Below are 56,585 nucleotides of genomic sequence, written 5' to 3' on the forward strand. Positions count from 1 at the left end.
TGCGGACGGCTTATTGAAAATGGCGCGCACCATCGCCCTCACGCACCATGAAAAATGGGATGGCAGCGGCTACCCGCATGGCTTGCAGGGTGAAGAGATTGCCCATGAAGGGCGCATCGTCGCCATCGCCGATGTGTTCGACGCGCTCACCAGCGAGCGTCCTTACAAGCGCGCCTGGAGCGTGGAGGAAGCCATCGCCACGATGCAGCGCGACAGTGGCACGCATTTTGATCCGCAACTGCTGGCGCTGTTCATCGCGCAGTTGCCAGCCATGCTGGAGATCAAGGACAAGTGGCGCGAGCCGGCGTGATGCCGCCGTTCAGTCGCTCTGGCGCAAAATGCGCCGTATCTCCAGGATCGCCTGCGGGCTTTCCTGTACGCTGTGCCATGAAGGGATGACTTTTTCCGCCAGCGCGCCATCGAGGTGGGCGCTGGCATACGGCACCACGCCGTCGCTGGAGTCCAGCAGCGGCAGGTCCGGCGTGTCGTTGCCCATGATGGAGTAGTAGCGCACGTTAGGACTGATCGGCAGGTCCGCCACCAGGCGCACGAACGGGTCCTTGTCGCTGAGGTTGTCGATGCTGTTGGGGATGCGCAGCGGCTCGCTGCTGCCCGTGTCGAGCTGCGCCAGGCTGCCGGCCGCGTCCGCCAATTGATCGAGCATGTTGATGGGCAGCGTGATCAGGTTGGCGATCCAGCGTGCCACCTTGTGGTTGGCGAACGAAGTGCCGCGGTGCGGCGCGGCGATGAAGATGGCGCGGTTCACCTGCGCCATGGCTGTAAAATGCAGGTAGGGCGCTAGTCCCGCGCGCACTTTTTCCGCCTTCTTGCCTTTTAAATTGTATTCTTCCGTGATGGCGTCGAGCAGCGTGTTGCTGGCGTTGGAGACCATCAGCCGCGCCAGCACGCCACCCATGCTGTGGCCGATCAAGACCATGTCGTTCGCGGCGGCGGCGCCGGCTTGCGGGTCGAAATGCGCCAGCGTGGCATCGAGCGCCTGGCGGATGGCCACATTGTTGGCCGCCAGCGGCGCGTTGCTGGGATAGTACACCTGCCAGATCTGGTAGCGCTGGCGCAACTGCTCGTCGCCCATCAGCTCATTGGCAACATTGATCCACGCTTCCGGGCTGCTGGCCAGGCCGTGCAGCATGACGATGGTGCGCTTGCGAGGATCATACGGCTGCATCAGGTGCACCTGCGGGCGCGAAATGCCGTCGGCGCGGCCGAACAGGGTGCGCAGCGCCTGCACGCCAAAGCCGGAACGGGCCAGCCACAAGCCATAGCCGGCCGTAAAATTGGCGGCCACGGGCAATTCCTGGCCCGCCATGCGCGTCGTTTCGCTGCGATACGGGTCAACCAGCATCACCAGCAACTGCTGCGTTGCCAATACTTCTTGCAGCGTGTTGCCGTCGAAACGGATCAGCGCCGTGACGACGGGAAAGCGTGTTTCCTGGTAGGGCGTTTGCGCGCCTTTGGCTTGCTGGACCTTCGGCATGACGGCCACCAGGTCGGCGCCGAAGCCATCGCGCCGGTAGACATTGCGCAGGCCGGAAAACGACAGCGAGGTGGCCGGCAGCAGTTCTTCGGGCAGGGCGCCATCGTGCGGCAGGCGCAATGCCGACAATTCGCTGTCGATTTGCCAGCCGGCGACGCGGATGACGCGGCCGTCCGGGCGGTATTCGCCGCGGTGACGGAACAGATTGCCGACGGCTTTTTGCACGGCGTAGTTATAGTAGTCGCGGATTTGCGTCTGGCGCTCTTCGAAGGCGCGCTGGCCCGGCGTGCGCGTGGTGTAGAACAGGTAGGCGTAGGCGTAGCGGGCCGATTCGAGCCAGGCGGCCAGCAGGTCGGTGCTGGCGTGGCCGCCCTGTTTTTCTTCGGCCAGCGCGCTTTCCAGCCATAGCTCCGAGAGCGTAGCCAGGCGCTGCTCGTCGCTGAGCAGCTCGGAGCGGGCCAGGTCGGCGCGGCAGCTGCCCGTATTGCTTTCGCAGGCGGCGATGTCGCTGCCGATGATGCGCAGCACTTCGCTGGCCGAGGCACTCAGCTTGCCCGTCGTCAGGATGTCGCCGCGCCGCTGCTGCAGGTAGTCGGCCGGCGAAATGGCGCTGACGGTGACGGCGGCGCAGCCGCTCAGGAGCGCTGCTGCGCAGACGAGAGCGCATAGGCGCAGGCGCCGCATCAGCATGCTTGTGCCGCGCCTCAGAAGGAGTAGACCAGAGTGAGGGAGGTTTGCGTATCCGTGTTTTTCTTGTCGTCCGGTACGCGCGTGTCGTTGCGGGCGCTGAAGGCGGCCTTCATTTGCATGGTGCCGTTGATCTTGGTGCTGAGGGCAGTTTCGGCGATCGAGTGGGTATTCGAGGTGCCCCGTTCGACGCTGACCGTTTGCGTAAACATCGCCGACTGGCTGATCTTCCACTTCATGGCAGCCGCGCCACGTATCGTCAGGCCGTGTTCCGATTCGCCCGTGTCATTCGTGCCGCTGAAATAGCCAGGACCGGCTTCCACGTCGACGCTCTTGTCGTTCGACTGGTACCAGCGTGAGCCATGACCGACGGCCAGGGTCGAGTACTTGGTGTAGGCGCCGAACTTGTCGTTGACGTGCGAGGCCAGCACGAACAGCTTCTCGTGGTCGGCCATCAGCTTGTAGGCGGCCTTGGCGGAGGCGGAAAAGCGCTCGGCCGAGCGTTCGCGCACTTTCTCCCCGTCGTCATTGGTGGTTTCGTCTTCCTTGAAGTAGCCGCTGAAGATGTACTGGTTGCTCCAGTCATCGAGTTCCTGGCGCGCGTCGATCTTGCCCGTGACGGAGGTGCCGACCGTATTGCCCGAGGTGGTGATGGCGCCCAGTTCGGCCGAAGTGCTCCAGCTGCCGATGGCGATTTCATCAAACAACATGCTTTGCTTGGTGTCCTTGGCGGCGGCGCCGCCGCAGGTGATGGCCATGGCCAGCGCCAGTGCGAGAGAGTGGGTCGATTTCATGGCTGTATGCTTGTCTGTGGCGCGCGCCGGGCATGGCGGCGTGCCTGCGGTTCGTTAATGGCTCGTGATAATGGAGTCGATGTTGGCCGCGGCAATCCGGGCGCCGCCGAAAACGTGCCTGCGCGGGCGCTGCCAAACATGGTCGAGGCTGTATTGTACCCGACCCTGTCATCGTCCGCCGCACGGGGCGCAGTGCAGGAATGCTGTTATAGTGGAGCAACCTTGCCAACTTGATATCTGAAAATAATGACATCGAAAACGCTGTGTGTCCTTGCTGCGCTGGCAGGTCTTTTTCCGGCCATGCCGGCCGCCGCGCAACCGTCCGCGCCAGTTCCCGCGCCGGCACCGGCCGTGACCCAGGCGATGATACGCGAAGCCGTGCGCGCCGTGCTTGCGCAAGAGGCGCGGGAGCGCGACGCGCTGCCGCAGCCCGCCATGCAGCAGGTGACGATACGCGCCGACAGAAAATATGCGGAGTTTGCCGCTGCCTTTGCCGAAGCGAGGGTGCCTGACTGCCTGCATCCGGATGGCTTGAAGCGTCAGCCGACGAATATCGGCCCGATCGGCGTGGTTGGTCTGTATGCCTTCCCCCTTGTAGCGGTGGCCAAGCTGCGTGGCAAGTGTAATTAAGTGGATAAGTGGGGGCAGGCTTACCGCCTTCATTGATTCCCTGGAGCGGCATTTTGCCGGCCTGGCGAGGCAGGGCTGCCAACAGGGCTGGTAAGCGGCGCGTGCCTGGCGTATGCTGCGCGTCATCACCTGTCCCCCTACGCAATACATTACAAGGAACCAACGTGCGCTGCCTGGTCATCGAAGACGAAGCCGAGACTTCCCGCTACATTTGTGCCGGCCTGCGCGAGGCTGGCCACGACGCCACCGCCTGCGACAATGGCATCGACGGCATGCGCCTGGCCTGCGGCGAAGACTGGGATGCGCTGGTGCTGGACCGTTTGCTGCCGGGCGAGATCGATGGCCTGGCCATCGTTGCGCGCCTGCGCGGCATGGGCCGCAACACGCCCGTGCTGGTGCTATCGGCGTTGTCCAGCGTCGATGAAAGAGTGCGCGGCTTGCGCAGCGGCGGCGATGATTATTTGTCAAAACCGTTCGCCATCGCCGAACTGCTGGCGCGCATCGAGGCGCTGCTGCGCCGCGCCGCGCCCGTGCCTGAAGCGACGCAGCTGCAGGTGGCCGACCTGGTGCTCGACATGCGCACCATGCGCGTGACGCGCGCCAACCGGCAAATCACCCTGCAACCGCGCGAATTTCGCCTGCTGGAATACCTGATGCGCCATCAGGGCCAGTCCGTCACGCGCGCCATGCTGCTCGAAGCCGTGTGGGACTACCATTTCGACCCGCAGACGAATGTCATCGACGTGCAGGTGAGCCGCTTGCGTACCAAGATGGACAAGGAATTCACGCCGCAGCTGATCCACACGGTGCGCGGCGTCGGCTACACCCTGGGCGTGCTCGATAGTGCGTAACTGGCACCGCTCGATCGCCGCGCGCCTGGCGCTTGGCTATGGCGTGCTGGTCATCGTGTCGATCAGCATCGTGTGCGCCGTGTTTTATGTCGGCACCATCGGCGTGCTTGATCGCAGCGTGGACCGCAAGCTGGCCTTGCTCTCGGAGCGCCTCGCCGCGCTGTACGAGCAGGGTGACAGCGGCCGCACGTCGGCCGAAATCGCCCACTTGCTCACCGACCGCACCGACAGCGACACAGAGATCTTTTTACTCGTCGGCGCCAATGGCCAGCGCGTGGCAGGCAATCTGTCGTCCTGGCCCGACGCGGACAGCCCCGTGGGCAAGTTGCTGCACCGCGACGTTACGCGTGAAGGGCGCAGGGTGCCCGCGCGCATGCTGATCCGTGAGCTGGCGGGTGGCGCGCGCCTGTTCGTGGGACGCGACATGGAAGAGGGCAGGTCGATCCGCAGCCTGGTCTTGCGCTCGCTGGCCTATGGTGGCGGGGTGGCCATCTTGCTGGTGGTGGCGGGCGCCTGGCTGTTTCGCCGGCAGCTTGAAGCGCGCATCGGGCAGATACGCCGTACGGCGGGGGAAATCGAGGCGGGGGACCTGAGCCGGCGCATTCCCGTTTCCAGCGACGATGAATTCGGCTTGTTGAGCCGCGACATCAACCGCATGCTCGACCGCATCGAGCACCTGATGGAGGGCGTGCGCCATGTGTCGAACGCCATCGCGCACGATTTGCGCACGCCGCTGGGACGCATCCGCAACAAGCTCGATGGCGCCTTGCGCCAGGAGCAGAGCGTGGCGGGCTATGCGAACGCGGCGCAGGGGGCCATCGACGATATCGACGACTTGACGCGCGTGTTTGACAAGCTGCTGCAGATCGCGGCGGCAGAATCGGGCATGCGACCTGAAAATTTCGATGACATTGATTTGCATCAAATCGGCAGCGACATCGTGGAAATGTACGAAGCCACGGCCGACGAGCGGGGCGTGCTGCTGGTACAGATGTATGGCGAGGGCGTGCCTGCGCGTGGCGACCGCAATTTGCTGGGCAGCGCGCTGGCCAGCCTGGTCGACAATGCCATCAAGTACGCGGGGCCGGGCGCCACGGTGGAAGTGTCGGCCGGCAGCGACGAGCAGGGCGCCTGGCTGGCCGTACGCGACAACGGCCCCGGCGTACCCAGGGAAGAACTGTCGAAGCTGACGCAGCGTTTTTACCGCCTCGACAAGAGCCGCCACTTGCCCGGCAATGGCCTGGGCCTGTCCATCGTGGCGGCGATTGCAGCCCTGCACGGCGGCAGCCTGGACATCGAGGATGCGGCGCCGGGCTTGCGCCTGCGTTTGCGGCTGCTGCGCCAGCGTGCCCGTTAGCGTGGCAAATCGGCACATGAGCAACTTGTAACCCCCTTCATTTTCATCTTCCCCTATCATCCGTTCTACCCGGCCTGGAGCGGCTGCATGCGTGCAGCCCCTGGTCCGGGCCGTTGGCGGCTGCTGCCGGCGTTTTTTGACCTGGACGGCGTTTTTGCCGGATGAGCGGGCACAATCGGCGTGATCGGCGTATACTTATCGGCGTTCTCAACCTGAAGCCAGTCACCCCATGCCAGCACAATTCCCCACTTCGCGCATGCGCCGCCTGCGCGCGACCCCGCAACTGCGCGAGTTGTTCCGCGAAACCGAGATCAATCCGCGCGACCTGGTCCTGCCGATCTTCGTCGACGAAGGCGCCAGCGATTTCATCGACATCACCTCCATGCCCGGCGTGCGCCGCATTCCGGAAGCGAAGCTGGCGCAGGAAATCGAGCGCTTTGCGCGCGCCGGTTTGCGCTCGGTCATGACCTTCGGCATTTCGCACCACAAGGATAGCCATGGCACGGATACCCTGAACCCGGACGGCCTGGTGGCGCGCATGTCGCGCATCATCAAGGACGCCGTGCCTGAAATGGTGGTCATGTCCGACACCTGCTTCTGCGAATACACGGACCATGGCCATTGCGGCATCCTGCATGGCGACACGGTCGACAACGACAGCACGGTACTGAACCTGGGCAAGCAAGCGGTCATCGCCGCGCAGGCGGGCGCCGACATCATCGCCCCGTCGGCGGCCATGGATGGCCAGGTGGCGGCGATTCGCAGCGCGCTCGACGCGGCCGGTTTCCACGACACGCCCGTGATGGCGTATTCGACCAAGTTCGCGTCCGGCTTGTATGGCCCGTTCCGCGACGCGGCCGGCAGCACCCTGAAGGGCGACCGCAAAACCTACCAGATGGATCCGATGAACCGCCGCGAAGCGATCCGCGAATCGCTGATCGACGAAGCCGAAGGCGCCGACGCGCTGATGGTCAAACCGGCCGGAGCGTATCTTGACATTATCCGCGACCTGCGCGAAGTGACGCGCCTGCCGATCGGCGCGTATCAGGTCAGCGGCGAATACGCGATGATCAAGTTCGCCGCACAGGCGGGCGCCATCGACGAGCGCCGCGTGGTGCAGGAAACCCTGGGCGCCATCAAGCGCGCAGGCGCGGACATGATTTTTACTTACTTCGCGATGGATGTGCTGAATAATCCGTACTAATTTCGGCCAGGGCAGTGGCGTTCCAGTATCATGGCGCCCCGTCCAGTCCGAAGCCGCGATTTGTCGCCTTGTAGTCTACCTATGCCCCTGAAAATCTCCCGTATCCTGCACGCCGGCTATGTCTTCGAATGCGAAGGCACGGCCATCGCCTTCGATCCCATCGTTGAAAATCCGTTCAGCCGCAACTGCCACGCGTTTCCGTCAGTGCGTTTCGACCTCGATTGGGTGCGCCAGCTGCGCTGGGATGCCGTCTTCATCTCGCACTTCCACGACGACCACTGCTCGCTCGATAGCCTCGATGTGCTCGACCGCGCCACGCCCATCTACCTGTACTGCGTCTTCGACGAACTGTTCGCGATGATCCGCGCGCTGGGTTTTAGCCGCGTCGAGCGCCTGCAGGTCGATGTGCCGGTGCAGGTGGGCGCCATCGAGGTGATCCCGCGCCGGGCGCTGGACAACGATGTCGATTCCCTGTTCCAGGTGCGCGCGGCCGGCTTGAACGTGCTGAACGTGGTCGATTCCTGGATCGGCCCCGATACCCTGGCGCAATTGGCCGCCTTTGCACCTTGGGACATGGTGCTGTGGCCGTTCCAGACCATGCGCGAAATCGCCGTCATCGCGCCGTCGCAAGCGCAGCAGGGGCCGGCGCTTTTGCCAGAACCGCTGCCCGACGACTGGGCGCCGCAGCTGCGCGCGCTGGCGCCGCGCTACATCGTGCCCAGCTCCTGCCAGTTCGTGCAGGAAGACTGGTCCTGGTACAACCATGCGATGTTCCCCATCACCTACCGCCAGTTTGCGCAGGAAATCGGCGCCGCGCTGCCCGGGGCGCACATCTTCCGGCTCGACCCATCGACAGCCGTACTGCTCGATGCGCAAGGCATGGCGCCTGCCGCGCCGCTACCCTGGGTCATTCCCGTGGGCCCGCAGGACGTCGATTTCGACTATCGTCCCGATGCGCTTGCGCCCGCCACGTCTGACATCGCGCGCCGCTTCGCGCCCTTGAATGCGCAGGAATTGGCGCTGGTGCTGGACTTTTGCCAGCATGGCTTGCTGCAGCGCTACCGCGACATGGAGCTGCCAGACGACAGCTATTTCCAGCAGCCGCGCCTGTGGCGTCTTGCGCTGTATGGCCACGACGGCGCTGCTACGGTCCTGCATTACCGCACGCATGGCGACTTGATCGACCTCGTGCCAGCCACAGACGAGGCGCCGGGCTGGAGCACCGAGCTGCCATTGATGAAATGTTATTCTGCGCTGGTGCTAGGCGAATCGCTGACGTCGATGTACATGCGCATCAACGATGGTGTGTTTGACGCCGCCACGCAGGCCGAACTGATGGATGCCGACATCGTCGACGACCCATTGATCCGCTGCCTGTTCAATGACGCCATCGGCGCCTACCAGGCGGCGCAGCTGAAGCGCCTGCTGGCCCGCTGAAGAAAACCGCGCGACAGAGTAAGATGATGGACTAATATGATGGACTACATCAGCATCTCAGCTCAAGGAATGATGAACATGACACAAGACAAGGAAACCGCAATCCTGGCCGGCGGCTGCTTCTGGGGTGTGCAGGACTTGCTGCGCCGCTATCCGGGCGTGATCGCCACGCGGGTTGGCTACAGCGGCGGCGATGTGGCCAATGCCACCTATCGCAACCACGGCACGCATGCGGAAGCGATCGAAATCGTCTTCGACCCGCAGGTGATCAGCTACCGCAAGATCCTGGAGTTCTTCTTCCAGATTCACGACCCCAGCACGCAAGACCGCCAGGGCAATGACCGCGGCAGCAGCTACCGCTCGGCCATTTTTTACACCAGCGAAGAGCAACAGCGGGTGGCCGAAGAAACCATCCGCGACGTGGACGCCGCCGGCCTGTGGCCAGGCAAGGTGGTGACGCAGGTGGCGCCGGCTGGCCCGTTTTGGCAGGCCGAACCGGAGCACCAGGATTATCTGCAAAGATTGCCGCACGGCTATACCTGCCATTACATCCGGCCGGACTGGGTCTTGCCGCAGCGCGGGCAGTAAGCCAATAGCAGGAGGCGGCATGCGCTATTGGCGGGTGGAAAAGCGGCAGGCGGAAGGACAGCTGGACTTCGGGCGCACCCTGGAGCTCATGGCTGCCATCGGCCATGCCGACGTCAATGCCGTCGCAAACGCCATCCTGAAGACGGTCAGCACGGTCGCGCCCATTGCCCAGTGCACCATCTTTGCCTATGAATTTGGCAACCGGCCCCGTACGGTGGCCGTGGCCGACCGGCGCGGCGGGCGTTTCTTGCAAGATATTGCTGAGAGTTATGCGCGCCACTATTACGCGCTGGACGGCAACCAGCGCGTGATTGCGCCAGTGCCGGGTTTGAAAATCGATCCTGCCATCGTGCTGCACCAGCAGGCCAGCGACGAGATCGACCATGCTGGCTACCGTGCCACGTGCTATCAAAAGCCCAATGTGTCGGACCGCCTGTCGCTGCTGGTGCAGCCGGCTGGCGACATCTGGCTATCCGTCAATTTCTACCGCGATAGCAGCCAGGGCAAGTTCCAGGACGACGAAGTGATGGGCATTGAAACCCTGTCGCCTTTGTTTGCCCATGCCGTCAAGCACCACTACAGCTTGAATGGCCAGACGACGCAAGGCATCGCGCCGATGATGCTGGCAAGGCTGCGCCAGCATTGCCCCGCCTTGAGCAAGCGCGAACTCGATGTGCTGCGCTGCGTGCTCGAAGGCCTTACTGCCGTGGAGATAGCCGACATCATGGGCGTGCAGCCCTCCAGCGTGACCACTTACCAGAAGCGCGCCTACAAGCGCCTGGGCATTTCCAGCCAGCGCCAGTTGTTTGCGCTATGCATGGCGCCGGCGCAGCGGTAGTTCTTTTGGCGTAGGCGCGGCTGCGCCTTTTTAACTATTTTGCCTTCGGAATGTCCCCAAAATGGGGACAGGGTTTGTAAGGCGCCTCTGCATACTGTGCTTCAAGCCGGGAACACCCGGCAGCTCTTACCCAATAAAAATAACCAGGGGGAGAGCGATACTTTATGGAGACAAGCATGACCATCGCCCAAGCGGGTTCCCCCGCCACCAATGCGCCCGTCCTCGACGCGGCTACCATACAACTGGAACAACAGGTGATGCGCAAGGTTTCGCGCCATTTGCTGGGTTTTTTGTTCCTGCTGTTCGTGTTTTCCTTTCTTGACCGCATCAATATCGGCTTCGCCGGCTTGACGATGATGCAAGACCTGGGCCTGTCCGGCACCCAGTTCGGCTTTGCCACCACCCTGTTTTACATCGCCTACATCGCCTGCAGCATCCCCAGCAACATCGTGCTGGCGCGCATCGGCGCGCGCAAGTGGATCGGCAGCATGATGATCGCCTGGGGCCTGGCCTCGACGGCGACCCTGTTTGCCAGCGGCCCGTCCAGCCTGTACGCGCTGCGCTTCCTGGTTGGCGTGACGGAAGCGGGCTTTCTGCCCGGCATGCTGCTGTACCTGACTTACTGGTTTCCCAGCGCCTACCGGGCGCGGGCCAATGCCCTGTTCATGATCGCCATGCCCGTCACGGCAGCCGTCGGTTCGGCCTTGTCGGGCCTGATCCTGGGGCTGGACGGCCACTGGGGATTGAAGGGCTGGCAATGGCTGTTCTTGCTTGAAGGCATGCCGTCCGTGCTGTTGGGCGTGGCCGTGTACGGTTACCTCGACGACTCGCCCAACAAGGCGAACTGGCTGAGCAAGCTGGAACAGCAAGTGCTGGCGCGCATGCTGGAGGCCGAGCAAAAGCCTGCCGCAAGCAAAGCTGCGGCGCAAGCGTCGGCGCAGAAAAATACCACGGTGCTGGCCGAAATGTGCTCGCCCACCGTACTGAAATTCGGCCTCGCCTACTTTTGCCTAGTCAACACGCTGGCCATGGTGGCTGTCTGGACGCCGTTGATCGTGAAAAGCTTCAATAGTGGCGCCAGCAATACGCAGATCGGCTTGTTGGCGGCCATTCCGCAAGTATGCACCGTCATCGGCATGATTTTATGGGGCCGCCGCTCGGACCGCCTGCAGGAGCGCCGCTGGCATATCGTCTGGCCCATGCTGCTGTCGGCCGCCGGTTGGCTGTTCACGGCGTACTCGGGCAATCCTGTGGTGCAGTTGCTGGGTGTGTGCATGGCCTCGACGGGCGCTTATACGGCCATGTCCATCTTCTGGACAACGCCGGACCGTGCCCTGAGCCTGGGCGCGCGCGCCATCGGCATCGCCGTCATCAATGCCACGGGCAATATCGGCTCGGCGCTCAATCCTGTCGTGGTGGGTTGGCTGAAAGACATCACGCACAGCTTTTCCACGGGCCTGTTGTACGCCAGCGTGCTGCTGGTGGTGGGCGCGGCCATCGTGCTGACCTTGCCGATCGCCCGCAGCGGCAGCAAATAATATTGTTGAAGAGGAAATATCATGAGTGACGCATTTCACCCTTATCCCCATGTGCCAAAGGTGTATCCACCAGGCAAGCCTGCTGGCGCTTCCACGCAGCACGTCCCCGTATTGATCGTCGGCGGCGGCCCCGTGGGGCTGGCCACGGCCCTGGGCCTGGCGCGCCACGGTGTGCGCTCCGTGCTGATCGAGGCCGATGATGGCGTGTGCACGGGCAGCCGCGCCATCTGCATCTCGCGGCGCAGCCTGGAAATCATCGAACGCCTGGGCGCGCTCGACGGCTTCCTGGCCAAGGGCTTGCCGTGGGCCGGTGGGCGCAGCTTTTACCGCGAAGAAGAAGTGCTGCACTTTACGATGCCGCAAGACGCGAACCAGAAATTGCCGCCGATGGTCAACCTGGCGCAATACCATATCGAACAATTTTTGCTCGACGCGGCCGAACGCCAGCCCGAGCTGATCGATATCCGCTGGCAAACCAGGGTCACGGGCGTGGAGCAACGTGAAGACGGCGCCACCGTCACCGTGGCCACGCCAGACGACACCTACAAAATCGAGACCGACTGGCTGGTGGCGGCCGATGGCGGACGCAGCGTGGTGCGCGAGGCGCTGGGGCTGAAACTGCAGGGCACCAGCTATGAAGGCCGCTATGTAATCGTCGATATCCACTTGAAAAGCAGCCGTCCCACGGAGCGCCTGGCGTATTTCGACCCGCCGTCGAATCCTGGTTCGACCGTGCTGGTGCATAAGCAGCCCGACGATATCTGGCGCATCGACTACCAGTTGCGCGACGACGAGGATGGGCAGGCGGCCGTGCTGCTGGAAAACGTGGCGCCGCGCGTGGAAAGCCTGCTGGCCATGATGGGTGAGACGGCGCCGTGGCATCCCGTCTGGATCACCATTTACAAGGCCAACGCCTTGACGCTGGAGAAATACCGCCATGGCCCCGTGCTGTTCGCGGGCGACGCGGCCCACCTGGTGCCGATTTTCGGCGTGCGCGGGGCCAATTCCGGCATCGACGACGCCGACAACCTGGCCTGGAAGCTGGCGTACGTGGTCAAGGGCCAGGCGCCGCACGGCTTGCTCGACAGCTATTCGGACGAGCGCGTGTTCGCCGCCCATGAAAACCTGCGCCATGGCACGAAAAGCACGGAATTCATGGCGCCGCCCACGTTTGCCTTCGAACTGATGCGCACGGCCGTGCTGGGACTGGCGGGCAAGCATGCGCAGGTACGTTCCCTGATCAACCCGCGCCAGACCAGCGCCATCGCCTATGCGCAGTCACCCCTGAATGTGGCCGAGCCAGGCGTATTCGTGGCCGGTCCCGCGCCAGGCACGGTGCTGCCCGAATGTCCGCTCACACTGCTGCACAACGGTGCGCAGAAAGCGGCGTATATTACCGATGTGACGAATCTGGCGCAGGGACGCTTCACGGGCCTGTATTTCAGCGACGATGGCAAGGTGCCGCCCGAACTGCTGGCGCTGGAGCATGTGTTGCCCTTGATGGTGATGGCGGTCAGCCGCACGCCCGCGCAGGCCGGCGATGTTGCTGGCGTCTGGGATCATACGGCGCAGGTATTCCCGCTATTCGGCGCCCAGCCAGGCAGTTTTTACCTGGTGCGCCCGGATGGGCACGTGCTGGGCCGCTGGCGCGAGGCAAGGGTGACGCTGGTGGCCGATGCGCTGGCGAAGGTTTTACATTGAGAATGCAGTACATCAGGATCAGGAGATAATATGACCGACATCGAACTGGATAATTTATACACCGAGCTGTGCCATACCATGGGCCGCGTGGGTGAACAGGCGGCGCCATTGCTGCTGGCCCGCTTCGCCTTGCTGGCCATGGGCGCCATCGGCAAGGCCGACGTGGTGCAGGGCTTGCTGCGCGACGCGGCCGAAGGCTTGGCGGAGCCGGCATGATAGGCGCCGGCTACCAAAGTGGTTTCGGCAATGAATTTGCCACGGAAGCCGTGCCAGGCGCCTTGCCGCATGGGCAAAACTCGCCGCAGCAGGCGCCGCTGGGCCTGTACGCAGAACAGCTGTCAGGCACGGCCTTTACGGCGCCGCGCGCGCAGAACCGCCGCTCTTGGCTGTACCGCATCCGCCCGGCCAGCCAGCATCCGCCATTTACACCGCTGGAGAACACGCGCATCGTCAGCGATTTCCAGGCCATGCCTCCGACGCCGCCGAACCAGCTGCGCTGGGACCCATTGCCGTTGCCCGATGACGCTACGCCGACGGACTTCATCGACGGCTTGCACACCATGGCCGGCAATGGCAGCGCCGAAGCGATGAACGGCTGCGCCATTCATGTGTATGCGGCCAACCGTTCCATGCAGCGCTTCTTTTACTCGGCCGATGGCGAGTGGCTGATCGTGCCGCAAGAGGGCCGGCTGGCCATTGCCACGGAACTGGGCCTGATCGAGCTGGAACCGCAGGAAATCGCCGTCATCCCGCGTGGCGTGCGTTTCCGCGTGACGTTGCCAGATGGCAAGGCGCGGGGCTATGTCTGCGAAAACTTCGGCACCGCCTTCCGCCTGCCCGACATGGGGCCCATCGGCTCGAATGGCCTGGCCAACGCCCGCGATTTCCTGACGCCGCACGCGGCCTATGAAGACATCGATGGCGAGTGCGAACTGGTGGCCAAGTTCGGTGGCCACCTGTGGCGCACCACGCTAGATCATTCGCCGCTGGACGTAGTGGCCTGGCATGGCAATTACGCGCCGTACAAATATGATTTGCGCCGCTTCAATGCCATCGGTTCGATCAGCTACGACCATCCTGACCCGTCGATTTTCCTCGTGCTGCAAGCGCCCAGCGAAAATCCACTGCTGGGCGCCATCGACTTTGCCATCTTCCCGCCGCGCTGGCTGGCCGCCGAGCACACCTTCCGCCCGCCGTGGTTCCACCGCAACGTGGCCAGCGAATTCATGGGCTTGATCCATGGCGAATACGACGCCAAGGCGGCCGGTTTCGTGCCGGGCGGCGCCAGCCTGCACAACTGCATGTCCGGCCACGGCCCCGATGCGCAGACGTTCGAGCGCGCCTCGCACAGCGACACGTCCGCGCCCGTGAAGGTGGGCGACACCATGGCCTTCATGTTCGAGACGCGCACCATCATCAAGCCCACGCCATTCGCCTTGAGCGGCGAACTGCTGCAAAACGACTACTTTGAGTGCTGGCAAGGCTTGCGCAAGCATTTCGACCCCGATCCACTGTGATTTTTCAGCCCATGCCGTCCGCGCACGCGGGGGCATATGCAAAATCCGGATAAGCGAGAGCGGCACCATGCGTTCACGGCGGCGCTTCCTGCGCGGTAACGCGAACAACCTGGCCGACAAGGTCTACCGCAACCATACGCTCACCAGCTTCGTGCCTGACGCCGTGAATGGCGACACGGTGATCATTGGCCAGGGCCGCACGGTGGGCGCGTCGTACACCGTGCAGTTCTGACCGCGCTGGGCAGTGGCATGGGCGATATGCTATAGTCGCCGGGCGTGGCCACCGCACCCTGTGCGGTGGCCACGCAACGTTCTCAGGGCGGGGTGCGATTCCCCACCGGCGGTAATGGCATGCGTGCCTAGCCCGCGAGCGCTTGGCGGCATGGTCTCTTGACCATGGCGGCAAGGTCAGCAGACCTGGTGTGATCCCGGGGCCGACGGTATAGTCCGGATAAAGAGAGAGCGGGATGGAATCACTGTGTCGACGCCGGTAGCTGCCACGGCGCATCGGCGGCCTGCGTTTGCCGTCGCTGTGCGGGTGGTATCCTGCGCACGCACAGGGCGTGGCATCTGCACGCCTGGCATATCCCCTTCGATCCACATGCCCTGTTTTTTGTCATTCTTGAAAACAGGAGTTATACATGTCACCACCATCCGCAGCAGCAGGCAAGCGCATCGCTTTCATCCAGGCCGGCTGGCACCGCGACATCGTCGCGCAATGCCGATTGTCCTTTATCGCCGAGATGGCGGTCCTGGGCATCGCCGAGAGCGACATCGATGTCATCGACGTCGCCGGCGCCTTTGAAATTCCCCTGCATGCGCAAGTGCTGGCCAACAGCGGCCAATACGCGGCGATTGCCGCTTCCGCCCTCGTCGTGGACGGCGGCATCTACCGGCATGATTTCGTGGCCGATGCCGTCATCTCCGGCATGATGCAGGTGCAGCTGGCGACGGGCGTGCCCGTGCTGTCGGCGGTGCTGACCCCGCACCACTTCCATGCGGGCCACGAGCATCAGGAGTTTTACTTCCAGCACTTCAAGGTCAAGGGCGCTGAACTGGCCACGGCATGCGCGGCCACGATCCGCTCCCTGCAGCGCCTGGAAAACCCTGCGGCCAAACCGCATGCAGCCCTGGCCGCATAGGCCGCACTTTGCCTTGAAGCCGTAGTGCCGAGGGGCCAGCACATGTTGTGGTGTGCTGGCTCTTTTTTTACGCCGCCACCTTTGTCTCGTCTTGCAAGATGCGTAGCACGTCTTCCTTGTGGCTGCTGGCCCAGTGCGCGGCGCGCAGGGTCTGCGTCAGGAAGCGCACCACCAGTTCGACATGCTGTTCCAGCATGCTTTCATGGCGGAAGAGTTGCTGGAACCGCGTTTCGTCGCGGCCGCCCTGAAAAATCTGGGCCTGGCCAATTACTGGGAACCAGCCAAGGTGTAGCGATCCATCGTGCGGCAGGGGAGCGCTGTTCAGCGCAGCTGGCAGACGCTACCCACCCGTTTCACCACGCCATCGCCCGCATGCGCGCGCAATTGCAGCAGCATCAGCGCCATTCCCAGCATCAGCGCAGCGGCGCAGAGTTTCTTGTGCATGTCTTTCCCATTTTCACTGCAGAGTGCAGAGTGCGGTTTGCAGCAGTATTATTGCCCAAATTCATTTGTGCGGCTGATCAAATTGCCAAGCGTGCTCTACAATTATGCATCGCGCGCACCTGCGCCACCTCAATTCTATGCATAGTATGTGAAGGGAATGACAAGCCTGTGACTTCCAAGCCGATCAAGATTGCCGCCACCGTCGTCGTGGCATTGGCCGCTGGGGCCGGCATTTATACGTACACCCGCCCCGCCGCCACCACCGCCACGCCAGGCGCGTCCAGTCCGGTTTCGGAAAAGCCGGGCACTACTCCCGTCGCCGATACGGCCGCCGTGGCAAGCCAGTTGCGCGACTTGCTGGCCAACTTCCGCAAGATCATCGTGCTGCTGGCCGGCGAGCAAAGCTTGCCCGAAGGCGCGCGCGACGAGGCGAGGAAAGTGGGGCAGGCGCTGTTCCATGAAAACCAGGAACGCATCGCCAGGCTGGACGCGGCGCTCGATCAATTGATGGCGCCCTCCAATCCGGGCCGCTTCGAGGCACTCGACAGCCTGCTCTCGTATATCGAATCCGATCCTGCGCTGTACGACGCGGACCGGCTGGCTTTCCGCGAATTGCTGCAAAGCATGCTGGCCGACGTGGCCAAGGATTCTTCCTTGCCGGCCATCAAGCTGCACAAGCGCATTTCCGAAGACCTCGACGCACTGGGCGAGATCGAGCGCAATTACGAGAAGGAAATCCGGCAGATCTTCGGCAACCTGGGCCAGCGCGCCATCGAACTCAAGCGCGAGCGCTGGGACGATTACGTGGCGCAGCTGAAAAAGCGCTACAGCCGCGAGCAGATCCTGAAGGAAAACGGCATCGTCGTACCGTATGCGCTACCACCGGCTGGCACGGTGCCGGAAGCCAAGCCTGCCGTGAAGAAGGAGGCGGCGGAAATCTTCGGCCTGGGCTTGCCGAAGAAAACTATCGTGCTGACCTTCGACGACGGCCCGCACCGCCGCTATACGCAAGAAATCAGCGCCATTCTGAAACAATATGGCGTGCCGGCCGTGTTCTTCAACGTGGGCCGCAACCTGGGTTCGCTCGACGCCGAAGGCCACGCCAAGCTCAACGCGGGCGCGGAAGTGAGCCGCAAGCTGATGCAGGAAGGCTATGCCGTGGGCAACCATAGTTTCAGCCACGCACAATTGTCGAAGCAGACGGGCGACAAGCTGAAAGGCGAAATCCTCGGCACCGACACCTTGCTGAAAGCCATCAGCCCCGAGCGGGCCGCGCTGTTCCGCTTTCCATATGGCGCGCGCAATAGCGAAGGCATGGCCGCGCTGGCCGATGCGCACTTGAAATCGGTGATGTGGAATATCGATTCGCTGGACTGGGCCGACCCCGTGCCCAGCTCGATCACCAACCGCGTGCTGGCCTCCGTCGACAAGGCGGGGCGTGGCATCATTTTGTTCCACGACATCCACGAGCGCACGGTGAAAGCCTTGCCGGCCGTGCTCGACCGATTAGTTGCCGAAGGCTATCAATTCGCGGGCTGGGATGGCACTAGTTTCCAGGTCGCCAAGAGCGCCGCACCGGCGCCGGAAAAAGTGCCGGTGAGTACCGGCTACGCCAATTCCTGGGCCGTGGTGATCGGCATCGATGACTACGCCAAGTGGCCGAAATTGCAATATGCGGTGCGCGATGCGCAGGGCATACGCGAAACCCTGATCGAGAAATTCGCCTTTGCGCCCGAGCGCGTGGTGACCTTGAAAAACGCCGAAGCGACGCGCAACAACATCCTGGCCGCCTTCCACGACAAGCTGGCGCATGGCGGCGTGCAAAAGAATGACCGCATCTTTGTCTTCTTTGCCGGCCACGGCGCCACGCGCAAGCTCAGTTCCGGGCGCGACCTGGGCTACATCGTGCCGTTTGATTCCGACCCTGCGCAGTTCGCCACGGATGCGATTCCGATGACGGAAATCCAGAATATCGCCGAATCCCTCACGGCCAAGCATGCATTTTTCGTCATGGATGCCTGCTACAGCGGCCTGGGCTTGACGCGCGGCGCCGGTTCCAGCACGTTTTTGCGCGACAACGCCAGGCGCATCGGCCGGCAAATGCTGACGGCCGGTGGCGGCGACCAGCTGGTGGCCGATGGCGGGCCGAACGGCCACTCGGTATTTACGTGGACCTTGCTGCAAGGCTTGGCGGGCAAGGGCGACTTGAACGGCGACGGCCTGATCACGGCCACGGAACTGGCAGCCTACGTGGCGCCGGCCGTGTCCAGCGTGTCGAACCAGACGCCCGCCTTCGGCAGCCTGCCCGGTTCCGAAGGGGGCGATTTCGTCTTCGAGTTGCCCGGCGAGATGGAATTTCTCAGCCCGAACACGGCGCAATTGTCGATGGAAGCCATCGCACTCAATAGCAAGCTCGACGCCAAGCCCGCGGCGGCCAGCGTGACGGTGAAGGATTTGCAGGGCAACGAGCAGAAGATCGTCACCCCGGGCGCCGTGCCCACGTCCGCACGCCAGCTGGCGCAGCGGGCCAACGACCGGGGCTTGCAGCTGTACAAGGAGAAGCAATATGCGCAGGCGGAAGCGCAGTTTACGGAAGCGCTGAAACTGCGTCCCGACTTCGCGCTGGCGGCCAACAACCTGGGTTTTGTCTTCTACAAACAGGAAAAATACCGCGAAGCGGCGCGCTGGTTTGAAAACACCGTCAGGATGGACCCTTCGCGCGCCATCGCCTACCTGAACCTGGGCGACGCGCATGCCAAGGGGGGCGAGCCAGCCAAGGCGAAGGCAGCGTATGCCACCTATCTGGAACTGGCACCGGCGGCATCGATGGCGCCAGCCGTGCGGCAAAAGATGGAAAAACTATAAAGGTGCTTACCGTCTTGCGCCCAACCAATTGGCGCAGCCCGAGCGCAGTTCGCTGCATCACGTGGGCAGCGACGCCTGCAGCATCACTGAAGTACGGCCTGAGAGCTTTCGCTCCTGCTACTGCAGCAACTTGTTGACGCTCGCCAGCAGACTGGTGCCCGAAGTGGTGATGAAACGGGCGCCCGCCGCCTCCGCTTCCGTGCCGTAACTGGCTATTGTATCCTTGCTGCAATAGACGATGATGGGCAGCTCGGGTTGCGCCAGGTGCACTTCGCGTACCGTGCGCACGCCCGCATCCTTGATGCGCCGGCCATTTTCCACCCGCGCCATGTCCGTGATCAGCAGCGCATAGTGTTTCTGTTGCAGCATGGTCAGTGCCTGCCGCATCGAGGTGGCCAGGTCTACCTTGATGTTTTCCCGTTCCAGTTGCTCCACCAGCAAGGTATTGTTGCGCGGATGGTCATCCAGCCACAGCACCAGGCTGGCCGGTTTTTGCGCCGTCGGCATGCCGGCCATGGCCGCGACGGCTGGGGCGCCGCCAGGCGAATGGGCCAGCAAGAGCTGCGTGACGGCTTCCTGCATGTCGTCGAGCGACTTTTGCTGCAAACGGCTCAGTTCGGCCACTTCGATTTCCTTGCCGCTTTCCAGGCGCACGGACGCGTATTTGACGAGGGTGTCGGCGCGCTTTATCATGATGGACAGGTAGATGCGCGTGAGCAAATAGCCGATCAGGAAACCATGCACGCTAAAGAACAGCATGATGGCGCCGACGACCGCCGTGCCGGTGGCCATGTCGGTGGCCAGGCTTGGGGCGATGAAGGCGGCCATGCTGCGCGCACTGCCGGGCAGGCTTTTCAGCTCGATCAAGCCTACGCCGACGATGATTTTTGTCAGCCAGTCCGACACTTCCACCAGGTTCGAATTGATTTCCATGGGCGCGGGCGTGCCCAGGAACAGGGTGTTGCTGGCGGCATTGCCGTTCGGCTCGGTATTCGCCGGCGCGCCGTCGTCCATGGCACGGCCCTTGCCGTTGCGTTCATCGGGCGCGGCCACGTTGGCGGTGCCTGAGGGCAGGGTGCGCGGGATGCCGAACAAGAAGCCCAGCAGCATGCCGCTGACGCAAAAGCCCAGGCTCCATAGCAGGGCAGGCACGGCTTGGTAATGGGGCGGCAGGACGGCGCCGGCCAGCACTGCCAGCATGCCCGCCAGCAAGATGAACAGCAGGATGTACGGCAGCGCGTCGCGCTTGCGGGGGGCGCCAGCATTCCTGGCCGGTTTGCTGGCGCGATCGGTCGGTTGCATAGGGTGCTCCCTGGAAAGTCGGCCCGTAGGCGCGATAGTGAATCCGACATGGCAATGGCTGCGTATAGATAGATACAGGCGGTAGGCCAGGCAAGCACCCGGCCCCTATTGACATCATAAAAACTGGAGACGCGATGCGATTGATAAAACGCAAACAGCTGGCAGCTTGTGCGCTGCTATTGCTGGCCACCGGGCGCCAGGCCGTGGCGCAGGAGGCGGCCGAGGCCGGGACCGCGCCAGTAGCCGACGAGTCGCGCACGGTGCGCGTGGCGGGCCACTACGACAATGCCGTCGGCACCTCGGATGCGGCCAGCCAGGGCGTCATCAGCAGCGAGTTGATTGTCAACCGGCCCGCCTTGCGCACAGGCGAACTGCTGGAATTCGTGCCGGGCCTGATCGTCACCCAGCACAGCGGCGATGGCAAGGCCAACCAGTATTTCCTGCGCGGCTTCAACCTCGATCACGGCACCGATTTCGCCACCTATGTCGATGGCATGCCCGTCAACATGCGCACGCATGCGCATGGCCAGGGCTATTCCGACCTCAATTTCCTCATTCCCGAGCTGGTGCAGCGCATCGACTACAAAAAAGGGCCGTATTTCGCCAGCGAAGGCGATTTTGCCTCGGCCGGCGCGGCGCGCATCCGCCTGGCCGATACATTGCCGCAGGGGCAGGCCAGCGTTTCCCTGGGTCAACATGGCTATGTGCGCGCCGTAGCCGCCGATTCGTTTGAGGCAGGAGCAGGCACCTTGCTGTACGGCTTGGAAGTGAACCGCAACAACGGACCTTGGGACGTGCCTGAGCGCGTGCGCAAATATAGCGGCGTGCTGCGCTACAGCCAGGGCACGCCGGACGATGGTTTCAGCGTGACGGGCATGGCTTACAAGAACCGCTGGAACGCCACCGACCAGGTGCCGCTGCGGGCTGTGGCGTCAAGCCTGATCGGCCGCTTTGGCAGCCTGGCGCCCAGCGACGGCGGCGACACCGCACGCTACAGCCTGTCGTATGCCTTGCGCAAACGCACCGGGAACCGGCTATTCGAATTCGATGCGTATGTGATCCGCTCACAGCTGGAACTCAATAGCGATTTCACCTACTTCCTGGCCAACCCGGATGCCGGCGACCAGTTCCAGCAAAGCGAGCGGCGCACGCTGGCCGGCGTCAACGCCAGCGAAAGCTGGAACACGCTGCTGGCCGGTTTGTCCATGCGCAACAAACTCGGCGTGCAGGCGCGCTATGACCGCCTGTCGCCCGTGGGCCTGTACAACACCATCGACAGGGTACGGCAAAGCACGCTGCGCGAAGACCGCGTGCGCGAGAGCAGCATCGGCTTGTATGGTGAAAACACGGTGCAATGGCTGCCATGGCTGCGTTCGGTGGCGGGCTTGCGCTACGACGCCTACCGTTTCCAGGTCGATAGCAGTATCGAGGGCAACAGCGGCACGGCGAATGACCATGTGGTGTCGCCGAAACTGTCCCTGATCCTCGGGCCGTGGAGCAAGACAGAGTTCTTCGTAAATGCTGGCAAGGGTTTCCATAGCAACGATGCGCGCGGCACGACGCAGACGCGCTTGCCCGATGGCGCAGCTTCCACGCCCGTGACGCCCCTGGTGCCCACCAAAGGCATGGAGCTTGGGGCGCGCACGGAATGGCTGCCGGGCCTGCAAAGCTCGTTGGCCCTGTGGCGCCTCGATATTGCATCGGAACTGCTGTTCGTCGGTGATGCGGGCGAGACGGAGCCCAGCCGTGCCAGCGGCCGCCACGGCATCGAGTGGAACAACCACTATATTGCCGCGCCCTGGCTGCTGTTCGACCTGGACCTGGCCGCTTCGCGCTCGCGCTACACGCAAGATGATCCGGCTGGCAACTATATTCCCGGCTCCATCGACAAGGTAGCCTCGTTCGGCGTGACGCTGACGGACCAGGGCCCGTGGTCAGCGGCCTTCCAGTTGCGCTATTTCGGCCCCCGTCCCTTGATCGAGGACAATAGTGTGCGCTCGGCCTCCACCACGCTGGCGTATGCGCGCGTGGGATATCAGTTGAATCGCCAGACGCGCATTTCGCTCGACGTGTTCAACCTGTTTGACAAGCGCGCCAGTGACATCGATTATTACTATGCGTCAAGGCTGCCCGGCGAAGCGGCGCAAGGGGTGAACGACCGGCATTTTCACCCGGTGGAGCCGAGATCCTTACGTTTGACAGTGGCGTATGCATTTTAGGAGCCGTGAATAAATAGGTGTTACGTTTGGGGGACTCTGGCGGGATGCGATGCAAGGCGCGAGAAGGAGCCATAGCGAGCTATGGCGACGACGAGCAACGCCGCAGCGCGCCGGCCAGAGACGATCCAAATGTGACAGTAATTTTTGAACGGCTCCTTGGCCACGGCGGGCGCTACAAATTCCACCAGGATCAGTTGTTCTGATGAATGGAAAGTAGCGCCAGCGATTCATGCGCTGATCACTTTGATATCGGCTATCCGTTCCACCAGCCACACTCCAGCCACCAGGGCAATCGCCAGCGAGCCTGCCGTCAGCACTTGCCGGTAGAACCAGGTCTTGCGCAGCAGCCAGGCGATGGGCAGGAAGGCGGCGACAATGGCCAACTGGCCGATTTCCACGCCCACGTTGAAGCCGAACAGGCTGGCCATCAGGGAAGACTGGGGCAAGCCCAGGTCGCGCAATACGCTGGCAAAGCCGAAACCGTGGATCAGGCCAAACACAAAGGCGGCCACGGGGCGCTTGCCGCGAAATAGTGGCAGCAGATTGTTCAGCGCAGCCAACACCACCGAGGCGGCGATGGCCGATTCCACCCAGCGCGACGGCAGCGAGACGAGCGACAGGCTGGCCAGGGTCAAGGTGATGGAATGGGCCAGCGTGAACGCCGTGACCACCTTCAGCACGTCGACAAACGCCGCCTTCAAGCCTTGCTGCCCATCGCGCACGCCCGGCAGCAGCACGGCTGGCAGCAGCAGCGACAATAAGAACAGGATATGGTCGTAGCCGATCCAGATATGCCAGATACCGTGCTTGACATAGGCGCCGAACTGCGCAAGGCGGTTGGGCGCGGCCAGCGAGATGGTCTGGCGCGGGCTGTCCGGGTCGAAGATGGCCGTCTGCGTGTTGCCGTCGCTATTGATTTTTAACAAACCCTTGTGCTGCGGATCGAGGTCGGCGAACAGGGTGTAGCCTATGCTTAAATTGGTCGGCGCGGCGTCGCCGGGGCACGCTGCGTGGAAGCGCAGCACGCTGTAGGCGCCGTCCGTGTGGCTGTCGATCAGCTGTTCGCCAGCCTTGAGCGGGCACACGCCCTGGTCGCTGGCCACTTGCAGGCGCTGCAGCGCGTAGGCGGCGATGGCGTCGTGGCGGGCGCGGATTTCATCCCAGGTCAGCGCGCCGTCGCCGTTGCCGTCGAGGCCGATGGCGAAATCGAGGTCGCGCAGGGCGATATCCCATTGCCCTTCGATTTGCTGGCCGTGCACCGCCAGGCTCAGGTAGCTGTCGCTGGGCTTGTGCGCCTGCGCGGGAGCGATCCAGGCGCAGAGTAGCAAGAACAGGGCGGGCAGGTGCAGCTTCACAGGGTACCCGCTTTCTTCGCGGCGCTGATTTTCTGGCCGTCAAGCGGCCCCAGCTGTCTGACCAGCCGGTGCAAGGCCACGTCTTCCACGCCATTGGCGGCGATCCAGGCCAGCACGGGTTGCGCCGCCGGGTAATTGCGCGCGGCCAGCGCTGCTTCGAGCAAGATGCGCATGTCGGGAACTTCCTTCTGGATGGCCCAGTTTTTTTGCGCCAACTGCAGGGCAGCGGGCACATCTTGCTGCAGGAACAGGGCGAAACGGGCTTGCTCGCGCTGGTGCACGGTGTCGCCCCGTTGCATGGCGGCATGGAAGCGCGCCGCCAGTTCGACTTTTGCCGCCTGGAAAGCCGTTTGCCGGCCGGGCAGCGCCTGCAGGGCCAGCGCGTAGCGCAGCAGCAGGGCGTCGATGCGCTGCTGGTCTTGCAATAGCTTGACGACTTCCCGCGGGCGTTGCTGGTCGAGCAGGAAATCCGTGTAGGCGCCCAGCAGATAGCTGTCGCGCGGCTGCTGCGCCAGCGCTTTCGTATAGCGCGCCTCGGCCAGCGCGTTTTCGCCCCGGCGCGTGGCCATTTCCGCCAGCAGGGTCATGGCCCAGCTTTCCAGTTCGGGCGCCACGCCGGCGCTACGCTGCAAGGTCAGGTCCAGCAGTTGCTCGCTGGTGGCGGCGCGGCCCGTGACGCTGGCCACGTTGGCAATACAGGTGACTGTGACGAGCTGCGTCGTCAAGGCCGACAGGCGCGCGCAGGCCGCCGTGGCCCTGGCGTAGTCGCCCTGTACGGTCAGCACGGTGGCGCGCGTCAGCCAGGCCTGGCCGTTTTGCGGCTGCTGGGCGAGGACGGCATCGAGGTCTTGCAGGGCAGGACCGAACTGGTGGGTACTTTGCAAGATGGTGGCGCGCAGCAGGCGCACGGGCACAGGCGGCGCGGCCTGCTGCCACCAGGGCGCCAGCGCCGCCTGCGCATAGCCCAGGTAGCGCGGGTCCGTTTCGCTGCGCGCGAGGGAGATATAGCGCTGCGCCAGGCTTGTCGCCAGGGCCAAGTCTTGCGGCGTGGCATTTAATTGCTGGCGCAAGCCGCGCAGCGCGATCTGCGTGGCATCGGCGCGGCGCGGCAGCTGCTCGATGACGGCGCTGCCATCCTTGGGCGTGTAGGGGGCAGCCAGAGCCAGCAGGGGCAGGCAGGAACACAGCAGGGAAATGAGAGTTTTCATCGCGTACGTTTCCCGCTTAATGGTGGAGTGGCACAGGCGCCGGGGGGATATGGCCCTCCCGGCGCCTGCAGGCGCTTACAGCGGTACCGGCTCCGTATTGTCCGGAGACGTCGCCATGATGGCGTCGATGCCCACGCCTTCCTTGTCATCGCTGGTGGTCAGGATGACGTTGCTGACGGCCACATAAAACGCATCGAGCAAGGCCACGGGTGGCGGATTGACGCCGCCGCTGCCGCTATCGGTGCTGCTGCTGCCGCCGCCGCAGCCGGCCAGCAAGGCTGTGAGCGCCAGGGCGCTGATTGCATAGTGCTTTTTCATCGCGTACTCCTGTCAGTGGGGAGGCTTACAGCTGGGGCGAACCGGCCACGGGCGTTTTCAGGTAGGGAAAGCCTGCCGTGAAAAAGGTTTCGTCGAGGAAGGCGCCATCCGTGAAGTGCAGGCCGCCAGCCGGTGCGTCGGCCGGGGCGCAGCCGATGTTCAGGGTGCACAGCTTGCCCATGGCGACGCGCAGCACCACGTCGACTACGTCGTCGCCGGGGCGGCGGCCATTCGGAAAGCCCGCGTTATCGCCGCCGATGACGCCCAGGCGGTTTTGCGTACCGACACTGGTGGCCGCGATGGAGGTGTTCAGGCGCAGCATTTCCGACGCCGTCACGGTGGTGGGCTGGTTGACGCCCTTGATGCCCGTCAGGAAGGTGGCCACCAGGTCGTTGCGGGGGAAGTTGGTGGGCGCCTTGGCGCCAGCCGAGCCGAACAGCACTTCCACCAGCGCCGGCGCCGTCGGATTGGTCACGTAATCGGCGAATTGCGCGTCGCTCGACGGTTTGCTGGCGTTGAAGCGGTCCTTGTCCTTCAATCCGATCACCAGTTCATTCACCAGCGGCATGCCCAGGCGCGACACCTGCACCCACGCGCCGCCTTCCTTCGAGGCCGAGGTCGTGGTGCCTGGCGCCGGGTTGAGCAAGCGGCCCTGGCGCAGGCTGGCCGTGGTCCAGCCACCGATGACGGGGTCGGCGCCCGCCGTCAGGCAGGCCGTCGGCACTTCCATTTCGATGGCAGTGACGTTTTTCCGGGCCAGGTCATCCTTGGCTGCCGACTCCGCATTCGCGGCAAACTCCGTGGCGGGCGCCTTGATATTGATCAAGTCGAACGTTTCACCCAGATTCACCACGAACGGGTCCTTGCGCTGGCCGACGAACAGGCGCGCCGGCGTGGCGCAGCCGGGGATGTTGACGGCGTACACATGCTGCGCGGCATACGCGGCGTAGTTGGGGATGGCCTTGTTGCCGATATTGTCGACCGGCTTGTCGAAGGTCGTGCCGCCGCCCGTGGCATTGGTTACGCTGCTCCTCGTGCCGGTGCGCCGGTCGCCCCGCACGACCGTCACGCTATACGTTTCGCGCACGTTCAGGCCGGCCGGATTGACGGTATCGATGGCGCCGCCATTGATGACCAGCGGAATCGACACTTTCTTGCCGCCCACGGTGAACTGGCCATCCTTGATGGTGTTGGTAAAGCGGAACTGGAAGGTGATATCTTCCTTGCCGTCGCCATTGTTGTCGATATGAATCTCGTACAGGGCGGCTGGATCCATGGAGAAGTAGTTCGGCCCGCCGTAGGCGTCTTGCAGGGGAATATAGTCGGCCACCACGGTGGTGTAGGCGCCGCGGCCCGTTTCATAGCTGCGAAACATGTAAAAGTCGGTGGCGTCGACTTTCGGGTTTTGCGTGATGAACGGCGCTTCGCGGTGGCTGGAGGCAAAAGCCGATGGGGCAAAGGCCGCCGCCAGCAAATTGCCCAGGATGGCCGCGCCGAGCGCGGTTTTCGATAGTGATAAAGACATTTCGATTCTCCCGATTTTTATATACGTTGACCAACGAGTCCAAAAAACTGCAGGCTGCATGGCTTGTACGCATGGCGGGAGGGATCGGATTCAATTTTTTGTCAACATGGAGAAAGTGCGCACGGCGGGCTTGCCAGCCGCTTACCAGGCCAGCACTTTCGGCCCGATGGCGGCGCCGATGGCGGTCGGCACCAGCATGCCCAGCACGTACCAGAAGCCGACGAAGCTGGCGGCCAGCTCGGGGCAATGCAGGCAATACACGAGGGCTGCCATGCAGCCGGCGGCAAAACCGGCGGCAGCGCCGGCCAGGCGCAAGCGCGTGGGCGCCAGCTGGCGCATCAGGCGCAAAGCGGCGGCCAGGATGGGCAGCGCCAGCATGGCGATCAGCAGGGGGCAACTGCGCCAGGTGGCGCCCCAGAACAGCTCGGCGCGTTGTTCTGGCGGTGCTTCGTTCATGCTGATGGCGCCCAGCGCCCACATCAGCAGCAGGGGCATGGCGATCAGCAGGGGCAGGGCGCGCGTATCTGCAGCGGGCAGGCACAGGCGGTGGGCCGCATGCCAGCTGGCCACGGTGATCGCCGCGACGAAACCGACCTTGATCCAGAAGTCGGGCAGCAGGGCCAGCTGTTCCAGGTTGGGACGCACGCCCAGCAGCATGGCCATCAGCGCCACGCTGGCCAGCAGGCCTGCGCCCAGGGTGGTGGTGGCGCGCCCGGCGGCGCCCGGCGGCACTGGGCTGGCCACGTCGGCGCCGCTGGCCAGCATGGCGATCAAAGCATCGGTTTTCATGATGTGGCACTCCTTAAATTGGCTGCCAGTGTCTTCAAGCCGCGATGCACGGCCACTTTGACGCTGGCTTCCGAAATGTTCATGGCGCTGGCCGTGTCGCGCACGGACCAGCCATCGAGCTTGGTATGCACGATGGCGTCGCGCTGCTGCGCCGGCAAGCTGGCCAGCAGCTTGCCCAAGTCGCGGCTGGCCTCGGCCGCCTCCGCGTCGGCGCTGCTAAATAGTTCCTGCGTGCCAGCCTCCTCGTCATACGGCTGGTGCAGCGCATCGCGCCGCGCATGCCGGCGCAGCCAGTCGATCAGCTTGTAGCGGGCGATCGCATGGATCCACGACGTCAGCGGCACGCCCGTGTCATACGTCAGGCGCTGGTTGTGGATGGCTAGCAGGCATTCCTGCACCAAGTCTTCCACCTCATCCGGCCAGCGCTGCAAACGCCGCCGCAAAAAAGCGCGCAAATGCTGGCTAGTTGCCTGCAGGAAACTGCGGTAGGCCTGCGCATCGCCATCGAGCCCGCGCAGCATCAGCCCATGCAGCCGCAATTCCGTGCCATGCAGATGCTCGCTCACAGGTATTCGTTGCATGCAGGCCTTTGGTGACAGGCGATGAAAAAATAAATTCAAAAATAATCGATGGCGGCTGTAACCAATCCATACAGCGCGGCGAATTGACGGGTAAGCACGCTTCTTAATTCAATATACCGGCTAAAGACCATGGACATCAAGCACCGCCTTGCAATACTCCTTCTTCCCGTGCTGGGCGTGAGCGTGGCGGGCCCGGCGGCCGCGCAACTGGCGATCGGCCAGCACTGTGCCGTCAAGAGTGGCCAGCAGACGGCGGCGCTGGTGGAGCTGTACAGCAGCGAAGGCTGTTCCAGCTGTCCACCGGCTGACCAACGGTTAAATGCCCTGCGCAAGGAAGCGGGAACGGCCAGCCTGATCGTGCCGCTGGCCCTGCACGTCACCTACTGGGACCAGATCGGCTGGGCGGACCCGCTGGCGCAGCCGCAATTCGATGCGCGCCAGGCCGAACTGCTGCGCTACCAGCCGCGCCACGTCGCCTACACGCCGCAGTTTTTCGTCGGCGGTACGGCATTGCGCGGCTGGCAGGAGCAGCTGCCGGCCGCCATCGGCCGCATCAATGCCATCAGCGCGCCCGTGAATATCGGCCTGTCCGCCACGCCCGGGCCGGGCGGCAAACTGTTGCTGGAAGCCAATGCCGTGGCGCCCGATGCACGCACTAGCGGCTTGCTGTACCTGGCGATTAGCGAAAGCGGCATCGTTTCCAGGGTGCTGCGCGGTGAAAACCGTGGCGCCACGCTGCAGCACGATGCTGCCGTGCGATGGTGGCTGGGACCGGTAGCGCTGGTTCAAGGCAACGCCCAGCTGCGCCGCGAAGTGCGCCTGCCCTCCAGCTGGCGCCCTGAAAACCTGCAAATCGTCGCTTTCGTACAGGGCGCCGACAGCAGCGCCATCCTGCAAGCGGTCAGCACGGCGCAATGCGCCAAGGGAGTACTGTGATGCACACGCATGTTGTTTCCACCGCCGCCATACATCCCGCCTGGCTGCGCATCACCCACTGGCTCAATGCCGTGGCCGTGGTGCTGCTGGCCACCAGCGGCTGGCGCATCTACAACGCGGCGCCTTTCTTTCCGTTCGAGCTGCCGCGCGCGCTGACGCTGGGCGGCTGGCTGGGCGGCGCCCTGCAATGGCATTTCGCCGCCATGTGGCTGCTGGTGGCCAATGGCCTGCTGTATCTGCTGATCAATATTGCTACGGGACGGTTGCGGCGCCAGTTCTTTCCCCTGTCGCCACGCTTGCTGCTGGACGATTTTGTCTCTGCGCTGAAAGGCAGGCTGGCCCATGCCGACCTGCGCCATTACAACATGGTGCAGCGCGCCGCCTACCTGTTCGTCATGCTCGATTGCATCGTGCTGGTGCTGTCCGGCCTGGTGCTGTGGAAATCCGTGCAGTTTCCCATGCTGCGCGAACTGATGGGCGGCTACGACAGCGCGCGCCGCGTGCATTTCATCGCCATGGCGCTGCTGGTGGGCTTTGTCGGCGTACACCTGGCGATGGTGGCGCTGGTGCCGCGCACCTTGCTGGCCATGCTGCGCGGCCGCTAAGGGGAGAACGTCATGAAAAAAACCATCATCGTGCAAGAGCAGGGCCAGGCCATGCTGGCGCTAGCCTTGCGCCAGATCAAACAGCCGTCGCGGCGCCTGTTCTTGCAGCGCAGCCTGACGCTGGGCGGCCTGTCGCTGTTGACAGGCTGCAATGTCAGCGAGCAGTCCAGCATCGACACGGCATTGACGTCCATCTCGCGCTTCAATGACAGGGTGCAGGGCTGGCTGTTTGATCCCACGAAACTGGCGCCGACTTATTCCGATTCCATGATCACCAGGCCATTTCCGTTCAACGCCTATTACGCCGAGGATGAGGTGCAGGAGGTCGATGGCGACGTCTGGCGGCTCGAACTGAGCGGCCTGGTGGCCGACAAAAAGCCATGGAGCCTGCCGCAATTGCGCGCCTTGCCGCAGGAAACGCAAGTCACGCGCCACATCTGCGTGGAAGGCTGGAGCGCCATCGGCAAATGGGGCGGCGTGCCGTTCGCGCATTTCCTGACCCTGATTGGCGCCGACAAGACAGCCAAATACATCGGCTTCAAGTGCGCCGACGATTACTACACCAGCATCGACATGGCCACGGCCCTGCATCCGCAAACCATCATGGCGCTGACCTACGACGGCCAGGAATTGCCGCCCAAGTATGGCTACCCCATGAAACTGCGTATGCCGACCAAGCTGGGCTACAAGAACCCCAAGCACATCCAGGCCATTTTCGTCACCAATACCTATCCGGGCGGATATTGGGAAGATCAGGGCTACAACTGGTTCGGCGGATCTTGAATATTTTGAGTAGCACCTGTAGTACAGCAGCAGTTTTAACACCGGGCAATCTCGCCCATTTAACACTGAGACAAGGACTTATCATGAAAACCACGATCACCGCCATCATCGCTACCGCCATCTTCCTGTCGGGCGCCGCCTTCGCCCAGGATGCCATGAAGAAAGACCCGATGGCCAAGGATGCCTCGGCCGATGCCATGCACAAGGATGCCATGGGCAAGGACGGCATGCACAAGGACGCCATGGGCAAGGACGGCATGCACAAGGACGCCATGCACAAGCCGATGGCCAAGAAACACATGAAGAAAGACCACATGGCCAAGGATGGCATGGCAAAAGATGCCATGGCGAAAGACGGCATGAAGAAGGACGAGATGAAAAAGGATGGCATGGCCAAGGATGCGATGGGCAAGTAAGGCGAGTACCCTCGCGCCGCCGTGAGGTGGCGCGAGGGGCCGAAGAGTCGTTCAATGGTGGCGACACGGATCAGCGGCGATGCTTGCCAGCTATTGTCGAATCAAGACGCCAATGCGCGGTTCGTACTCGTCCATCGTCACCGACACGCACGAGGCGGGCGGTGGCGTGAAACAAGCGCATTTCGCCATGGCGGAAGAATTGTCTGGCATACTGCTTTGCGTCAAACAACGGAGATTCGCCATGCGTCATCTGATCACGGCAGGATTCATCGTACTGGCATTGCTACTGTATGGCATTGGGCTGGAACAGGGCTCGGCCATTTTCTTTGTGCTCGGTGCAGGATTCGAAATCATTTCCGCGAAACGCCTGCGCAAGCGCCGCTATTTGTAATGTTGCAGGAGTTGGCTCGTGTCGGGCATCAGTTTGCCTGGCACCGCTACTTGCCTACCAGCATCCCCATCGTCTACACTCGCCGCATGAAAAATTTTGAAAAGCGGCGCGACCGCTATGACTTGTTCCGCGCGTTCGACAATCCCCTGGTCAACATCAACTTCCACCTCGACGTGCCCGATTTCCGTCCCTGGTGCAAGGCGCGCCAGATCCCGGTGTTTCACTTCTTTCTGTTCTGCGTATTGAACACGGTCAGGGAAATCGACAATTTCATGTACCGCATCTACCAGGGTGAGGTGATCAGGATCGACGATTTTCCCGCCTCGTACACCGTCATCAATAGCGACGAGAACCTCAACTACACGCGCTTCACGATGACGGACCAGCTCGATTTATTCATCGAACGCAGCCTGGAAGCGAAACGCATCGCCGAAGCCAGTCCTGCGCTCATCAATACGGGTGAGGAGATGAGCGAGCGCGAGCAGCGCAACAATATTTTCATCACCTGCCTGCCGTGGCTGGACCTGGCGGCCATCGAGCACCCGGTCTACCATCACCGCGACGCCGACATTCCCACCTTTACCTGGGGCAAGTTCGGTCCAACGCAAGACGATGGGCGCATGAAGGTGCCGTTTTCCGCGCAGGCCCACCATGGCTTTGTCGATGGCTACCATATACAGAAACTGGCGCAGGCGCTGTCGCAGCGCATCGCCGATACCATTTCTTAAGTAATCGTTACGCCGCCTTGCTGCGCAAACGCAGCAAGCTCAAGCCCAGCAGGACGAAGGCGCCGCCCGAGATGCGGTTGAACATCCTGGCGCGCCCTGGCGTGGCCAGCTGCGTTTTCAGCAGGCGCGCCAGGTTGGCGTAGAACAAGTGGGCCAGCATGGCGCAGGCGACGAACGACGTCGTCAGCACGACAAACTGGATGCCCACGGGCTCGCCAGGGGTGATGAATTGCGGGAGCAGGGCCGAGAAGAACAGGATGGCCTTGGGATTGGTCAGCGCCACCGTCAAGCCCTGGCGGAACAGTTTCCAGAAGGAATTCGGGTTCGCCGCGCCGGGCGCCACGGGCGCATTGGCAACGATGCTGGTCTTGCTGCGCCATTGCTTGATGCCCAGGTACACCAGATACAGGGCGCCAGCTAGTTTCAGCAGCATGAAGGCCGTGGCCGAAGTCGCCAGCACGACGCCCATGCCGGCCATGGCCACGCCGGAAATGATGAACAAGCCAAAGCCATTGCCCATGCTGCTGATCATCGCGCGGCGCGGGCCGACGGCGATGGCGTTGGAAATGGCCAGCAGGACGGCGGGGCCGGGAGAAAACGTGACGAGCAGGGCAACGCTGCAGAAAAGCAGCCAGTTCGAGAGATGCATGAAAATTCCTGGGTGGGCCGGGGCTGGATTGGGGAGTCAAAACACGCTTATTGTACGAAGTTTTTGACGCCCGCGTCGGCCGCCCCGGCTTGTATCAGGCTCAGATCAGCTCACCTTAGCTTGACATCATGCAAACAGGCTGGCCACCGCATGGTTGATGGCGGCGCCACCGGCGATCAGCCAGCAGAACAGCAGGCCGGCCAGCAGCAAAGGCTTGATGCCGGCGCGGCGGATGGCCCACATGTGCGTCGTCAAGCCCAGGGCTGCCATGGCCATGGCCAGCAAGGCCGTGTCGATATCGGTGATGCTGGCCACGGCGGGCGCCGACAGCAAGCCCAGCGAATTGAAGGCCACGACGCCAATGAATATGAAGGCAAACCAGGGAATGGCCAGCTTGGCCGTTTTTTCCTTGCCGCTGTCTCCACCCTTGGCCTTGCCGCGCGCCAATACCGCAGACAGGATGACGAGGAAGGGCGCCAGCATCATCACGCGCACCATCTTGGCGATCACGGCCGCATTCGCCGTTTCCTGGCCGATCGACTTGCCGGCTGCCACCACTTGCGCCACCTCATGCACGGTCGAGCCGATGTACACGCCAAAGGCGGCAGGCGTTGCCGCCAGCACATGCCAGCCCAGGTTCATTTGAAGGTTCAGCTGAAGGTTGAGCTTGTATAGCAGCGGATATAGAAAGATGGCGATGGTGCCGAATACCACCACGGTCGAGACGGCCACGGTGACGTCTTCGCTGCGCCCCTTGACGACGGGCTCGGTGGCCATCACGGCTGCGGCGCCGCAGATCGAGCTGCCGGCGCCGATCAGGATAACGCTGTTGCGGTCGAGCTTGAATACCTTGGTGCCCAGCAACATGGCCAGGCCAAAGGTGGATGTGAGCACCAGCGCATCGATGGTGATGCCGGCCAGGCCCACCTGGCCGATATCCTGGAACGTCAGGCGGAAGCCATACAGGATGATGCCCAGGCGCAATAAAGTCTGTTTGGAAAAGCCCACGCCAGCGCCGCAGGTGGGCGCCAGGCGCGCATATACGCTATTGCCGAGCATGATGCCGAGGATGATGGCCAGCGTCAGCGCGCTCATGCCATGGCTTTGCATCCATTCGAGCTTGCCCAGCTGAATGGCGCCATAGGCGATGACGCCGTTCAGCATCAAGCCGGGCAGCAGCCGGCCGTAGCGGTCGCTAAAACTGTTTGTATTGGTGGTCGATAAGGATGACATGCCGTGCTCCATGGTGCTGTTTTTGTATGGCATGACTGTACAGTTCGACGATTAAATGGTAAAACGGATTGTTTTTGTAGGTTTAACCTTAAAAATAGGTAGATTGGAGAAGTGGACGCATGTCATTAACTTTGCGGCAATTGCAAATCTTCCTGGCCGTGGCGGACATGGGCAGCACCAGTGCGGCCGCCGAGCACATTGCACTATCGCAATCGGCCACCAGCGCAGCCCTGAACGAGCTGGAAACCTTGCTCAGTGCGCAACTGTTCGACAGGGTGGGCAAGCGCTTGGTGCTCAACGACAATGGCCGTCTGCTGTTGCCGCAGGCGCGGCAGATGCGCGACGCGGCCGCCAGCATCGAGCGCCAGTTCGCGGGCGCCGACCCGTCCGTGCCCGTCAGCCTGCAAATTGGCGCCAGCACCACCATCGGTATCTATCTGCTGCCGCAGATCCTGGCGCAGGCATCGCAGCAGTACGGGCGCAGCATTCCCCAGGTGACGATTGCCAACACGGCCGATATCGCCGCCGCCGTGGCCGAGTTCCGCGTCGATATCGGCCTGATCGAAGGGCCATGCCATGAGGCGGGCTTGCTGGTGGAGCCGTGGCTGACGGACCAGATGCTGATCGTGGCCGCGCCCACGCATCCACTGGCGCAATTGCGTCATTTTCTCAGTTTTGCGGAATTGAACCAGGCAGGCTGGCTGCTGCGCGAAGCAGGCTCGGGTACGCGCGAGGCGGTCGAACAGGCGCTGGTGCCGTATTTGCACTATCTGCGGGCCGCAGGCGAGTTCAGTAATTCAGAAGCGATCAAGTATGGCGCGGCGGCCGGGCTGGGCATCGCTTGCCTGTCGCGCGTGGTGGTGGCTGATTTGCTGGCCAGCGGGCAACTGGTGGAGCTCGATACCATGTTGCCGCCATTGGAGCGCAACTTTTACCTGATACGCCAGTCTAAAAAGATCCTCTCGCCGCGCCTGGCGGGCTTCCTGGAACTGTGCCGCCACGCCTCGCGCATGGCGGGGTAGCTACGGATGCCTTGCGCCCGGCATTATTTGGGGCGGGGTGGCTGTAGTGCCGCATCGGGCGGCGCCAGGGTGCCCGCGCGCAGGCGTTTGACGGCCTCGGCGACGGCGCGCGCCACGTTGCGCACTTCTTCCTGCATGGGCGTGTCGCGGTCCAGCGCTTCATGGCTTTGCGCATAGCTGTCGTAATAGCCGACGTAACGGTCCAGCCGCGATTTGGCGCCTGCGTCGACCAGGCCCATCCAGTCTAGCCAGTCTGACAAGCCCCGCCGCACGCCTTCGATGCCGGCCACGTCGCCATGCACGACGAGGCCATAAGCGCGCCCCGCCAGGTGTTTCGGGTAATCCCAGCCTTTCAACTCCAGTGCCTTCGCTTCCACGGCCTTCTTGCCGTGCGTGGAGGTGGGATCGGGGTTGCCGCCATCGGCGCACACCAGCCTGTCTATCATCAGCTTCAGCACGCCGGGCGTCTGGTACCAGTACACGGGGGTGAGGATGATGACGGCGTGCGCGGCCGTCCAGCGCTCGTAAATGTCCGCCATCCAGTCGTTCGTCTGGCGCTCGCCGTGGTTCGGGTAGCAACTGCAGGGCCAGTGGCACAGCGGCATGGCTGTGGAGACACAAGCCTTGCACGGGTGAATGTGCAAGTCGTAGGAGGAAATCAGCAGGCTCAGATCGAGTATATCTACCTCGATGCCGTCCGCCTGCAATACTTCGCTGGCCCACTTTGTCATGCGCCAGGTCTTCGAGATTTCTCCGGGACAAGAGCCGTCGTTGCGCGCCGCGCCGCAAATGAGCAGCACGCGCGATGGCGTGGTGGGATTTTTCTGGCGTGCCTCGGCGGCCAGCAGGCGGTCGCGCGTGGCTTTCCATTCCACCGATAGATCGTAGTCGGGGTCCGCAAAACCTGGTCCCGCCTTTTGCGTGACGGGTGCCTTGCGGCCATCCTGGTAATTACTCCATGCAACGTCTTCCACCTGCACCAGCGCGCCGCGCACGGCGTCGAAGGTGGGGTCGGCAAACGAGCGGATGAATTGCAGATGAAATTCGTCCCTGCCCAGCGGGGCGGGCGCCTGGCCCTCGCGCGGCTGGGGAGTCGGAGGGACGGGGGGAGTGGCTGGAGTGGCAGACATGGCTTCTCCTTGTAGGGATAAGGCCATGATGGCCGATTCCTGTCCGCCGCTCTGTGCGTTGCGCCACCGTACGGCCAGGCTTGACGAATTCCCGTTTTAGGAATAAATTCCCATATATGGAAAATATGGAAATAAGCGATAGTACCGAGCAGCGCCTGGCGCAGCACCTGAAACAGTTGCGCATGGAGCACGGCTGGTCGCTGGACCAGCTGGCCAGCGTCAGCCAGGTCAGCCGCGCCACCTTGTCGCGCCTGGAAAATGGCGAAGTCAGCCCCACCACAAAGGTGCTGGGCCTGCTGTGCGCCGCGTATGGGCTGGCCATGTCGCGCCTGCTGCGCATGGTGGAAGACGACTTTGCGCCCGTGTTGCGGCGTGCCCAGCAAAACGTGTGGACGGATCCGGAGACTGGCTTTCGCCGCCGATCCGTCTCGCCGCCGGCGCGTGCGCTGGCCGGCGAAGCGCTCGAATGCGAGCTGGACGTGGGCGTGACGATCACTTATGCCGCCTCACCCCAGCCCGGCATGGAACATCATCTGGTGTTGCAAGAGGGCAAATTGCACGTGACCGTCGACGGCCGCTCCCACGAGTTGCTGGCCGGCGACTGTCTGCGCTACCAGTTACACGGCGCCAGCGCCTTTGCCACGCCGCCCGGCAGCGGCGCCCGCTATTTTCTTTTCATCGTCTGAGGCCACCATGCACCCATCGCTACGTCTGTTCACCGCCGCCGATATACGCGAACGCCTGCCCGAACTGGGTGCCTTGCTGCAAGACTGCGTGCACGACGGCGCCAGCATCGGTTTTATCCTGCCCTTTGACGTGGCGGCCAGCCAGGCATTCTGGATGGAAAACGTTCTGCCAGCCGTCACGCGCGGCGTGCGCCTGCTGCTGGTGGCCGAAGTGGATGGGCGGGTGGCGGGCGCCGTGCAGCTGGACTGGGATACCAATCCCAACCAGGAACACCGGGCCGACGTGCGCAAGCTGCTGGTTGCCCCCGCGTTTCGCCGGCGCGGCATCGCCCGCCTGCTGATGCAGGCGCTGGAAGCGCAGGCGCGCCAGTTGCCGCGCAGCCTGCTGACGCTCGATACGCGTAGCAGCGACCATGCCGAAGGGTTGTATTTGTCGCTGGGCTACGTGGTGTCGGGCAGCATCCCCGCCTACGCGCTGGCGCCAGCGGGCGACAGGCTCGATGCCACCACCATCATGTACAAGCAGCTACAACAATCTGCTATAAAAATCAGCTGTAAAAATCAGCTATAAAATCAGCTATAAAATCAGCTATAAGGCGGAACTCAGGCTTTCAGCCGCGCTCTAACTGTAGCAAGGGATGGGCGGCGCGCTGGTGGCTTGGGACTGGCGGCGCGTTCTTGCGCCGCGACGAGGTTGATGGCGGGCGCCGCGTGGGCTGCTGCCACCTCATTGCCTAGCCTGAAGATGCCCACCGTGCCCGACAGCTGCGTGGCGCGCTGCTGCATGCCGGCGGCCGCCGTCGACGCCTGCTCCACCAGCGCCGCGTTTTCCTGCGTTACGTGTTCCATCTGCACAATGGCGGCAGTGACTTGCTCTATGCCGGACAGTTGCTCGCCGCTGGCCATGCTGATTTCGCCCATGATGTCCGTTACGCGGTGTACGCTGGCAACGATCTCGCGCATAGTGGCGCCCGCCGTGTCGACCAGGCGGGCGCCCGCATCGACTTTTTCGACGGAGTCGCCGATCAGCTGCTTGATTTCCTTGGCGGCGCCGGCCGAACGTTGCGCCAGGGTGCGTACCTCGGCGGCCACGACGGCAAAGCCGCGCCCTTGCTCGCCCGCCCGCGCCGCTTCCACGGCTGCGTTCAGGGCCAGGATATTCGTCTGGAAGGCGATGGCGTCGATGACGCCGATGATATCGACAATTTTTTTCGACGAAGCATTGATCGAGGTCATGGTCTCGACCACTTGCGCCACCACCGTGCCCCCTTTGCCTGCCACTTCGGCAGCCGATTGCGCTAGCTGGTTGGCTTGCCGCGCATTGTCCGCATTCTGCTTGACGGTAGCCGTCAGTTCTTCCATCGAGGCGGCCGTCTGCTCCAGTGAACTAGCTTGCGCCTGCGTGCGCTGCGACAAGTCCAGGTTGCCAGCGGCAATCTCGCCCGAGGCGCCCGCAATGTCCTGCGTGCCGCCGCGCACCTCGCCCACGATATTGATCAGGCTGGCGTTCATCTCCTTGAGCGCCTGCAGCAATTGGCCCACTTCGTCGCGGGACTCGACGCGGATATTGCCGCTCAGGTCGCCGCCTGCCACCTTGCGCGCCACCTTGACGGCATGGCGCAAGGGCCGCACGATGCCGCTGCTGATGAACCACGCCGTCGCCAGGCTCAGCACGCCACCGATGACGCCCAGCGCAATGATCAGCATGCTCATGTTGTGCGCCCGCTTGATCGCCACATCGGCCCCCGTGCGCATCTGCGCCGATTGCACCGCGATCTGCTGGTCAATGCGCTGGGCGTCCTGCTGGCTTGGCTGGGCTTGCGCGCGCAAGGCTTGCAATTGCTCGATGCGCGCATAGCGCTGGTACACGCTGGCATCGATTTCGCTGCTCACTGTCGACAGTTGCCAGGTGCTGATGCTGACGACCACCGCCAGCAGCAGCGATGCCAGCAGAAAACCGACCGTCAGGCGTACACCGATACGTATGTTTGAAATATTCATGTCCCCTCAGCTGTTGTCCCATGGTGGCCGCTACCCATGCATGCAGCATCGCACGGCACTGTGCCCCTGAAGTTGCTGGGGTGAAATGAGTGTAGCAGTGAGGTACTAAGTAATCTATAAATATTTCTATATTGGAATTAAACACTGATTGTTTAGCAACAGCAGGCAACTCGGCAAGTTGTCGGGGATAGCCTTATTGCGTGCGCAGGTAGGCCAGCAAATCGGCCACCTGCTGCGCATTGCCGATGCCCCAGAAGCGCATGTTGTTACCGGGAATGAAATCGCTGGGCGCTTTCAGGAAGGCGGCCAGGTTTTGCTCGGTCCAGATGATATTGGCATTTTTCATGGCCGCCGAATAGCGGTAATCGGCAGTGGCGCCGGCCTTGCGCCCGATCACGCCCGTCAGCTTGGGGCCGAAGCCGCCGCGCGCCGATGCGCCCACCTGGTGGCAGGAAGCGCACTTGTGAAACGCCGCCTTGCCCGCTTCGGTATTGCCCTTGAGGGCGGGCGCTGCCGGTGCAACTGCTGCGGCAGCGTTGGCCAGGGTGCTTTGTGTGAACAGCAAGCCCGCCACGCTGACGGCCAGCGCAGTGCGCAGGGTGGAACGATGGCGTGAACGATGTGGCAACAATTTTTTCATGTGTAAAGCAAGGTGCTGGTGCTTGGAGGGGGAGCATGCATTTTACAGGGCAGGGCGGAACCCTGCCCGTCGGCCGCTATGCAGCGCCCGCAACGCAATGCAGTGCAGCTAGCGCTTGCCGCCTTGCGCACCCAGCGCGGCCATGGCCGAAGCAAAGACGATGCAGCCGATGGCCAACCACTGGGTCAGGCTCAGCAGCTCTCCCAGCACCGCCATGGCGGCCAGCGCACTGACGGCTGGCGCGGCGCTGCTGAACATGCCGAACACGCCTTGCGGCAAGCGGCGCAGGGCAAAAATTTCCAGTGAGTACGGCAAGGCGCTCGACAGCATGGCAATCGCCAAGCCCATCAAGGCAATCGATGGCGCCAGCAGGGCCGTGCCCGAATAGGTGATGCCGATGGGCACCGTTACCATCGCGGCCACCGTCATGCCCCAAGCCACGGCCTGGCCGCCCTGCAAGGTCGAGGCGCGCTTGCCGAAAATGATATACAGCGCCCAGCACAGCGCCGCCCCTAGCGCATACGCCACGCCGACCGGGTCCAGGCTGCCCGGACTGCCTTGCAGCGGCAGCAGCAGATACAAGCCAAACACGGCGCAGGCCACCGCCAGCAAATCGCGCGGCCGGCGCGACGACAACATCGCCACGGCCAGCGGCCCCGTCACCTCGATGGCCACGGCAATGCCGATCGGTATCAGCGCAAACGCCCGGTAAATCAGCAAATTCATCAAGCCCAGCACGGAACCGTAGACCAGCAAGTTCAGCACATCCTTGCGCGTCAGGCTAAAACGCCAAGGCCGGAAAATCGCCAGCAAGATCAAGGCCGAAAATCCCACCCGGTACGCCGTGATGCCCTCGACGCTAATGACGGGAAACATATTTTTCGCAATCGCCGCCCCCAGATTGACGGAAATCTGTCCTCCCAGTACGGCCAGGGAAGGGAGCAGGATGCTGTCGGGTAGGGGCGAGGTCGAGGCGGGGGAGGTCATGGGGCGGTATTTTAATACGGCGGAGGCGGTGCGGTTGCAGGTAGATCGGCAAGTTTGGGGATCTAACTGAATAGTTGCGCATGTGGACGGCGTATCTCGGCTTTTTTGATATTATTTTTCTGATGCCTTGTTGTTAAATGCGTTACAGTTGCAAGATAGTTGGCTAACGGCCAATAGCCGACGGCCCCCATGAAAGCAAAACACCATGCCATCGACTTATCAAATTTATCCACGGATATTTCGTGCCAAAGAGGTGCGCTCATTCGAACGTTGCTTGGGGCGCAAAAAAATAGCGCGGCGCGGTTGCTGCAACTTGATACCGCCTCTGCTGGATATCTGCCTCCCCCTGTCACGGCGCGCGCTATCCCTAAATGCGCAGTTAGCCCTCATATGAGCAAGCAAGCCATGCGCCTCCTTTATTTCCTTGCAATCATACTTCTTGCGACAGCGCAAACCGCATTTGCAGAAGACTGGCTTAGCCACTACTACGAAAGCCCGACGCCAGAACGCTTTGTCACGGAAGTCCAGGCACTGAGCAAAGCGGGGAACCTCTCTAATCCAGAGTCGGCCGCTCTGACTTCAGTATTCCTGGGCAGAGTCATGGCGGCGAATCCAACGCAGGTCGATGCCTGGTTAAGCCAACTTGGCGATCTGAAGGGAGATGACCGCCAGACGGTGCTGTTCGCAGCCAGTCTGTCGGGGACTAGAGAAGCGCAGGATTATCTTGGCCGCCAGCCGGATGCTGGCAAATACCGAGGGAAACCGGTCGACATTAGAGCGATTAATCCAAAGGAGCCTGCGGTTTTGGATATGCTTTGGGCCGACTTCTTTGCAACTGGCGAGGCAGACCCAATCAGGCGCATTGTTGTTGCCCTTAACTACGACAAATATTCTGGCGCTCTTGATCAGTACGCAAAGTCAGAAAAAACTGAAAAGGACCGCGACAAAGCAGTTCTGGAGGCAGTATTTATGGCTGCGATGTGGTCGCTGGAGTCCAATGCCAGACAACATCGTCGAGTTGGCGAAACCCTTGAGCAAATCTACTTTGCAGGTGGATTGACTCAGTCAGAACAATTCTGCTTATCGGCCATTCTTGCGAAGGCGATACCGGAAAAATATGAATTTACGCGCTTGGAGGCCGGTCAGTGGACTTTTAAGCGTAAGCCGACTATTCAGGGCGGTGCTGGCTGGCGCGATAGCGGCGGAAGGCCCGTTGCTGAGATGGAAGCGATGAAGTCCAAGGATGACTTTGCCGGTTCGCTGCTGGCGACGACAGATGAAGACTGGGAGAAGAAGTGGAATACTCCTCCCGAAACAAAGCCGAATTTCAATAAAGCGGGGATTGTTCCTTACGGCAAGAAGGTCTACATCCTCACATTCTTTGCAAATCCGAAGCTTGACCAACTGGGCAAGGCCAATGTTCGATGCGACTTCCGAATACTTGCGCCTACGGGCAAGGTTTCGCATGAACAGAAGGATGCGACCTGTTTTGCAGGAGCTATTCAAGGAAGTCCATACGCTCTGCGGATGTCGGCGCCCGTGGTCGCCTTCTCGGGTGACCCTGATGACCCACCGGGAACTTGGAGAATCGAAGTGATGCTTCGAGATGCCGTGCGGAACGTGGAACTGGCCCTTGGTACAACCTTCGAGCTGAAACGACCGTAATGGCTATCCCTGCCATCGGTCTGATCTGCGCGAAAAGGCGCTCAGGCCGGTGATTTGGTGTAACAGCGCTAAACCATCAATGTCTCAATTGCTTTAATTGCAACCTCTTCGTCACACCTCCCCCTGCCACATACTTGAAGTTTTGCAGCGCTGAATTCATCGCTGAAAAGTGAATATGTCTGCGCCTCCTTAAAGCCATGATTTTATTGCAATGGCTGAACTCCGTCTCCACCAAGCTTATGTGGAGTTTCGGAAAACAATAAACCAATATACCCATTGCATGCCAAGTTGCAGGAAGTATTTTGTCAACAGTGGTGTTGATTCTATATTTATCTGATTTTTTTGTTAATTGCGAATTCACGTTGAAATTGCACCCGTCCGCAGTTGCCTTTCCATAAATTATACGTGCCATATTTTTTATTGGCATAAAAGAAGAAGAGTATGAGAAAATAAGAAAAATGAGGCAATTAATGCAATCATTTCCATAGGCTATGTTTTGTTGAAAATTCATCACATAACTATTTCTTTTGATAATAATTTGAGTGCGGAAGATGGCGAGGCAGGATGGAGAGGCATGACATAGCAGCTTGCACAAGCGGCAAGGGCCAGGCTAGGCCTGGCATGTGGGCTTGCATCACGCAGAGCGAACCATGTTTGCGCGATGGTGGAGGGACCAGCAACTGCCGGCCTCCAGCTTAAGCCCAATGAAAACCTTGAATATAATTGACTATATGGAAAATACGATAAGTTAGGTGGTTTTATGCCATTGCCTCCAAGTCTGGGAGGTGTTGCTTATCCGCTTACTTGTAGAAGGGGCGACATCATCATTGATTCGTAAGACCTTGTTGCGAAAAATATAAAAGCCAATCAATCAGAGCGACCACAATGGACAGGATAAAGTAATCCTCGGATTTATTGGGGCTTGCTTAATTACCATTTTTCCCATCGTCGCTTAAATCAGCATGTCAGGAACTTAATGAAACAAATGTATAGACTCGCCCTGGCCCTGGCCATGGCGTCCACGCTTGCCGCCTGCGGTGGCGGTGGAACGGCCGACAGTGGCACGAATAATGGCAATAGCGTAAGCAGCAGTGGCGCAAATAATGGTATCGGTGCTGGCACCAGCACGGAAAATGGCGGCATTGCTAGTTCCGGCAACGGAAGTGCAGGCAGTGGCGGAAGTGCCAGCGATAACGATAGCAATGCCGTTGCACAACGCATCGGCGATGCCTTGGCTAGCGGCAATCCTACCGGCTTGCAAAGTGCGGATGCAAGCAGCCTGCTGGAGCAGGCCATTGCTGAGGCAAACAGCAAGAATGGCGCCCAGCTCGCTGCGCTGAAGTCAATCTACGGCGATGGCAGCGAGGGTATCAACCTGGCGCTGAACGTGGGTACAAACAGTGCCGCCATCGGGGTAATGGCATCGACGACGGCGACACCGTATATCGTGTCGGACAGTGGAGCCGGTATTGCCGCACTGAGCAATGACGGCGCGGGCCGCGGCATGGCCTATGGCGCCGATGTGTTGCAGTGGATGGCCGGTTCGACCAAGGAACAGCAGCATTACCCGCAGTTCCTGCGCGCCTTCACCTGGCTGATGACTGGTTCGGGCAGCGGAACGTTGCCGGCGACGATCAAGTACGCCAGCGCGGGCTACACCACGGCCTATGTCAAGAACTTCATTACCCGCACCGGCAAGACGCCTGTAGCGCTGGGCTGTGCAGTGGCCGATAGCAGCAACACTTGCTGGACCAATGCCGACCTGATCGTATTTGGCGCCAACGTGACGGCGAGCGCCGGCCTGACTGCACAGGTGCAGAAATACCTGGCCGCCGGCAAGGCCGTGATGTACCTGCACCCGAACTGGCAACAATCAAATGGCGGCAGCCAGGTGCTCGCGGCCATGGGCATGAGCTTGGGCGCTTACCCTGGTAATTATTTTGCCGGCGCCAGCGTCGTGTCAGTCTCTGGCAGCCGCACGATCGCGCAGTCTTTGTCTTCGACCGACAAGCTGGGCGCCCTGGTGAACTCACTGGGCTTGCTGGGGCAGGGCACGCTGTCGCTGAATCAGGCGAGCGTCAGTTCTTCTGCCACACCTTTCAAGATGGTGCTCAATGAACTTGCCGCGCTCAATGGCGCAGGGGTGAATATCTTTGCGGGCGAGAGTAGTTACCTGCTGCACCGCTTGCTGGTACTGTGGGCCGACATGCAGCGCAGCACGATTTCCTATGGCAATATCAGCCGCAGTGCCGCAGCGCCGTTCCTGCAGGCCTATGCGAGCGATTCTTTCCTGTGGTTCGCGCGCGGCGCCACCACGGCGGCGACGGCCGGGCAGGGTGACTACATGCCAGCCGCAGCGCAGACGCTGGTGCCGAGCAGCGACTGGGAGGACATCCTGGTGACCTTGCCGCAAACCAGTGGTATCACGCTGATCGGGCGCGGCGCCTTGCCAGCCAAGGAGGTACAGATTGAAGTGGTCGATACGGCCGGTGTGGGCAGCCTGGGCATCCAGACCAGCTATCTGCGCAGCTGGGGCAATCCGCTCACGGATACGGCCGATACCTACGCGCGCCCGCTCCAGCCTCACTCGTTTACCGTGCCGCTGGGCAAGGCAATCACGCAGTTCGTGACGCCGAATGGCGGCCCGCTGATGCTCAGCTACAGCGGCGCAACGGCCGACACCGTGGTGAGGCTGCGGGTGAAGGGCGTGGTCAGCTACGCGCACTTTGACTTCACGCGCAGCATGAGCAACAGCGACCTGGCCCAGGCATCGGCGGCCTTGACGGCTGGCACGTTTGGCTGGCAGACCACGAAGGTTTCCGGCGGCGAGATCCAGCAGGTCATCAAGTATGCGCAAAAGGTGATCGGCAATACCGCGCCAGACGTCTATGCGAACACATCCATCCGCGATGGTCTCTTCATGAGCAACCATATCGTCAACGGCTACAACGACGCCGGCATGACGGCCATGGTCACGTTGCTGTGCAGTAATCTGGCCTGGACTTGCGATGGCAATGTGCACAAGCAGCCCCTCGTGCAACACTTTGTCGGCTGGATCGCCACCTGCGGCTTCCTTTGCTCGGGCAATCCGATCGATGGCTCGGCGGGCATCGAGCTGGGCTGGGGCTATGCCCACGAAATGGGTCACAACACGGTGCAGCGCGTTATGCGTATCATGCCGGACGGCACGCACGGATGCGGCGTAGAGTGCGACAACAATATCCTGGCCAGTGCGACGGCATTGCGGGTGTACGATATATACGGCCTGGAAATCAGCAAGGGGCACCCGCTCGATCATGCCGGCCTGTACGCGGCAGTGGTGGCCAATCGCGCCACGGGCCTGAGCGACGATGCGCTGGTTGGCAACATGCAAAAGCGCGTGTGGAGTGACAGCGGGCAAGACGTCATGCGTGCCGTGAACTTCCAGCTGGCCTTCCAGTTCGCCAAATACCGCAGTGGCCTTGCCGCGCCAGACATGGCGTCGACGCTCGATTATTTCAGCCTGCTGACGAAGGGTGATCGCCTGGTGGCCAAGCAGTTCAGCACAGCGACTGCGGCGAACTACGGCATGGGACGCTACGCCACCAACAGCATCAGCAATCACGACCTGTTATACGTGTTGAGCTCGAAGATCATCGGCCGCGACTTGCGCAAGCTGTTCTGGATGTATGGCATTGCCCTCAGTAGCGACGCGCTGGGTTCGGTCGCCGACCTGGGTCTTCCGCTCGCGCCGCTCAGCTTCTATGCATTGCCTGTCGGCAAGCACAACCAGCTTGCGACCGGCAGGTGGCTGGACCTGGAGGGCGCCACGCCCGCCTGGCCATACTGAAAACACTGAAAACATGCCTGGGCCAGGTTTTCCCTGGCTAGGCTGAACCTATTGCATGGCCGGACCCTGGACTGACGGGAGCCGGCCATGCATGCCTGTCTTACTCCAGTTTCAAGGCCTTGGCCACATCCCCCCACGCTACATACTTGAAGTTCTGCGGCCCGTCCGGCAGGCGCTTGTAGCCGTCCTGGATCACCAGCATGCCTTGCGCGTACGCGCCGCCCAGGTTGGCGGAGGTCACGTCGAGGCCATCCGTCTCCGAAGTGCCGTCTATGCCGGCAGGCAAGTTAAAGCCGACCTTGAAGCGGCCGCGCACCTTGTAGGGCGCTGCCGCGTCGAGCACGACGTAGCTGCTGTCGCCTTGGCTGGAGACGATCAGGTAGCCGGCCTTTTGCGCGCCACCAGCCTTGCGGTAGATGGCCATGCCTTCCACATCGGCACTCAAGTGCTGTCCCACCGGCAAGACCAGGCGGAGGGCGTCGGGCTTGGCGGCGTCGGCCGAGGTGGTCCATACGCCGCGCGTTTCTTCGCCGAGGAAGAGGCGGGCGTTGGCGTCGTCGGCCACGCAGCCTTCCGGTTGGGTGGCCACCTTGAAGCTGCGCAACAGGCTGGCGGTGAATTTATTTTCACGCATGCCGATACTGTAGTGCTGGAAGGTGCCGTCCTTGTCGTTGATGAACGCTTCCACGCCGCCACTGGCCGGTTGATACAAGCACATGCCGTAGATGCTATTCAAGCCCGTGGGGAAGCGGCCCGCCTCCGTAACTTCGCCGTTGGCATTGATCGCAAACAACATCATGCTGTTATCGTCGCGCTGGGTGGCCACGGCCAGGTCGACCTGGCTGGTGCCAAGATGGATGTTCTGGCGCACATCGACATTGTTCAAACGGCCCACTTCCAGCAGCTGGGTTTGCTTGCCTTGCAGATCGTAGACGAGCAGGCCCTGCTTCTTGTTGGTGCCGAGGATGCGCGAGTGGGCGGGATCGCTGGCCAGCCAGATAGCCGGGTCGTCGGCCGCGTCGCCCTGGCGCGCCATCGGTTCTGTTTGCCCTTGCGGGGTGATGATGGCCACTGTGGACGCCGTTTCGGCCTTGCCGCGCCATTGCAAAGGCCGCGCTTGCCAGCCATTCTTGCCGCGCAGCAATAACGAGTTCGTATCGAGCGCCAACTGACTGGCGCCCTTGCGCACGTTCAAGGCGACAGATTGGGGCGGCTGGGCCGTCCACCGCCCGCCCTGATGGGCAAACAGATGCAGCTTTTCTGCCTTGCCGTTGAGCACGGCCACGCCGCCCGGCAGCACGGCCAGCGCGCCGGCGCCGCCGTCTAGCTGGCCATACGGCTTGCGCAGGGCGACCACTTCGCGCTTGCCCATGCCTTCGGCATCGGCGTCATACGCCCACACGCCCATGTTCGACTCGCTCACCAGCAAGCGCCGCGCGCCATCGTCGACGCGGCAATGCTTGGCGTGCGGCGGCAGGGCCAGTTTGCGCACCAGCTGGCGTTGTTCGCCCTGCATCACCCATTGCTCGGCCTGGCCATCCTTGCCGATCAGGAACAGATGGTCGAGTCGCTGGGCGTCGCGATACAGGCACGACGCTTCCACGGAAAACGTGGGGACGGGAAACGGCGCCCGGCGATTCAATTTGCCAGCCTGCACGTCCACGGAGACGGGCAGCGGGCGCTGCGTGTCCGCTTCCAGGAAGACGGCCAGCACTTGATGTCCATCAAGGCGCGTGTCGAGCTGCTTGGCGCGCACGGCGATACGGTCCTGCTCCTGGCCGCTTGCATTGAACAGGCGCAAGCCGTGCTTGTCCAAGGTCAACCAGCCGCCGCCGGGCAGGCGCGCCAGTTCTTCGGCCTCCTGCGTAAAGGCGGGCGCGGCGTTGGCGGTGGCAAGATGGGCAGGCGCGGCCTGCGCTGCACCGGTGATGCAGAAGGCAGCCAGCAGGGCGCTGCAGAGTATGGTTTTTTTCATGTTGTTGAGGATCATCATCAGAAGGCGTTGGCTTTCAGGCTCACTTTAAAGGTGCGGCCATATTGTTCGTTCTGCACGTTGTATTGCCTCGTGCCTTGATACACATAGTATTTCTCGTTGTTCAGGTTGGCCGCCTCGACAATCACCTGGAACTGCTTGCTGATCTGGTACGACAGCGAGAAATCGAGCTGTTTCTGACTGTCGACGAGGTGGTCCTGGCTTTGGTCGAGGATGTCGCTGCCCATTTCCAGCAGGTAGGGCGATTTGTAGTTGAGGGCCAAACGGGCGCTGACGGGACCCGTTTCATAGCCCAGCATCAAGTTCATCACCTGGTTCGACTGGCCCGGCAGGCGGATGTCGCGGTTGAGCTGCTTGCCCGCCGCCTTGTCGAAACGGCCAATTTTCGCGCTCGACGTGCTCAGCGTGCCATTCACGCCGACGAGAAACTTGTTCCACGGCGCCGGCAGCATGCGCAGCGGCTGCATGTACGCCAGTTCGATGCCTTTCACCTTGGCCGCGTCGCCATTCGCATACGAGGTGGCCGTGGTATAGCCCGTCCACTGGCCTGTGCCGGCCAGGTTGGTGGTGTAGGTGAAGTTCTTGATGTCTTTGTAGAAGCCGTACGCCGACATTACGCCGTCGCTGCCCAGTACGCGCTCGATGCCCAGATCCAGGTTGTTTGCCTTCAGCGGTTTCAAGTCCGGGTTGCCGATCACCGCTTCCGTGTTGCTGGCCAGGCTGACGCCGGGCGCCAGCTGGCTGAAGTTGGCGCGCACCACGGCTTGCGTCCAGGCGGCCCGCACGCTGGTCTTTTGATCTACGTCATAACGGGTCTGCAGATTTGGCAGCCAGTTGGTGTACGAGCGCTCGCGCGTCAACGGCGTGGCGGCGCCGGCACTGTCCACTTGCGATCCGTTTGCTTCGAAACTGGTGCGCTCGGCGCGCACGCCGCCCAGGATGTGCCAGGCGTCGAAATCATAACTGTTTTGCACATACATGGCGTTGATGTCTTCATGCATGCGGTAATCGTTGATGATCGATTCCGTGGCCAGGCGCGCCTTGGCGCGGTCCAGTCCCGCGACGCGGGCGCGGATCAGGGCAGGGTCCAGCGCCACGCCGATGTTGCCCAGGTCGTAGTCGAGGGTGTGGCCTTGCACGAAGTTGCTCATCGAGGTGGCGCCTGGGCCCCAGTAGTTGCCGCTCGCAGCCTTGCTGCTGTTATACGACCATTGCTCCGTGTCATTGGTTTTTTCACGGCGGCTCATTTTGGCGCCGAATTTCAGGGTGGCGATGTCGAACTTGCGCGCCAGGTCGATGCGCGCGTGGTGTTCATTGTCTTTCGAGTAGCGCTGTTGCAGCGTGATGGCGTTCAGCGCGTAGTTGGCCGGATCGTACAGCGCGGCGGGGCCGCTCAACAACGGTTCCTCGGTGCCATTGAAGCTGATGCCGGAAAAATTGCTGAGGCCGCGGAAACGGCCGTCATTCAGGGACTCCGGCGTGTCTTCCGTGGCGCGGCTGGCGCCGCCTTTCACGTCCAGCGTCCAGTCGCCCGATTTTTGCTGCGTGCCCAGCACCAGCGAGCGTACTTGCTGCGTGTACTTGCGCTGGCGGATGCGGCGCTCGGCGCGTGCCGTGCCCGTTTCGCCTTCGGCCAGGCTGCCGCCGGCGATATTGCTGATGGTCAGGCGGTCGCGTACTTCATTGTCGGAAAATTCGCTGAGGAACGAGCGCAGGAACCAAGTATTGTCATTGGTCGGCCGGTAATCGAGGTTCACGGCCAGCGCGCCGCGCTTGCGCACGGGCAGGTAGTCGCGCATTTCCAGGCCGGACACGCGGCCCTTGCTCCAGGCGCCGCCCGTTTCCACGTCACTTGATCCGAACGAGCGCTTTTCTGCGCTCAGGCCGGCAGCCACGCCCAGTTTGCCGTCGAGAAAGCGCTGCGCCCACAGTGCGCCGCCGCTGGGGCTGGTCTTGCCCGTTTTTTCGTCGTAGCTGGCGCCCACGTTGGCCGACAGCAGCTTGCCCGGCAAGTCGAAGGCGGACAGCGATTTCACCTCGATGGTGGCGCCCAGCGAATTGGCGTCCATTTCCGGCAGCAGGGTTTTCGACACTTCCAGCGAGCGGATCAGGCCGGCTGGCAGGATGTCGAGCGCCACGGCGCGGCGGCCCGCTTCGGGCGAGGGCACCAGCGCGCCGTTGATGGTGACGGCGTTCAGGTCCGGCCCCAGGCCGCGCACGGTGATGTAGCGGCCTTCGCCCTGGTCGCGCTGCACCGACACGCCCGGCAAACGCGCCAGCGCCTCGGCCGCGTTCTTATCCGGCAAGCCGCCGATATCGTCGCTGCTGATGACGCTGATGATGTTGTCGGCCTTCTCCTGCGCCGCGATGGCGTTGCGCAGGCTGGCGCGCTGGCCGCTGACGACGACGGTGGCCGCTGGTTGGCCATCGTCCTGGGCTTGGGCTTGCGCATCGCTGGCGCCGCTGAAGAGCGCCATGATGCCGATGGCCAGAGCCGTCAGGCGCAGCGGGGAGGGAGTCGAAGTGTGCATGGTTTTCATGAAGGGCTCGGTTAGGGGAAGGAACCGGGCGGATTCTAGGCAGCAAATATGACGCTTGCGTGACAGGCAAGGGCGCACGCCCCTGAAAACAAGGGCTGGCAGGCACTTCCTGGCGGGAAATGGCATCCGGTGAGCTGAAATGACCTGCCTGTGCAGGGCGCACAGGCTGTGGCTTGCCTGTTTTGCATCATGCCAACTAACAATGTTGAGCCGTTTGCACCTGCCACACGGCGGCGTGGCATGTCATCGTGCCGTCATGGGCAGGCGCTATCGTGGCGGCAGCACCACTTTTAAAGGTTTTCCACATGCTGCCATTGCACCGTAACAGCCTGATTGCCGCCGCGCTGGCATTGCCCCTGTTCTTTTTCCTGTACGCCACCTTCGGGCAGGTGAAACCGATGGCCATCTGGAAGTGGATGGACATCGTCTGCGAAGGGGGCACGGCTGTCATGGCGGGCGTGTGGTTCTTGTTTACCCTGAGCAGCCGGCCCCGTGGACGGGTGACAAGCCTGATCGCCGGCGGCTTGTGCGCCATCATGCTGGGCTCCTGGGCCGATTGCCTGGACGAATTGTTTGCCGTCGATAAACACGCAGTGTGGGATAACTGGCTCGAAGCGCTGATCCCGTTCGGCATGCTGGTGCTGACCATCGGCATGTATTACTGGCGCCAGGAACAGTTCCGCCTGAACGAGCACCTGCAAAAGCGCGAGCGCCTGTTCCGCGACCACCGCGCCTTCGACCGTATCACGCAGCTGGCCGACGCCAGCTATCTGCGCACGCAGATTCGCCTGGAGCAGGAACGCCGCCCCGGCCTCGATTGCGCGCTGATATTGCTCGATATCGACAGCTTTCATTTGATTAACCGCGAACACGGCCACCGCGAAGGCGACCGCGTGCTGCAAGCCGTGGGTCACATGCTGCTGTTAAATTTGCGCAATGACGACTTGCTGTGCCGCTATGCGGGCGACCGCTTCGCCGTGCTGCTGCCGGGCGTCTCGCGCCAGGACGCGGCCGACTATGCGCGCCACCTGTGCTATATGGTGGGGCAGATGCGCCACCACGCCAATGACAACCGCGAAATCCGTTTGAGTTTGCGCCATGCGTGCTCGCTGACCGATGGCGTGCCGGAAGTGGTGCTGGCCGAACTGAGCCGCGCGGTGGAAGCGCCGCGGCCTGCGCCGAACGCCAGCCCTGGTTCCAGTCATGGTTCCAGTCCTGACCCCAGCGCCACCGCGCCCGCCTGATGCCGCTGAACCAGCAGGGCGACCCCAGCATCGCGGCGCGTCACCAGCCGGCGCTGGTGCTCGACTATGCACGCAGCCGCGAATTGGCCACGGCGCCCCTGCTCAAGGGCACGGGCCTGGACGATGGCGCGCTGCCTTCCGAGGAAAGCCTGGTCAGCGCCGCGCAGTATTTGCAACTGCTGGCCAATGTGGCGCGCGGCTTGGGCAGTGCCGACACCAGCTTCATGCTGGGCCAGCAAATGCTGCCTGGCCATTACGGCGCCGTCAGCCATGCCTTGCTGCAGGCGCAGAACCTGCGCCAGGCCTTGGCCATCCTGTGCGACTTTCATACCTTGCTGTGTCCGCTGCTACAGCCGCGCTTGCGCGAGGCGGGCGACATGCACGTGCTGTACTGGGCCGACGCGTTCGGCGCACCCAGCCAGCTGCCATTTCTGGTCGAGATGCACATGACGGCGCTGTCGGCCATGTGCCGCTGGCTGGCAGGGGAAGCGCTGCCGTGGCGTTTTTGCTTCAACCGCGCCAGGCCCCGTCACGTCGAGCAGCACGAAGTGCACCTGGGGCACGCGCTGCGTTTCGATTGCCAGGTTGACGCCATGCTGATCGATTCCAGCTGGCTCGATGCGCCCTGGCCGCGCGGCAATGCCACGGCGGCCGCGCTGGCCTTGCGGGCGGCGGCTTTAGCGCCCGTGCCTGCCGCCAGCCTGCTGGGCGCGTTGTACGATTATCTGCTGGAGAACATCCGCTGCGCGCCGACACTGGAGCGCACGGCGCTGGACTTCGGCGTCAGTCCCGCCACCTTCAAACGCCACCTGGCGCGCCATGGCACGCATTTCCAGGCCGAACTGGACCAGGTGCGCGCACACAAGGCGATTTATCTGTTCCAGGCGCATGGCTACGACAACGACGCCGTGGCCGCCTATCTGGGCTTTCATGATGCCACCAGTTTTCGCCGCTCGTTCAAGCGCTGGACGGGGCAAACGCCGCAATTGCTGCGCCATGCGCTGGCTCTTTTTGTTGCCGGTTGATCGGCTTTGTCCAGCCAGCGTTGCGTGCTGACGCCAGAGCTAGTCGTTCCAGAGGGAATAATTGCCCGTCTGCTACATCCATAGTACACTCGATGAGAGAGCGAACAGACGCGCTTTGAGGCGGTCCAGCAAGGCGTTACGCGACGCCGCAGCGCCGTCATATCGATGGTGGGCCGGCGGCAGACGACCGGCTTGCCGTGCCTTAACCCAGCCTGGCAACTGGCGAGCCCAAACATTGGCGCGCTGGAATCCGGATAACTTGATAATGCTCAATCGTGTATTCACAATCGCAAATCGATCCAGTCGTCAGTTTCCGCAATACCCAGGGTGAGGCGGTGCGCGGCACGATTTTCAACTTGCAGCGCAATTCGCTGGTGATGGAAATCTACAATCCATACTCGATCGTGCAGGTCAGCGAGGTGCTCAACGAGCTGACGGTGCGCATGGGGGCGAAAAACGCCTACGTCGGCAAGGCGGTCGTCATCAGCAGCGTCAATACGGGCTTGACGGCCATCGTTTCCGTGACCCTGATCGACGAGTGGCGCGAATTGAGCGACGTGGTGGTGGTCAAGGGCGCGGTAGCGAAAGAGTCCAGCGCCTTTGTGGCGGGTTGGGGCGAGCGTTTCCGCATCCGCCGCGACTACCAGATCGTCGTCAACGAAATGCGCGCCTTCTTGTCGGAAGTGTCGCGCTGGGTCGAACAGGTCGACTTGTCGGACTCCTTGCCGAAGGAAAATGGCCGCCTGCGCGCCGATATTTTCGATGAACTGGCATTGCCGCTGATGGAACAAACCCAGCTGTATTTGCGCCAGCTGGAGGTGGAAGCGTCCCTCGTCGAGGAAGAGCGGGCGCCGGCCCACCGCGCGTTTGCCCAGGCGGCGCTGCATCCCTTGATCCTGCGCGCCCCGTTCGTCTTCCGCACATTCACCAAACCGCTTGGCTACGCGGGCGACTACCAGATGGTCAACCAGCTGCTGGAAGATCCGCGCCAGGGCCCCAGCACCTATTTCCAAATCGTCAATGCGGCTTTCTTGCAGGCGGCCGTTGCCACGGCGCACCGCAACCGCATCGATATGCTGACGCTATTCCTGGCGCAAAAAGCAGCTGCAGCGCGTGCCGCTGGGCGTGTCTACAAGGTGCTCAACGTGGGTTGCGGCCCGGCTATCGAGGTGCAGCGTTTCCTCGAAACCTGCCCGGACGCGCAGTGGCTGGCCTTCGAGCTGGTCGATTTCAGCAGCGAAACGCTGGACTGGACGCGCGCGCGCCTCACCACCATCATGCAGCGCACGGGACGGCTGGTGGAAATCGATTATGTGCACGACTCGGTGCACAATCTGCTCAAGCGCCGCCATGGTTCGGGCGCCACCGGTTTGCCTGGCAGTTTTGACGCCGTGTATTGCGCCGGCCTGTTTGATTATCTGTCCGACAAGGTCTGCGCGCGCCTGCTGCTGCACTTCGCCTCGCGCATGGGGCCGGGCGGACGCCTGCTGGTGACGAATGTGCATGCCGACAATCCTGGCAAGTTCGGCATGGAGCATTTGCTGGAATGGCATTTGATCTATCGCAATGAGGCGAGCCTGACGGCCTTGCTGCCCGAACATGCTACCGAGCCGCAGATTTATGTCGATGCCACGGGCGTGAACGTCTTTGCGGAAGTGAGCATTCCTTGATGGATAATCCAGGCCTGCAGGCCGGCTACACGGCCGTATTGCGCGATTTCCGCCTGGAATTTAGCCGCGGCGGCGCCTACACGGGCATCGTGCTGATCTTGCTGGGCATGGGCCTCGATTCGGCCATGTATCCGGAGATGCAATCGGCCTTCACCAGCGCGCGCATCGCCGTTGCCGTGCTGATCTTTTGCGTGGTGCTGGCCATGCGCACGCCATGGGCGCAAGACCGCATCCAGGGGCTGACCTTTGTCTGGCTGCTGCTGCCGCAAATCATGATCGCCTGGATGATTGCCGTCACCGAAGGTCCGGCCTCGATCTATTACGTGGGCATGACTCTGGCGATCTATTCGTCGGGCATTGTGCTGGCGTTCGGCCTGTGGCAAAACATGGTCTTCGGCGCCGTGTCGTGCCTGCTGTATGTGGCCGCCTGTATCTGGCATGCGGGCGGCTTCGACTTGCCAAGCACGTTTATCGTCAATTGTGTGTTCCTCATCATGTCGGCCAGCATCAGCGCCGTATTTACCTATTTTAATGAGCGCGCCCGCTTCATGCTGTTCCAGCTGAAGGCGGAAGTGGCGCTGAAGAATACGCAGCTGGAAGAAACCAACAAGAGCCTGGCCGAGATCAAGGGGCAGATGCTGCAACAGGAGAAAATGGCTGCCATCGGAACCCTGGCCGCCGGCATGCTGCATGAAGTGAATAATCCCGTCAATTTCTGCATGATGGCTATCGAGGTGGCCATCGAAGACCCGGCCTCCAAGCAAAGCGCCCTCGTCAGCGAATGCCTGGCCGACGCCAAAGAGGGCATGCTGCGCGTGCAGCACATCGTCTCGGACTTGAAGACCTTTGCCTACCGCAAGAGCGGCAACCAGTTAGAGACGGGCCACTTCCAGCTCCGCAGGGCAGTCGAGGCGGCGATTCGCCTGGTGGGGCACGAAACGAAGAATGTCAGCATCAGCCATGAATTGCCGGTCGACACCCTGGTGCGCGGCGACGAGGCGGCCATCGTGGGCGTGCTGATCAATTTGCTGGGCAATGCCGTGCTGTCCATGCGCAAGGGCAATGCGCAGCCATATGAAATTCACATCACTGCCCACTGGGCTGCGGAGCGCCTGCGCATCAGCGTGCGCGACAACGGCCCCGGCATCGCCCCGGAAAACCTGGCGCGCGTGTTCGAGCCGTTCTTCACCACGCGCGAAGTGGGGCAGGGACTGGGGCTGGGGCTAAGCATCAGCTATGGCGTGATCGAGCGCCACGGCGGCACGCTCAGCGCCGAAAGCGTTCTCGGCGAGTGGGCCAGCATGAATTTCGACTTGCAGCGCTCCGATTGGGAGGGCCGCTAGCATGGATAGCGATAGCCGCGCCAGCGTGCTGTACGTGGACGATGAGGCGCTCGCCTGCAAGTACTTCGAGCGTGCCTTCGCCGCGCGCTACCACGTGCTGACGGCGCCCAGCGTCGATGCGGCGCTAGCCTTGCTGGAAGACAACGCCGCGCACATCGACGTGCTGGTCACCGATTACCGCATGCCGGACCGCCTGGGCAGCGAATTGCTGCAGGAAGTGGCGCAGCGCCATCCGCACATCGTCTGCATGCTCGTCACCGCGTATGCGGACAAGGGCGTGCTGCTCGAATTGATCAATGGCGGTTCGCTGTTGCGCCTGCTGGAAAAGCCGCTCGACATGGCTGCCATGCAAACGGCGCTGCAGCTGGCCGTGCAGACGGGGCGCGAGCGCTCTGCGCGCCGCCAGGGCCTGGTGGCGATGGAAGAATCGCTGGCCTTTCTGGCGCATGAATTGAACACGCCGCTGGCGGCCATCGCCAATTTCGCGCGCGGCATCGAACGCCGCACCGAGGCGGGCGGCGCGCTGCAAGCTGAAATCGGCGAAGCGGCCGCCCTGATGCACGACAATGCGCGCTATTGTCTGTCGGTATTGGCCAGCTTTGTCGACACGGTGCGCCTGGCCAGCGCCGGGCCGGGCATGCAGGGCGGGCGCAGCGCCGGCAGTGCGCGCCAGTTGCTGGCCGC

The 56,585-nt window shown here is 62.3% G+C and carries 51 protein-coding genes and 1 riboswitch (2 of these 52 only partly in view); of the genes, 32 read left to right on the forward strand and 19 right to left on the reverse strand.

Annotation, left to right across the window (positions count from 1 at the left end):
- Window positions 1–310 carry the 3' end of a response regulator gene (locus ACQ4W6_RS17225; RefSeq protein WP_436568394.1) on the forward strand. The gene continues 686 nt to the left of window position 1, outside the view, so 310 of the gene's 996 nt are visible here — the last part of the coding sequence; its start codon lies off the left edge, out of view; it ends in the stop codon at window positions 308–310.
- 9 nt (window positions 311–319) lie between these two features.
- Here the strand turns inward: ACQ4W6_RS17225 and ACQ4W6_RS17230 are convergent, their stop codons facing one another.
- Window positions 320–2,185, reverse strand: coding sequence for an esterase/lipase family protein (locus ACQ4W6_RS17230; protein WP_436568395.1), 1,866 nt, complete (start codon window positions 2,183–2,185; stop codon window positions 320–322).
- Window positions 2,186–2,199: 14 nt separating this feature from the next.
- Window positions 2,200–2,976: a DUF481 domain-containing protein gene (locus ACQ4W6_RS17235; RefSeq protein WP_436568396.1), complete on the reverse strand. Its 777-nt coding sequence runs from the start codon at window positions 2,974–2,976 to the stop codon at window positions 2,200–2,202.
- A gap of 246 nt (window positions 2,977–3,222) precedes the next feature.
- On the opposite strand from ACQ4W6_RS17235, the gene ACQ4W6_RS17240 reads away from it, so the two are divergent.
- The 13 genes from ACQ4W6_RS17240 to ACQ4W6_RS17300 all read left to right on the forward strand — a co-directional run bounded on the left by ACQ4W6_RS17240 (window position 3,223) and on the right by ACQ4W6_RS17300 (window position 15,779).
- A complete protein-coding gene (locus ACQ4W6_RS17240; protein ID WP_436568397.1) occupies window positions 3,223–3,606 on the forward strand; it encodes a hypothetical protein in 384 nt (127 codons plus the stop codon).
- 164 nt (window positions 3,607–3,770) lie between these two features.
- Entirely contained in the window at window positions 3,771–4,457 is a 687-nt protein-coding gene (locus ACQ4W6_RS17245; RefSeq protein WP_436568398.1) for a winged helix-turn-helix domain-containing protein, read from the forward strand.
- Window positions 4,450–5,814, forward strand: a complete 1,365-nt coding sequence (locus tag ACQ4W6_RS17250; RefSeq protein WP_436568399.1) for a sensor histidine kinase — start codon at window positions 4,450–4,452, stop codon at window positions 5,812–5,814. The genes ACQ4W6_RS17245 and ACQ4W6_RS17250 overlap by 8 nt, the downstream gene beginning before the upstream one ends.
- A gap of 229 nt (window positions 5,815–6,043) precedes the next feature.
- Window positions 6,044–7,018 (forward strand): porphobilinogen synthase, encoded by a 975-nt coding sequence (gene hemB / locus ACQ4W6_RS17255; RefSeq protein WP_436568400.1) that lies wholly within the window; start codon window positions 6,044–6,046, stop codon window positions 7,016–7,018.
- 81 nt (window positions 7,019–7,099) lie between these two features.
- A complete protein-coding gene (locus ACQ4W6_RS17260) occupies window positions 7,100–8,455 on the forward strand; it encodes an MBL fold metallo-hydrolase (RefSeq protein ID WP_436568401.1) in 1,356 nt (451 codons plus the stop codon).
- 78 nt (window positions 8,456–8,533) lie between these two features.
- Window positions 8,534–9,043 (forward strand): peptide-methionine (S)-S-oxide reductase MsrA, encoded by a 510-nt coding sequence (gene msrA / locus ACQ4W6_RS17265; RefSeq protein WP_436568402.1) that lies wholly within the window; start codon window positions 8,534–8,536, stop codon window positions 9,041–9,043.
- Between the two features lie 19 nt (window positions 9,044–9,062).
- Complete coding sequence (locus ACQ4W6_RS17270; protein ID WP_436568403.1) at window positions 9,063–9,881, forward strand: helix-turn-helix transcriptional regulator; 819 nt, start codon at window positions 9,063–9,065, stop codon at window positions 9,879–9,881.
- A 176-nt stretch (window positions 9,882–10,057) separates the two neighbouring features.
- On the forward strand, window positions 10,058–11,419 hold the full coding sequence (locus tag ACQ4W6_RS17275; protein WP_436568404.1) for an MFS transporter: 1,362 nt from the start codon (window positions 10,058–10,060) through the stop codon (window positions 11,417–11,419).
- Window positions 11,420–11,440: 21 nt separating this feature from the next.
- Window positions 11,441–13,120: an FAD-dependent oxidoreductase gene (locus tag ACQ4W6_RS17280; protein WP_436568405.1), complete on the forward strand. Its 1,680-nt coding sequence runs from the start codon at window positions 11,441–11,443 to the stop codon at window positions 13,118–13,120.
- A gap of 30 nt (window positions 13,121–13,150) precedes the next feature.
- Window positions 13,151–13,336 carry a hypothetical protein gene (locus tag ACQ4W6_RS17285; protein ID WP_436568406.1) on the forward strand — a complete coding sequence of 62 codons (186 nt, stop codon included), beginning with the start codon at window positions 13,151–13,153 and terminating at the stop codon, window positions 13,334–13,336.
- On the forward strand, window positions 13,333–14,637 hold the full coding sequence (gene hmgA / locus ACQ4W6_RS17290) for a homogentisate 1,2-dioxygenase (RefSeq protein ID WP_436568407.1): 1,305 nt from the start codon (window positions 13,333–13,335) through the stop codon (window positions 14,635–14,637). Before ACQ4W6_RS17285 ends, hmgA begins: the two co-directional genes overlap by 4 nt.
- Before the next feature lie 67 nt (window positions 14,638–14,704).
- Window positions 14,705–14,869: a hypothetical protein gene (locus tag ACQ4W6_RS17295; RefSeq protein WP_436568408.1), complete on the forward strand. Its 165-nt coding sequence runs from the start codon at window positions 14,705–14,707 to the stop codon at window positions 14,867–14,869.
- Window positions 14,870–14,943: 74 nt separating this feature from the next.
- A riboswitch (FMN riboswitch) is annotated at window positions 14,944–15,105 on the forward strand.
- Between the two features lie 173 nt (window positions 15,106–15,278).
- Window positions 15,279–15,779, forward strand: coding sequence for a 6,7-dimethyl-8-ribityllumazine synthase (locus ACQ4W6_RS17300; RefSeq protein ID WP_436568409.1), 501 nt, complete (start codon window positions 15,279–15,281; stop codon window positions 15,777–15,779).
- A 67-nt stretch (window positions 15,780–15,846) separates the two neighbouring features.
- On the opposite strand, the gene ACQ4W6_RS17305 is transcribed toward ACQ4W6_RS17300, so the two are convergent.
- Together ACQ4W6_RS17305 and ACQ4W6_RS17310 are read right to left on the reverse strand one after the other, a co-directional pair.
- Complete coding sequence (locus ACQ4W6_RS17305; protein ID WP_436568410.1) at window positions 15,847–15,975, reverse strand: hypothetical protein; 129 nt, start codon at window positions 15,973–15,975, stop codon at window positions 15,847–15,849.
- 125 nt (window positions 15,976–16,100) lie between these two features.
- Window positions 16,101–16,223: a hypothetical protein gene (locus ACQ4W6_RS17310; RefSeq protein WP_436568411.1), complete on the reverse strand. Its 123-nt coding sequence runs from the start codon at window positions 16,221–16,223 to the stop codon at window positions 16,101–16,103.
- Window positions 16,224–16,391: 168 nt separating this feature from the next.
- Here ACQ4W6_RS17310 and ACQ4W6_RS17315 point away from each other — a divergent pair, with 168 nt between their 5' ends.
- On the forward strand, window positions 16,392–19,088 hold the full coding sequence (locus ACQ4W6_RS17315; protein WP_436568412.1) for a polysaccharide deacetylase family protein: 2,697 nt from the start codon (window positions 16,392–16,394) through the stop codon (window positions 19,086–19,088).
- Between the two features lie 117 nt (window positions 19,089–19,205).
- On the opposite strand, the gene ACQ4W6_RS17320 is transcribed toward ACQ4W6_RS17315, so the two are convergent.
- Window positions 19,206–20,390: a response regulator gene (locus ACQ4W6_RS17320; protein WP_436568413.1), complete on the reverse strand. Its 1,185-nt coding sequence runs from the start codon at window positions 20,388–20,390 to the stop codon at window positions 19,206–19,208.
- A gap of 134 nt (window positions 20,391–20,524) precedes the next feature.
- Between ACQ4W6_RS17320 and ACQ4W6_RS17325 the strand changes: the two genes are divergently transcribed.
- On the forward strand, window positions 20,525–22,609 hold the full coding sequence (locus tag ACQ4W6_RS17325) for a TonB-dependent receptor (RefSeq protein WP_436568414.1): 2,085 nt from the start codon (window positions 20,525–20,527) through the stop codon (window positions 22,607–22,609).
- Window positions 22,610–22,836: 227 nt separating this feature from the next.
- On the opposite strand, the gene ACQ4W6_RS17330 is transcribed toward ACQ4W6_RS17325, so the two are convergent.
- The 6 genes from ACQ4W6_RS17330 to ACQ4W6_RS17355 all read right to left on the reverse strand — a co-directional run bounded on the left by ACQ4W6_RS17330 (window position 22,837) and on the right by ACQ4W6_RS17355 (window position 28,385).
- Window positions 22,837–23,964: a HupE/UreJ family protein gene (locus ACQ4W6_RS17330; protein ID WP_436568415.1), complete on the reverse strand. Its 1,128-nt coding sequence runs from the start codon at window positions 23,962–23,964 to the stop codon at window positions 22,837–22,839.
- Complete coding sequence (locus ACQ4W6_RS17335; RefSeq protein WP_436568416.1) at window positions 23,961–25,172, reverse strand: tetratricopeptide repeat protein; 1,212 nt, start codon at window positions 25,170–25,172, stop codon at window positions 23,961–23,963. Before ACQ4W6_RS17335 ends, ACQ4W6_RS17330 begins: the two co-directional genes overlap by 4 nt.
- A gap of 75 nt (window positions 25,173–25,247) precedes the next feature.
- The gene (locus tag ACQ4W6_RS17340) at window positions 25,248–25,490 is read right to left on the reverse strand and encodes a hypothetical protein (protein WP_436568417.1); all 243 of its coding nucleotides are present in this window, start codon (window positions 25,488–25,490) and stop codon (window positions 25,248–25,250) included.
- Between the two features lie 25 nt (window positions 25,491–25,515).
- Window positions 25,516–27,015, reverse strand: coding sequence for a DUF4331 domain-containing protein (locus ACQ4W6_RS17345; protein WP_436568418.1), 1,500 nt, complete (start codon window positions 27,013–27,015; stop codon window positions 25,516–25,518).
- A gap of 141 nt (window positions 27,016–27,156) precedes the next feature.
- Window positions 27,157–27,804 (reverse strand): NrsF family protein, encoded by a 648-nt coding sequence (locus ACQ4W6_RS17350; RefSeq protein ID WP_436568419.1) that lies wholly within the window; start codon window positions 27,802–27,804, stop codon window positions 27,157–27,159.
- Window positions 27,801–28,385 carry a sigma-70 family RNA polymerase sigma factor gene (locus tag ACQ4W6_RS17355; protein WP_436568420.1) on the reverse strand — a complete coding sequence of 195 codons (585 nt, stop codon included), beginning with the start codon at window positions 28,383–28,385 and terminating at the stop codon, window positions 27,801–27,803. The genes ACQ4W6_RS17350 and ACQ4W6_RS17355 overlap by 4 nt, the downstream gene beginning before the upstream one ends.
- Before the next feature lie 129 nt (window positions 28,386–28,514).
- On the opposite strand from ACQ4W6_RS17355, the gene ACQ4W6_RS17360 reads away from it, so the two are divergent.
- From ACQ4W6_RS17360 to ACQ4W6_RS17385, 6 genes are all read left to right on the forward strand, one after another.
- Window positions 28,515–29,321 (forward strand): DUF1223 domain-containing protein, encoded by an 807-nt coding sequence (locus ACQ4W6_RS17360; RefSeq protein WP_436568421.1) that lies wholly within the window; start codon window positions 28,515–28,517, stop codon window positions 29,319–29,321.
- Complete coding sequence (locus ACQ4W6_RS17365) at window positions 29,321–29,926, forward strand: cytochrome b/b6 domain-containing protein (RefSeq protein WP_436568422.1); 606 nt, start codon at window positions 29,321–29,323, stop codon at window positions 29,924–29,926. Before ACQ4W6_RS17360 ends, ACQ4W6_RS17365 begins: the two co-directional genes overlap by 1 nt.
- Window positions 29,927–29,977: 51 nt before the next feature.
- A complete protein-coding gene (locus ACQ4W6_RS17370) occupies window positions 29,978–30,709 on the forward strand; it encodes a molybdopterin-dependent oxidoreductase (RefSeq protein ID WP_436568514.1) in 732 nt (243 codons plus the stop codon).
- An 83-nt stretch (window positions 30,710–30,792) separates the two neighbouring features.
- Entirely contained in the window at window positions 30,793–31,125 is a 333-nt protein-coding gene (locus ACQ4W6_RS17375; protein WP_436568423.1) for a pentapeptide MXKDX repeat protein, read from the forward strand.
- A gap of 166 nt (window positions 31,126–31,291) precedes the next feature.
- Window positions 31,292–31,516, forward strand: a complete 225-nt coding sequence (locus tag ACQ4W6_RS17380) for a hypothetical protein (RefSeq protein WP_436568424.1) — start codon at window positions 31,292–31,294, stop codon at window positions 31,514–31,516.
- A 50-nt stretch (window positions 31,517–31,566) separates the two neighbouring features.
- Window positions 31,567–32,244, forward strand: coding sequence for a CatA-like O-acetyltransferase (locus tag ACQ4W6_RS17385; protein WP_436568425.1), 678 nt, complete (start codon window positions 31,567–31,569; stop codon window positions 32,242–32,244).
- Window positions 32,245–32,251: 7 nt separating this feature from the next.
- Here the strand turns inward: ACQ4W6_RS17385 and ACQ4W6_RS17390 are convergent, their stop codons facing one another.
- Together ACQ4W6_RS17390 and ACQ4W6_RS17395 are read right to left on the reverse strand one after the other, a co-directional pair.
- Entirely contained in the window at window positions 32,252–32,893 is a 642-nt protein-coding gene (locus ACQ4W6_RS17390; protein WP_436568426.1) for a LysE family translocator, read from the reverse strand.
- Window positions 32,894–33,019: 126 nt separating this feature from the next.
- Window positions 33,020–34,126, reverse strand: coding sequence for a YeiH family protein (locus ACQ4W6_RS17395; RefSeq protein WP_436568427.1), 1,107 nt, complete (start codon window positions 34,124–34,126; stop codon window positions 33,020–33,022).
- A gap of 119 nt (window positions 34,127–34,245) precedes the next feature.
- Here ACQ4W6_RS17395 and ACQ4W6_RS17400 point away from each other — a divergent pair, with 119 nt between their 5' ends.
- A complete protein-coding gene (locus ACQ4W6_RS17400; RefSeq protein ID WP_436568428.1) occupies window positions 34,246–35,148 on the forward strand; it encodes a LysR family transcriptional regulator in 903 nt (300 codons plus the stop codon).
- A gap of 23 nt (window positions 35,149–35,171) precedes the next feature.
- On the opposite strand, the gene ACQ4W6_RS17405 is transcribed toward ACQ4W6_RS17400, so the two are convergent.
- Window positions 35,172–36,278 (reverse strand): flavodoxin family protein, encoded by a 1,107-nt coding sequence (locus tag ACQ4W6_RS17405; RefSeq protein ID WP_436568429.1) that lies wholly within the window; start codon window positions 36,276–36,278, stop codon window positions 35,172–35,174.
- Window positions 36,279–36,394: 116 nt separating this feature from the next.
- Here ACQ4W6_RS17405 and ACQ4W6_RS17410 point away from each other — a divergent pair, with 116 nt between their 5' ends.
- On the forward strand, window positions 36,395–36,964 hold the full coding sequence (locus ACQ4W6_RS17410; RefSeq protein ID WP_436568430.1) for a helix-turn-helix domain-containing protein: 570 nt from the start codon (window positions 36,395–36,397) through the stop codon (window positions 36,962–36,964).
- Window positions 36,965–36,971: 7 nt separating this feature from the next.
- Window positions 36,972–37,535: a GNAT family N-acetyltransferase gene (locus tag ACQ4W6_RS17415; protein ID WP_436568431.1), complete on the forward strand. Its 564-nt coding sequence runs from the start codon at window positions 36,972–36,974 to the stop codon at window positions 37,533–37,535.
- 32 nt (window positions 37,536–37,567) lie between these two features.
- Here ACQ4W6_RS17415 and ACQ4W6_RS17420 read toward each other — a convergent pair whose 3' ends face one another.
- The 3 genes from ACQ4W6_RS17420 to ACQ4W6_RS17430 form a co-directional block, all read right to left on the reverse strand.
- A complete protein-coding gene (locus ACQ4W6_RS17420) occupies window positions 37,568–38,965 on the reverse strand; it encodes a methyl-accepting chemotaxis protein (RefSeq protein ID WP_436568432.1) in 1,398 nt (465 codons plus the stop codon).
- A gap of 193 nt (window positions 38,966–39,158) precedes the next feature.
- Window positions 39,159–39,605, reverse strand: a complete 447-nt coding sequence (locus tag ACQ4W6_RS17425) for a c-type cytochrome (protein WP_436568433.1) — start codon at window positions 39,603–39,605, stop codon at window positions 39,159–39,161.
- Window positions 39,606–39,713: 108 nt separating this feature from the next.
- Window positions 39,714–40,592, reverse strand: coding sequence for an EamA family transporter (locus ACQ4W6_RS17430; RefSeq protein WP_436568434.1), 879 nt, complete (start codon window positions 40,590–40,592; stop codon window positions 39,714–39,716).
- A gap of 189 nt (window positions 40,593–40,781) precedes the next feature.
- Here ACQ4W6_RS17430 and ACQ4W6_RS17435 point away from each other — a divergent pair, with 189 nt between their 5' ends.
- Both ACQ4W6_RS17435 and ACQ4W6_RS17440 read left to right on the forward strand, forming a co-directional pair.
- On the forward strand, window positions 40,782–42,257 hold the full coding sequence (locus ACQ4W6_RS17435) for a hypothetical protein (RefSeq protein WP_436568435.1): 1,476 nt from the start codon (window positions 40,782–40,784) through the stop codon (window positions 42,255–42,257).
- Between the two features lie 985 nt (window positions 42,258–43,242).
- The gene (locus ACQ4W6_RS17440) at window positions 43,243–46,086 is read left to right on the forward strand and encodes an ImpA family metalloprotease (RefSeq protein WP_436568436.1); all 2,844 of its coding nucleotides are present in this window, start codon (window positions 43,243–43,245) and stop codon (window positions 46,084–46,086) included.
- A 100-nt stretch (window positions 46,087–46,186) separates the two neighbouring features.
- Here the strand turns inward: ACQ4W6_RS17440 and ACQ4W6_RS17445 are convergent, their stop codons facing one another.
- The gene (locus ACQ4W6_RS17445) at window positions 46,187–48,079 is read right to left on the reverse strand and encodes a phytase (RefSeq protein WP_436568437.1); all 1,893 of its coding nucleotides are present in this window, start codon (window positions 48,077–48,079) and stop codon (window positions 46,187–46,189) included.
- Window positions 48,079–50,619, reverse strand: a complete 2,541-nt coding sequence (locus ACQ4W6_RS17450; protein ID WP_436568438.1) for a TonB-dependent receptor — start codon at window positions 50,617–50,619, stop codon at window positions 48,079–48,081. The genes ACQ4W6_RS17445 and ACQ4W6_RS17450 overlap by 1 nt, the downstream gene beginning before the upstream one ends.
- A 305-nt stretch (window positions 50,620–50,924) precedes the next feature.
- Between ACQ4W6_RS17450 and ACQ4W6_RS17455 the strand changes: the two genes are divergently transcribed.
- The 5 genes from ACQ4W6_RS17455 to ACQ4W6_RS17475 form a co-directional block, all read left to right on the forward strand.
- Window positions 50,925–51,863 carry a GGDEF domain-containing protein gene (locus ACQ4W6_RS17455; RefSeq protein ID WP_436568439.1) on the forward strand — a complete coding sequence of 313 codons (939 nt, stop codon included), beginning with the start codon at window positions 50,925–50,927 and terminating at the stop codon, window positions 51,861–51,863.
- Window positions 51,863–52,888 carry an AraC family transcriptional regulator ligand-binding domain-containing protein gene (locus tag ACQ4W6_RS17460; RefSeq protein WP_436568440.1) on the forward strand — a complete coding sequence of 342 codons (1,026 nt, stop codon included), beginning with the start codon at window positions 51,863–51,865 and terminating at the stop codon, window positions 52,886–52,888. The genes ACQ4W6_RS17455 and ACQ4W6_RS17460 overlap by 1 nt, the downstream gene beginning before the upstream one ends.
- Before the next feature lie 275 nt (window positions 52,889–53,163).
- On the forward strand, window positions 53,164–54,558 hold the full coding sequence (locus ACQ4W6_RS17465) for a class I SAM-dependent methyltransferase (protein ID WP_436568441.1): 1,395 nt from the start codon (window positions 53,164–53,166) through the stop codon (window positions 54,556–54,558).
- On the forward strand, window positions 54,558–55,901 hold the full coding sequence (locus ACQ4W6_RS17470; RefSeq protein WP_436568515.1) for a sensor histidine kinase: 1,344 nt from the start codon (window positions 54,558–54,560) through the stop codon (window positions 55,899–55,901). Before ACQ4W6_RS17465 ends, ACQ4W6_RS17470 begins: the two co-directional genes overlap by 1 nt.
- A 1-nt stretch (window position 55,902) precedes the next feature.
- Window positions 55,903–56,585, forward strand: the 5' portion of a protein-coding gene (locus ACQ4W6_RS17475; protein WP_436568442.1) for a hybrid sensor histidine kinase/response regulator. 415 nt of this gene lie beyond the right edge of the window; only the first 683 of its 1,098 coding nucleotides appear in the window; its start codon is at window positions 55,903–55,905; its stop codon lies off the right edge, out of view.

The organism is Janthinobacterium woesei (genome assembly GCF_051380875.1).
GTDB lineage: Bacteria > Pseudomonadota > Gammaproteobacteria > Burkholderiales > Burkholderiaceae_D > Janthinobacterium.

What these genes read in the sequence shown, in the direction of transcription:
- ACQ4W6_RS17420 (WP_436568432.1), bottom strand. Translation starts at nt 38,965, where the DNA reads ATGAATATTTCAAACATACGTATCGGTGTACGCCTGACGGTCGGTTTT.
- ACQ4W6_RS17470 (WP_436568515.1), top strand. Translation starts at nt 54,558, where the DNA reads ATGGATAATCCAGGCCTGCAGGCCGGCTACACGGCCGTATTGCGCGAT.
- ACQ4W6_RS17295 (WP_436568408.1), top strand. Translation starts at nt 14,705, where the DNA reads ATGCGTTCACGGCGGCGCTTCCTGCGCGGTAACGCGAACAACCTGGCC.
- ACQ4W6_RS17360 (WP_436568421.1), top strand. Translation starts at nt 28,515, where the DNA reads ATGGACATCAAGCACCGCCTTGCAATACTCCTTCTTCCCGTGCTGGGC.
- ACQ4W6_RS17440 (WP_436568436.1), top strand. Translation starts at nt 43,243, where the DNA reads ATGTATAGACTCGCCCTGGCCCTGGCCATGGCGTCCACGCTTGCCGCC.
- ACQ4W6_RS17235 (WP_436568396.1), bottom strand. Translation starts at nt 2,976, where the DNA reads ATGAAATCGACCCACTCTCTCGCACTGGCGCTGGCCATGGCCATCACC.
- ACQ4W6_RS17275 (WP_436568404.1), top strand. Translation starts at nt 10,058, where the DNA reads ATGACCATCGCCCAAGCGGGTTCCCCCGCCACCAATGCGCCCGTCCTC.
- hemB (WP_436568400.1), top strand. Translation starts at nt 6,044, where the DNA reads ATGCCAGCACAATTCCCCACTTCGCGCATGCGCCGCCTGCGCGCGACC.
- ACQ4W6_RS17345 (WP_436568418.1), bottom strand. Translation starts at nt 27,015, where the DNA reads ATGTCTTTATCACTATCGAAAACCGCGCTCGGCGCGGCCATCCTGGGC.
- ACQ4W6_RS17280 (WP_436568405.1), top strand. Translation starts at nt 11,441, where the DNA reads ATGAGTGACGCATTTCACCCTTATCCCCATGTGCCAAAGGTGTATCCA.
- ACQ4W6_RS17375 (WP_436568423.1), top strand. Translation starts at nt 30,793, where the DNA reads ATGAAAACCACGATCACCGCCATCATCGCTACCGCCATCTTCCTGTCG.
- ACQ4W6_RS17300 (WP_436568409.1), top strand. Translation starts at nt 15,279, where the DNA reads ATGTCACCACCATCCGCAGCAGCAGGCAAGCGCATCGCTTTCATCCAG.
- ACQ4W6_RS17340 (WP_436568417.1), bottom strand. Translation starts at nt 25,490, where the DNA reads ATGAAAAAGCACTATGCAATCAGCGCCCTGGCGCTCACAGCCTTGCTG.
- ACQ4W6_RS17395 (WP_436568427.1), bottom strand. Translation starts at nt 34,126, where the DNA reads ATGTCATCCTTATCGACCACCAATACAAACAGTTTTAGCGACCGCTAC.
- ACQ4W6_RS17405 (WP_436568429.1), bottom strand. Translation starts at nt 36,278, where the DNA reads ATGTCTGCCACTCCAGCCACTCCCCCCGTCCCTCCGACTCCCCAGCCG.
- ACQ4W6_RS17325 (WP_436568414.1), top strand. Translation starts at nt 20,525, where the DNA reads ATGCGATTGATAAAACGCAAACAGCTGGCAGCTTGTGCGCTGCTATTG.
- ACQ4W6_RS17270 (WP_436568403.1), top strand. Translation starts at nt 9,063, where the DNA reads ATGCGCTATTGGCGGGTGGAAAAGCGGCAGGCGGAAGGACAGCTGGAC.
- ACQ4W6_RS17320 (WP_436568413.1), bottom strand. Translation starts at nt 20,390, where the DNA reads ATGCAACCGACCGATCGCGCCAGCAAACCGGCCAGGAATGCTGGCGCC.
- ACQ4W6_RS17230 (WP_436568395.1), bottom strand. Translation starts at nt 2,185, where the DNA reads ATGCTGATGCGGCGCCTGCGCCTATGCGCTCTCGTCTGCGCAGCAGCG.
- ACQ4W6_RS17430 (WP_436568434.1), bottom strand. Translation starts at nt 40,592, where the DNA reads ATGACCTCCCCCGCCTCGACCTCGCCCCTACCCGACAGCATCCTGCTC.
- ACQ4W6_RS17305 (WP_436568410.1), bottom strand. Translation starts at nt 15,975, where the DNA reads ATGCTGGAACAGCATGTCGAACTGGTGGTGCGCTTCCTGACGCAGACC.
- ACQ4W6_RS17400 (WP_436568428.1), top strand. Translation starts at nt 34,246, where the DNA reads ATGTCATTAACTTTGCGGCAATTGCAAATCTTCCTGGCCGTGGCGGAC.
- ACQ4W6_RS17310 (WP_436568411.1), bottom strand. Translation starts at nt 16,223, where the DNA reads ATGCACAAGAAACTCTGCGCCGCTGCGCTGATGCTGGGAATGGCGCTG.
- ACQ4W6_RS17425 (WP_436568433.1), bottom strand. Translation starts at nt 39,605, where the DNA reads ATGAAAAAATTGTTGCCACATCGTTCACGCCATCGTTCCACCCTGCGC.
- ACQ4W6_RS17355 (WP_436568420.1), bottom strand. Translation starts at nt 28,385, where the DNA reads ATGCAACGAATACCTGTGAGCGAGCATCTGCATGGCACGGAATTGCGG.
- ACQ4W6_RS17365 (WP_436568422.1), top strand. Translation starts at nt 29,321, where the DNA reads ATGCACACGCATGTTGTTTCCACCGCCGCCATACATCCCGCCTGGCTG.
- ACQ4W6_RS17335 (WP_436568416.1), bottom strand. Translation starts at nt 25,172, where the DNA reads ATGAAAACTCTCATTTCCCTGCTGTGTTCCTGCCTGCCCCTGCTGGCT.
- ACQ4W6_RS17410 (WP_436568430.1), top strand. Translation starts at nt 36,395, where the DNA reads ATGGAAAATATGGAAATAAGCGATAGTACCGAGCAGCGCCTGGCGCAG.
- ACQ4W6_RS17390 (WP_436568426.1), bottom strand. Translation starts at nt 32,893, where the DNA reads ATGCATCTCTCGAACTGGCTGCTTTTCTGCAGCGTTGCCCTGCTCGTC.
- hmgA (WP_436568407.1), top strand. Translation starts at nt 13,333, where the DNA reads ATGATAGGCGCCGGCTACCAAAGTGGTTTCGGCAATGAATTTGCCACG.
- ACQ4W6_RS17350 (WP_436568419.1), bottom strand. Translation starts at nt 27,804, where the DNA reads ATGAAAACCGATGCTTTGATCGCCATGCTGGCCAGCGGCGCCGACGTG.
- ACQ4W6_RS17370 (WP_436568514.1), top strand. Translation starts at nt 29,978, where the DNA reads ATGCTGGCGCTAGCCTTGCGCCAGATCAAACAGCCGTCGCGGCGCCTG.
- ACQ4W6_RS17435 (WP_436568435.1), top strand. Translation starts at nt 40,782, where the DNA reads ATGAAAGCAAAACACCATGCCATCGACTTATCAAATTTATCCACGGAT.
- ACQ4W6_RS17260 (WP_436568401.1), top strand. Translation starts at nt 7,100, where the DNA reads ATGCCCCTGAAAATCTCCCGTATCCTGCACGCCGGCTATGTCTTCGAA.
- ACQ4W6_RS17460 (WP_436568440.1), top strand. Translation starts at nt 51,863, where the DNA reads ATGCCGCTGAACCAGCAGGGCGACCCCAGCATCGCGGCGCGTCACCAG.
- ACQ4W6_RS17455 (WP_436568439.1), top strand. Translation starts at nt 50,925, where the DNA reads ATGCTGCCATTGCACCGTAACAGCCTGATTGCCGCCGCGCTGGCATTG.
- ACQ4W6_RS17240 (WP_436568397.1), top strand. Translation starts at nt 3,223, where the DNA reads ATGACATCGAAAACGCTGTGTGTCCTTGCTGCGCTGGCAGGTCTTTTT.
- ACQ4W6_RS17445 (WP_436568437.1), bottom strand. Translation starts at nt 48,079, where the DNA reads ATGATGATCCTCAACAACATGAAAAAAACCATACTCTGCAGCGCCCTG.
- ACQ4W6_RS17415 (WP_436568431.1), top strand. Translation starts at nt 36,972, where the DNA reads ATGCACCCATCGCTACGTCTGTTCACCGCCGCCGATATACGCGAACGC.
- msrA (WP_436568402.1), top strand. Translation starts at nt 8,534, where the DNA reads ATGACACAAGACAAGGAAACCGCAATCCTGGCCGGCGGCTGCTTCTGG.
- ACQ4W6_RS17450 (WP_436568438.1), bottom strand. Translation starts at nt 50,619, where the DNA reads ATGAAAACCATGCACACTTCGACTCCCTCCCCGCTGCGCCTGACGGCT.
- ACQ4W6_RS17285 (WP_436568406.1), top strand. Translation starts at nt 13,151, where the DNA reads ATGACCGACATCGAACTGGATAATTTATACACCGAGCTGTGCCATACC.